Genomic DNA, 55,353 nt, shown 5'->3' on the forward strand with positions numbered 1-55,353 from the left:
TCAGGCATAAAAAAACCACCCGAAGGTGGCTTACACGACACTGCTTATCATTGATTTTATTCGAGGTTTCCCATGGTACCCGGAGCGGGACTTGAACCCGCACAGCCATAAGCCGAGGGATTTTAAATCCCTTGTGTCTACCGATTTCACCATCCGGGCTCGGGAAGAAATTGGAGGCGCGTTCCGGAGTCGAACCGGACTAGACGGATTTGCAATCCGCTACATAACCGCTTTGCTAACGCGCCGAAAATCTTCAGGTCTTGCGACCAGCATCCGCAATATGCCGATGCTATAAACTGGAGCGGGAAACGAGACTCGAACTCGCGACCCCGACCTTGGCAAGGTCGTGCTCTACCAACTGAGCTATTCCCGCAATATCTTGTGATTAGCTAATCACTTGATTTTACTATCTTCTGGCAAGCAGTGCCGCCGTCTGATGCGATGCATTCTACTTACCTGACGCACTGAGTCAACGATATTTTTTCAAACTCAGGATCGTTTGCTGAAATTTACGGCGAAACGATCACGGTTCAAGCAAATCGCCGCGCGCGGCGTTTAAATATTGCAGCATAGACCACAGCGTCAGCACCGCAGCCACAAACAGCAGGCCTACGGCCGCGTATTCCGTGAGCTGGTTAGGACGCCACAGCAGCCCCACCAGCGCCACCATCTGCGCCGTGGTTTTCACTTTACCGATCCAGGAGACGGCCACGCTGCTACGTTTGCCCATTTCCGCCATCCACTCACGCAGCGCAGAGATGATGATCTCGCGCGCAATCATGGTTGCCGCCGGTAAGGTTACCCACCATACGTGATAGTGCTGGACAACCAGCACCATCGCAATAGCCACCAGCACTTTATCGGCGACCGGATCGAGAAACGCGCCAAAACGCGTGCTCTGATTCCAGCGCCGCGCCAGAAACCCGTCAAACCAGTCAGTGATCGCCGCAAAGCAGAAAATCAGCGCACATGCAAAAGGAGCCCAGACGAACGGCAGATAAAATGCCACCACGAAGAACGGGATCAAAATGACTCGAAAAAGCGTTAGTAACGTCGGGATATTAAATCGCATAGTGACGGGTAACTGTCTGTTGTCAGTAAAAATTAGCTCTATGTTGCTACATAGCCCTTAATGTTTCAACGAGTAGTAGATCTTTTCTGCCAGGCCTTGCGAAATACCCGGCACTTTTGCAATTTCCTCAATAGTGGCATTGAGTAAACCTTGCAAACCGCCCATGTATTTCAACAACATTTGCCGACGTTTCGGCCCTACGCCCTCGATAGTTTCAAGCGTACTGGTATTTTTAACTTTTGCCCGTTTTTTTCGATGTCCGCTGATGGCGTGATCGTGTGACTCGTCGCGAATGTGCTGGATCACATGCAGCGCCGGGGAGTCCGGCGGCAGGTTAAAGCCCTCGCCTTCCGGTTCGAAGAACAGCGTTTCCAGCCCGGCTTTACGATCGGTGCCTTTTGCCACCCCCAGTAATAAGGGATGATGCTTATCCCAGGGAACATCCAGTTCAGCAAACACCGCTTTTGCCTGACCCAGCTGCCCTTTCCCGCCGTCGATCAGCACCACGTCGGGAACTTTACTCTCCTCGATTGCCTTGCCGTAACGACGGCGCAGCACCTGGTTCATCGCCGCGTAATCATCGCCGGGGGTAATGCCGGTAATATTGTAGCGGCGATACTCGGCGCGCACCGGGCCATTGGCATCAAATACCACGCAGGACGCCACCGTCTGTTCACCCATGGTATGACTGATGTCAAAACACTCCATGCGCTTTACTTCCGGCAGCTTGAGCATAGCGGCGAGTGCCGCCATACGCTGATGAATGGTCGACTGCTGCGAAAGCTTAGTGCTCAGCGCTGTCGCAGCATTGGTGCGAGCCAGTTTCAGGTAACGCGCCCGATCGCCGCGCGGTTTGGTCTGCACGTTTACGCGCCGCCCCGCAACCGCCGACAGGGAATCCGCCAGCAGCGTTTTGTCCGTCAGATTAAAGTCCAGCAGGATCTCGGAAGGCAGCGTGCGCATCTGGCTACCCTGCAGGTAGAACTGACCGACGAAAGTTTCCACCACCTCGCCAAGCTCAGTGCCGCCCGGAACTTTCGGGAAATAGCTGCGGCTGCCGAGCACTTTTCCCTGACGAATAAACAGCACGTGGACACAGGCCATGCCCGCATCAAAGGAGACGCCAATCACGTCCAGATCGTCGCCGGTATTGGAGACAAACTGTTTTTCCGTGACGCGTCTGACCGCCTGGATCTGATCGCGTATCCGCGCCGCCTGTTCAAAGTCCAGCGCCAGGCTGGCCTTTTCCATACGTTCGATCAGCAGGTTCAACACCTGATCGTCTTTCCCCGCCAGGAACAGCCGGACGTAATCCACCTGCTGCGCATACTCTTCCTCGCTGACCAGTCCTGCCACACAGGGGCCCAGACAGCGGCCAATCTGATATTGCAGGCACGGGCGCGAGCGGTTGCGATAAACGCTGTTTTCGCACTGGCGGATGGGGAAAATCTTCTGCAGCAGCGCCAGGGTTTCGCGCACCGCATAGCCGTTCGGGAAAGGCCCAAAATACTCGCCTTTCGCATGCTTTGCGCCACGGTGCGTGGCCAGCCGCGGATGGGTATCGGCGCTCAGGAAAATGAAAGGATAGGATTTATCATCCCGCAGCAGCACGTTGTAACGTGGCTGATACAGTTTGATGTAGTTATGTTCAAGCAACAGGGCTTCAGTCTCGGTATGGGTAACCGTGACGTCGATTTGCTGGATTTGCGACACCAGCGCCTCGGTTTTCCGTGAGCCGACGTTGGTACGAAAATAGCTGGACAGCCGCTTCTTGAGATCTTTGGCTTTACCGACATAAATGACGGTACCGCCGGCATCATACATACGGTAGACGCCGGGTTTGCTGGTCACCGTGCTCAGGAAGGCTTTGGGTTCAAAAACTTCACTCACTGACTTGATAACGTCTCCGCATTACACAGACCATGTCGAATGGCCAGATGGGTCAGCTCAACATCGCCGTGAATGTTTAATTTACTGAACATCCGGTAGCGATAGCTGTTCACCGTCTTCGGGCTGAGATTCAGTTGCTCTGAGATCTCATTCACCTTCTGGCCTTTGGTAATCATCAGCATAATCTGCAACTCGCGTTCCGACAAACTTGCGAACGGCGATGCGGTTTTTTCCGGCTCAATCTGACTGAGCGCCATCTGCTGGGCAATGTCCGAGGCAATATAGCGCTGACCGGCATACACAGAGCGAATGGCGTTAACCATCTCTTTAGGCGCAGCGCCTTTGCTCAGATAGCCAGCCGCGCCCGCCTGCATCACTTTCGCCGGCAGCGGGTTTTCAGTATGCACGGTAAGCATAATGACTTTGGTGTCAGCGGTTGAGCGCGCGATTTTACGCGTGGCTTCAAGGCCGCCAATACCGGGCATGTTCATATCCATCAATACGACGTCGACAGGATTAGCGCGACACCATTTAACAGCATCTTCGCCACAGCAAACCTCGCCGGAAACTTTTATACCCTTAATATCTTCCAGAATGCGTCGTATCCCTGCGCGCACCAGTTCGTGGTCATCAACAAGAAGGACGTTGATCAAAGGAAATCTCCAGAATAGGGATAACGCTACTTTCAGTTAATTCTGCACATATTACCGTTTTTTAGCGCAAGATAAAAATCCAAAAATGCGCAGGGTACGTTTTCGGTCAGGCAGGTGGAAACAGGACTGTACAATTTCCGGAAAGAAAAAGTGCTAAATGACGTCTAAAGTGGCCGATTTAAGCAGCGTTTATTCAAAGATTTAAATATCACCGGATAAACGAAGCGGTAATTAATGACTGTCATTTAACAATATTTAACCAGCGGGATACCGGCTATAAACATATATTGTGTAACAGATAATTATACTGGTTATCATTTATGGGATTAATTTGTTAAACGGCATCAATAACGATCAAAAAACAAGCACTGCTATTTTTTGCCGGCCTTGTGGTATACTCCGCCGCCTTCACATTCACTGGCGCATTCAGGCGCTGTTACATACCGAGGACGTTACATGAACACACCCGATTTCACTACTGCCGAAAATGGCCCTGAACTGGCTCAGGAAGTCTCCTGCATGAAAGCGCTGGTAACCCTGATGTTACAGGCGATGGGCCAGGCAGACGCAGGCCGGGTGATCCTGAAGCTGGAAAAGCAGATTGCCCAGATGGAAGATACGGCGCAGGCTGACGTCTTTGCTGCCACTGTTAAGCAGATTAAACAGGCTTACCGTCAGTAATAAAAAACCGGCTGACAGTGTGTTGCCCTGTCAGCCGGTGTAACGTTCGACACGCGAAACGTATCGTCTTTCAGATAAACCCTGTCGCCGCCGCATAGCAGGCTATCTGCGTTTTATTAGGCGCATTGAATTTTTTCTGCATATTTTTCTGGTGGAAGTTCACCGTATTCTCCGAGATGGACAGGATCATCGCAATCTCCGCCGAGGTCTTCCCTTCCGCCGTCCACTTCAGGATCTCACGCTCGCGTTTGCTGAATTTCATCTCCGGCGCGGCCACAGTATCATCATTCAGCTTGCTCAGCGTCAGCAGGCTCATCTGCACCAGAAATTGCAGGCGTAACTCTATCTCATCGTCAGAGCGCGTTTTACCGCGCACATCGGTGCGGGATACAGAAAGAAAGCCCATCGCCCGGTTGGGCAGCATCAGGCACTGGGTGACGCCTTTACGCAGACCATGATCGCGCGCGCCATCCCATAAAGGCTGGGCTTCGCTAAATAAGCGATCGCTCCACGGCAGGTGTCCCTGAATAAAATTCTCAGGCCTCAGCACCGGATCGATGGCGAAATAGTTTTCCGCCTGATAATGCGAGGTCCATGCGTGAGGGTAAGTGGTCTCCAGGGATAATTTGGGCCGCGTGAAAGGCACAGGATGCCGCACACAAAGTGAGAAATAATCAAATTCCAGCTGCTGCGTCTGACGCTGTAGCTCGTTATAAACCTCTGCCGCTGATGTCATCCCCTGAAAAAGATGCAGCAACTCCCGTCGCCAGGTGAAAAAGTCTGTCTCCTGCATATATACCGGTAAAACCCCTGCTTGTTATCATCATTATTATGAATGTATAAAACTAACACATAAAACTTATTTATAAATACAAAATAACGACCTGGTATGGAATAACCCGCATCTTATTGTCGATTCATTGTACTGGTCAGCATTAATAGCGGTATTTCAAATACCGCTTTAGAAATATTTAGAATAATTCAGACCAAAAGGAAATATTGCAACTGCCCGATAAAAAACTTAACTTAAGATAAATTAAAGCAGGATCGCCTGAGGCGATCCGCCTTTGTTATTGCATGAGGAATTTTTCGAGGAACTGTTGGGTGCGCGGCTGTTGCGGATTAGCAAACAGATCTTTTGCCGGGCCCTGTTCGACAATACGCCCCTGATCCATAAAAATGGCACGATCGGCGACATCGCGGGCAAAGCTCATCTCATGAGTAACGATCACCATGGTGCGCTTTTCCTGCGCCAGTTGACGAATGGTGCTCAGTACCTCGCCCACCAGTTCGGGATCGAGCGCGGAGGTCGGCTCATCAAAAAGAATGACATCCGGACGCATTGCCAGCGCACGGGCAATGGCCACGCGCTGTTGCTGCCCGCCGGATAAACGCTTCGGATAGCTGGTTTCCTTGCCGCTCAGTCCCACTTTCGCCAGCAGTTCTCTGGCGCGGGTGGCCGCCTCGGTTTTTGCTTCGCCTTTGACGATGACCGGCCCCTCAATAATGTTCTCCAGCACCGTGCGGTGCGGGAACAGATTAAAACTCTGAAAGACAAAGCCCACGCGCTGACGCAGTTCACGGATAGCCGCTTTTTGCGAGCTGAGCGACCGTCCGGCATCGATGGCAATCTTACCTACCCGAATGGTGCCGCTTTCCGGCTGTTCCAGCAGGTTGATACTACGCAGCAGCGTGGTTTTACCGGATCCGCTAGGCCCGATAATCGCCACCACTTCGCCCTCTTCCACTTCGAGGTTAATACCGTGCAGCACCGTCTGGCCGTGAAACTTCTTCACCAGGTCTTTTACTTCAATCGCACTCATTTTGGATCACGCTCCTGGCGGTTAAGCTGATTTTCAAAATAATTTTGCAGCGCCGACAGCACCGTCGCCATCACCCAGTAAATCAGGGACGCGGCCAGATACATAGTGAACACTTCCAGCGTACGGGAGGTGATCAGCTGGGCCTGACGGAACAGCTCCGGCACCTGAATGGTGGCCGCCAGCGAGGTGTCTTTCACCAGACTAATAAAACTGTTGCTCAGCGGCGGTAACGCCACCCGCGCCGCCTGCGGCAAAATCGCCCGGCGTAGCGTCTGCCATGGCGTCATACCGATACTGGCCGCCGCTTCCCACTGACCTTTGTCGATGGAGGAAATAGCCGCGCGCAGCGTTTCTGAAGTATAGGCCGCGGTGTTGAGCGACAGGCCAATCATCGCCGCCGGAAGCGGATCCAGTTCGATCCCGAACTGCGGTAGCCCGTAGTAAATCATAAATAGCTGCGCGATCAGCGGCGTGCCACGGAAGACAGAGATATAAAAGCGCGCCAGCCAGCGGATCGGCAGCAGCGGCGACATGCGCATCAGCGCCAGAATAAAGCCCAGCAGCAGGCCAAAAAACATGCCGCCGATACTGAGCTGTAGCGTAAATACCGCCCCGCGAAGCAGGAAGGGCGCGGAGTCGATCACCAGTTGTATACTTTCTTGCATTATCGTTCTTCTGTTCGCAAATCAGACATGGGGGTGGTAGGCGAAAAGCGCCGGTGCGCCACCTGTGTGTATAAACAGAACCGGTCCCTGATCCTTAAAGCGATTCTGACTGATACCGTCAATCAAGCCCGCCATGGCTTTGCCGGTGTACACCGGATCGAGCAAAATGCCTTCCAGACGCGCCAGCAGTTTTACTGCTTCCAGCCCTTCCGGGTTAGGCGTGCCGTAGGATGGCGCAAAATAGTCGTCCCACAACACAATGTCCGCGCGGGTCTGTACGTCCAGCAGGGTATCCAGCTCCTTAACCAGCGTGGCCACTTTCGGCTGCTGATCCGCCACGCTGCGCGATACCGTGACGCCAATCAGCTCCGCCTGCGGCATTAACTGCCCGAGGCCCACCGCCAGTCCGGCATGCGTCCCGGCGCTGCCGGAGGCCACCACCACCGAGGAAATGTCCACCGTATCTTCGCACTGGCGGGTGATTTCCAGCGCGCTTTCCACATAGCCAAGCGCCCCCAGCGCGTTGGATCCGCCCACCGGGATCACATACGGACGAAAACCCTGGGCTTCAACGCGCGTCGCCAGTTCATCCAGCTGGCGAACCGGATCGGTCAGCGCGTCGCACATCTCTATTTGCGCGCTGAACAGATCCAGCAGCAGGCGGTTGCCATTAGTGAGGTAGTTTTCGGCGCGGGTGCCGATGGGATTTTCCAGCAGCGCCACGCAGTTCAGCCCCAGCTTCGCCGCCACCGCCGCCGTCTGACGTACGTGGTTGGACTGGATGGCGCCTGCGGTCACCAGCGTATCGGCCCCTTCGCGCAGCGCATCGGCGGCGAGGAACTCCAGCTTACGCAGCTTGTTGCCGCCCATGGCAATCGGCGTCACATCATCGCGCTTGATGAAGATCTCGCGGCCCAGATAATCGGAAAAACGCGGCAGGTACTCCAGCGGCGTGGGCGCGCCGATAAATTCGAGGCGGGGAAAACGGGTTAAATTATGCAGGGACATGAAATCTCCGGTGCTGTGTAACGAATCATTCACTGATTATGCACGGTACGGCGCAATAAATAAAAAAGGCGCTCTAATCAGCGCCTTTTTCGTTAACTGCCGATGATTATTTCGTCACGTCAGCGCCAAACCACTTCTCAGACAGCGCCTTCAGGGTGCCGTCTTTCTGCATATCCGCAATGGCGGCATCGATAGCTTTCAGCAGATCGTCATCGCCTTTACGCACGGCCACGCCCGCTTCCTGACGGGAGAACGCATCGCCTGCTACCGCCAGCGTGTCTTTGGTTTTCTTCACCAGGTCCAGCGCCGCCAGGCGATCCACCAGAATGGCGTCGATACGGCCTACGCGCAGATCCTGATATTTGGTCGGGTCATCGTCATAGGTACGAATGTCCACGCCCTGTACATTCTGGCGCAGCCACTCTTCATAGTTGGTGCCGAGGCCCACGCCGACTTTTTTGCCTTTCAGATCGGCAGCGGTTTTGATGCCGCTTTCGTTACCTTTTTTCACCAGCGCCTGGATACCGGAGATGGTGTACGGCGTGGAGAAATCATATTTTTTCTTACGCTCATCGGAGATGGTGACCTGGTTAATCACCACATCAATGCGTTTGGAGTCCAGCGACGCCAGCATGCCGTCCCACTTGGTAGGCTTAAGATCGGCTTTCACGCCAAGATGTTTTGCCAGCTCCTGCGCAAACTCCACTTCGAAGCCAGTCAGTTTGCCGTCATCTCCCTGGAAGCTGAAGGGCGGATAAGTGCCTTCCAGCCCAACCAGTAAGGTTCCGCGTTCTTTAACTTTATTAAGCACATTATCTGCCGCGAACGTCGTCGCGCTCATACCTGCTACCAGCGCAACAGCCATAACGCCCATCAGCGCCTGACGACCTAACTGAACAAGTTTCATAGTCACCCCGAATAAGAAAATTTTCACGATAGTGCATGGTGTATGGCCTGTTGGTCAAACACCACTACGCTACATGTTATTCATTTTTAATATATATCAGAAGTTGCCTGAGGCGCGATTTTCTGCGCGGCGATAAAGTGGGATTGTGACCTGAACTGGGCGTACTTGCGCAGCGCAATCCGGTAGTTATTGGTGCTGGTCAACGGCAGCCAGGGTTCCAGGACTTCATCAAGGAAGCCATCAGCCAGCTGATCGTGAGAAACATTATTTTCCGTAAGATGGTTGCCAAGACGGCGCAGGCGGACAACATACTCACGCACCGTGCCGTGGCTCATTTCGGTTTGCTCAAACAGATACTGTTTAAAACCGATAATATCGAAGAAATCGCTCTGCTCTTTGCAGTGCAAATCGCCGCAGAAACGACATAGCGCGACCCACTCTTGCTGTTCCTGTTGCCAGGCGGCTTCGTCCAGCAGGGTGTCGAGGCGGGAAATCGCGATCTTGTTAACGATCTCACCGCGGCGCACCAGCGTGATGCGATCGAGCAGTTTGTGGCAATGCGCACAATGCGTCTGGCTGTGTTTAAAGTCTTTCAGGTAGCGGCTTAAGGGCCGTCTTTTAGCGTGCTGCACCGTCATGATAACTCCTGGTTGTCAATACGTTGTGCGGCATTCTTCAGGCGATAAACACGTGCCTATAACTTACCCAGCTTGGTACGTAAGCGCTTAATGGCCTGGCTATGGAGCTGGCTCACCCGCGACTCGCCGACTTCCAGCACCGCGCCAATCTCTTTGAGATTAAGCTCTTCCTGGTAGTACAGCGTCAGGACCAGTTGCTCACGTTCCGGCAAGGCTTCGATAGCCTCCATCACGCGATGGCGCAAATTGCTCTCCAGCAACTGGTGTAACGGGTTCTCCTGCTGGTGATCGTCGGTCACCAGCTCGATGCTATCGCCATGCTCTTCCCGCCACTCGTCATAAGAGAAGAGCTGGCTGTTATTGGTATCGAGCAACATCTGACGATATTCTTCGACAGGAATACTCAGCCGCTGCGCGACCTCGGTTTCCGTCGCGTTGCGTCCCAGTTCCTGCTCCAGCTGTCCCATCGCCTGTGCCACTTCGCGGGCATTACGCCGGACGCTGCGCGGCACCCAATCACGGCTGCGCAGTTCATCCAGCATCGCCCCACGAATACGCTGCACTGCGTAAGTGGTAAATGCCGTTCCTTGCAGAGCGTCGTACCGGTCAACTGCATTCAGTAAACCGATGCCGCCCGCTTGTAGCAGATCGTCCAGTTCCACACTCGCCGGCAGACGCACCTGCAGGCGCAATGCTTCATGACGCACAAGTGGTACATAACGCTGCCACAGCGAGTGTTTATCCATTACACCTTCAGCGGTATACATTGAATTCACGATAAACAGCCCTGCGTTAATGAGTTATCGGCATGATTATCCGATTCTGGAGGGGTTTTAATCGGATGAATAGTGGGTGAAATGGGCGGTTATTTGCCTTCATTAAGCCAAATCCTAAGCGCGGAAGCATAAAATGTACAAAAAATACCTGTTAATCAACAGCTCAGCTAAAAACCTGTTTTAGCTCACAATCCATAATAAAATTGCGCGTGTCATCGACAAAAAAATAGCGAACGGGGAACATTACCTTGCTTCCCCGTTTCATCTTTATGCGCTTACTGGTCAGACCGGAATAAAGTAAAAAACGGTTTCCAGCACCCCTTCGGTATAGTGGCGCAGATACAGCTTATAATCCGATCGGAACGAGAAGACCAGCTCAGGCAATTTCCAGTAATCATCAACCCGGTGATAGCAGCAAATCGCCAGCGCCGGATGATGCGTAATAATCGACTGGCGCGCGCCTTCCAGCGCCGCATATTCGTGGCCCTCTACGTCCATTTTGATAAAGGTGGGCGCTTCGGTTACCAGCGAATCAATGGTATCGACGTTAATAACGATATCGCCGTTCTCATCAAGGTGTGACCAGCTGCCGGAGGAGGTGAATGTCAGCGTCTCTTTCTTATTTGAGGCACCGCACTGATGATAATAAATATCACGTTCGTTTGTTAATTTTTCCTTTATCACCGCCATCTGCCGCGGCTCAGGTTCAAACAGATCGACCCGATGATACGCCGGACAGCGGCGAATAAACTCGCGCGCCGTTTCACCGTCAAAACTGCCGACGTCGACAAATACGGGTTTTTCCGTATGCAGATTAACAAAGGGTTCGAAATAGCTTTCCTGGGGGCGGAACGTAAACCAGGACATCAGGTTAAGATCCTCTTCCAGCCTGAATTTTACCAGCCGGGAAAAGGTTTCGCGTGAAATGTCATCCGCCAGCAAAGCCGCGATACGATCGTATTTCTCGCGATTGTTCCGGTAATCGTCCTGAAAGGCTGCGGATGAAACAAACGCGCCTTCTTTTAGCGGGAAATCAACGTAGTTTTTAAATGAAAAATAGTCGATAACCTGTCTGCCGCTGCTTTTCAGCAGGCGATCCACGCTCACCGGACGGCCATCGACAATTGCAGACAGCACGATGGCGTGCTGCGGAACATCAGCCATTTTTACCACCGGCAGGCCGGCAAATTCGCGCTCAGTGGTAAAATCATCAATAACGCCATCCGGCGTTATATATTCAGCGATGCTGGCCGCATAAGGCGTACGCCCGAAAATATAACGGGGAACCTCTCCCCGCATAAAGGCGTCGCAGAGTGGGCGAAGGTGCTCGCTGCATGTATTCGTCATGAAAACCTCATTCACAATCACTTGATATAAAAATCGACGGCGTCGACGTCGAGCACCAGCACATCTTCCCGCTGCGCGACATCAAGGCGCTCCGGGAAATAGTTATCGATAAAAATGGCCGGACCGCTGATATACGCCGATTTCTTTTCACCTTCTTTGAGGTGAATAATCTCATCGAACAGCAGCGGTGAAATTGCCGCGCGATGCAGGGTTTCAATCGGCTCATGTACATGGCGGGTAATTAAATAAAGGCGCTTGCCGTCTATCCGGCACTGATATAAAAACGCCAGCACCGTGGGATTCGGCTGGCCGTTGATGATCAGCGTATCGTCAAAATCGACATACACATGCTCATACTGCAATGCGGTATCAGCGCGTGTGCGGATGGCGCGCTCAACCAGCGTGACGTGCGGCGTTACCAGCGGCGACACGTCGCGCCCCATATAATCATGCAGCGCCATCAGCGGTAAATTCACCCCGCGGGCGCGTTGCGCCACCATGGTCCCCGCGACACGGCAGGAGATTTCCAGCAGCTTCCAGCGATCAAAGCTATCCTGTTTAAGCTGGAAGAACCAGGGGCCGCGCAGAGTTACGCGTTCATTGATCTCTGCAGCGATGGTGGCAATCTCATCATCCACAGGAAGCAAAGTGGAACGCATGGCGATCCCCGCTCTGATACGCTCACGAGTACGCGGCCCGGCCCACACCAGCTTGCCGTTGCGATCGGTAAAACAGTCGACGGTGACTTCCCGGCCCGGCAGATATTCCACGATCACCGGCATGTCCATCGTCGTTATCGCCTGCGCAAGCTGTTGCGCATCGGCGGCCAGCACCACGCCGTTACCACCCTGCCCGCAGTCGGGTTTGACAATCACCGGCCAGTGTTGTGGTTCTGCGCCCGGCGGATACATTTCAGGTACCCAGTCCGTACCCGCAAAAGCCTGATAGGTGAGACTCTTTCGCCGCGCCAGTTGGGTGGTATGCGGATCGCCGTTCACCAGATAACAGCCCGCTAATTCCGCCATGCCCGCGAGTTTTTCACAGACGGTATCATGGGTGGCGAAAATCACATCAATCTGTTGTGTTTTCAGCAGATCGCCAAAATAACCGTTGAATGCCGGATCGTGAATAAAAGGCACATCACCGATATAGTCAGAAAAATGAAAACGACCGTGATCTTCAACGCTGGACGCGCCAATTAAACGGTTAACGTGCAGGGAGTAACGCAGTGACTGAGCTATCTCACCGGCATTTTCTGAACCGCAGGGAAACACCAGTACGTTTAATTTTTTCATTATTATTCAGTCCTTATCGCCATCTTCCACCACCGCCCTGACAATGTCGCTTAATTGCTGCATATCGCTTTCGCTGTAACGCTGGTCGCACGGCAAGGGAACCATATAATTGACAAAATTTGCTTCAATGCTGTCCGCTGTAACGCGATCCAGTACTTCCCGCCAGTAGGTCGCCACAAAGACGCCCCGGGCAATTAATGCCGCATGCAATGAGCGGGCAGGAAAATAAAACGGGTAACAAAAAGGGCCGCTGACGGGTAATGCAGGAAAGCGAAACGCATTCAGATCCGCAAGACGGGCGCGGAGCAGGCGATAATTTCGCTCGCGGATCTGCTGGATCTCGCGGTAATTTACCGCGCGCAATAACCTGTCGGTCAGTGCCGACATGCCGCTGGCCGAAATGGTGCTCAGCGCCGCTTCCGCCTGCAAAAACGCGCCATAGCCTGACCGGGTATCGTATTCATGCTGCAGCAATAAATGCGCGGTATGACTGTGCGTCTCTTCTGTCGGCTCATCCGCAGGCGGCAGGGTTATTGCCGTTTGCAGTAATCCCCCGTCGGCAACGCCAAAGAATTTACGCGGCGACCAGAGACAGGCCAGCGCCTTTGGCGGCGGGGAATAAAATCCCTGGGAGCGATCGATAATAACGCTTTGCGCCGGTAACAGGCGTAATAACCTTTCGCTCTGCGCCTCGCAGTGGCCTAAATAATCGACGTATAACAGACAGTCATCCGCGCCGAAGGCTTCAGATAACTGCGGGAAATAGTCGTCATCCAGCTGATACCAGATGATTTCCACGCCGGATGCCGTCACCGCATCAATTACGCTCTGACAAATTAACACCGGCATCCAGAGACGCTGTGGACGACGGGTCATCAGCAGGTGATAAAGTGCATTGCGGGCAGAACGATATTGCCGTGCATGCGGATAATAATGCGGTTGCGGGGCAGGTAATTCTAACGGGAAATAGCCGCCGAAAGTTTTGGTTGTCATGGGCGGCTTTACTCAGTGTAGTGATAATAATCCAGCGCCTGGCGCACGGCATCCGGAGTGCAGTACATCAGCACATCAATAATGGACAAATTCGGCACAAATTCAGGCGTTCCCTGATCATAGGCGACATTATTTGCCTGCAGAAAACGCAGTACGATCCCCTGTGCCGCGAAAGCCGCGGCAGAATAAAGGTGCCGTCCACCCGTACTGTTAACGTAAATATCGCCACCCAGCGCGTTACACATGCCGATCACTTTATTTTCGGCGTTCTCCGTGCGGTCATAGTCGAGTTCGGATGAGCGGATCAGCCGCCGCGTCAGGCCGAGATAAGCGAGGATATTTTCCATTCCCCGCTGGCAACAGGCGGTAATATCACGATCCTGATGCAGTAATACGTCCTCGATAAGCGGCATAACGTCAGAATACGCCGGGGCGTGCCGGTAACTCTGGCGCAGCGTCTTAAGCAGCTTCTCAACCTGGGTATCAAATGCCAGTTCGCCAATACGTTTATTGGATGACGCGCCGGGCACCGGCAGCGTAAAGCGCTGCGCCTGCCCCGCCGCTAATAACGTATTGCGGTTGATGTAGCCCTGTTTGATGTAGCAGGCATCGTCATAAAGCACGAAAACGTCCGCCTGCGCCAGCAGCTGAAAATAGCCAATCCACGGGAAAAGATAGGGCTGCATGATCGACACAATCATCTGCCTGCCCTCATCACCCGGCTTCGTCCATTTTAGGCTCCACGCCCACCAGCGCGGCGGATTTAATGATGTCGGCGATGCGCATCTGATCGTGACGCGCCAGATCCGGATAAATGGGCAGACAGAGGATCTCTTCCGCCACCTGATTGGCTACCGGCAGCAGCGATTTGGCGGCGCTGTTCAGCCCGCGATACATCGGGAAGCTGCTGATCAACGGATAAAAATAGCGGCGCGACATGATGCCGTTTTGTTTCAGCAGCGCATAAAGCTCGTCACGCTTCAGGGGGTAATCTTTACTGATGCGCACCGGGAAATAGGCATGGTTCCAGTCGGTGCTTTCCGGCACAGAGAGCAGCGTCATGCCCGGCACGTCGGCCAGCAGTTCGCGGTAATACGCATCAATAGCTGCCCGCTTATCCAGCGCGTCATCAATATGCTGCAACTGCATTAGCCCAAAGGCCGCCTGCAGTTCGTTCATTTTGCCGTTGATCCCCGCCGCCACCACGGTGGTTTCATCGGCAAAACCAAAGTTTTTAAGGTAATCAATACGCTGCTTCATTTTGGCGTCGCGACAGACGATCGCCCCGCCCTCAATGGTGTTGAACACTTTGGTGGCGTGGAAGCTCAGCACGGAGAGATCGCCGTGATTCAGGATGCTGTTGTCCTGCTGGCGAACGCCAAAGGCATGTGCGGCGTCATAAATCACTTTCAGGCCGTAAATATCGGCAATGCGCTGGATCTTGTCGACATCGCACGGGATACCGTAGCAGTGCACCGGCATAATGGCGGTTGTCTGCGGGGTGATCAGCTCTTCGATGCGCTCCGGGCAGATATTAAAGGTTTTCGGATCAATATCCGCGAATACCGGCGTCAGGCCGTTCCACAACAGAGTGTGAGAGGTGGCGACGAAGGAGTATGGCGTGGTGATCACTTCCCCGGTCACGCGCAACGCCTGCAGGGCAGTTAACAGCGCCAGCGTACCGTTGGAAAACAGGCAGACGTGATTAACGCCAAGATACCGGGCAAGGGCTTCTTCAAGCTCCTGATGGAATTCGCCACCGTTGGTAAGGATCTTGTTCTGCCAGATTTTCTCGAGATACGGCATGAATTTTTCGAGAGGGGGCAAAAGCGGACTGGTGACAAAAATGTTATCGCCCATGAGCAAGCCTGCAAGGTAAAGAGGAATGTTCTCATAATAGCGAGGGGGGCATGGAGCTTATCGGTAAAACAACAGGCATTTTACGCCCTATTTGATGTGAACGCTCAGACAGGCGCAGGGTGGACAGTCGCAGAAACGGCCCACCCTGCTGATGGCCTTAGCCAGGCAGCCAGGCTTTCGCCCACTGGGTAACGTTATCGCTGTTCAGCGTCCAGTCGCGTCTGATTTCATCATACAGCTCACGTCCCATACGTTCACTGGCGCCTGCGTTATCCAGATGGAAACGAATCGCATCCACCCAGTCTTTATAACGGTTTTTCACCCGCGTGACCGAATTAATGGTCTGATAACAGGCCACGTCGCTGCAAATAACCGGAATGGCGCAGGCACCGTATTCCATCAGGCGCAGGTTACTTTTACAGGCGTTGAAGATGTTGTCTTCCACCGGAGCAAGCGCCAGATCGAGATTCAGCGACGCCAGCTTTTGGGGGTACATTTCAATATCAATACCTGAGTGGAATTCATGGATCCACGGCAGCAGTTTTGGCGGACACATGCCGAAGAAGACCCACTCCACTTCATCCGCAAAGGCTTTGATCACATCGGCGATCATTTCCAGATCGCCGGTATGGCTGGAGCCGCCCGCCCAGCCGACGCGCGGTTTTTTACCCTGCTGACGTAAGCTGGTTAATCCACCCCACCAGTCTTCCGGCAGACGGTTATGCATCACCACAATATCCGGGTGCAGGTCGGAGAACGCTTCCGCCAGCGGCGCGGTAGAAACCACAAAGCGGTCCATATAGCTCAGGCTTTTGCGCAGCATCTTAATGACATCCACGCTGAATTCCGCGCGGTGCACGTTCTTTATGGGCAGGTTAGTCAGATAATCATCCAGCTCATAGACCATAAACGTATTATCGATGCGGGAAACCCGCTTCGCCCAGGCATGAAATTCCGGGGTCAGCTGACGCTGGAAGATAATACTGTCCGGCTGGAAACGTTTCAGATACGGAATACTGAGGAAGGTTTCTGATAATTTTCCGTCGGCAATGGCGAGGCGCTCCATCGCCTCAAAGGGTTTGATGACGCGGTAATAACCACATCCGGCGTAATCCGCCATATGCGGGATCACCACCGGTAGCGGTTTCCACGACAACGGACGCCAGCTCAGCAGGCTGTCAGGGCAGACCATAAACTGCTCGCTGCTGAGCGACAGGTTGGTGTTGTACGCCGGATCGCTGGCGATCTGCGGCTCCCAGCGTCTGAACATTTCATCTTCTGCCGTCTCTATCGCCTCCTGGCGTACCGCTTCATCCTTTTCACTTAGGGCCACTTTACTCGCCACCGAGCGGATCACGGTTGCCGACGGCGTCCAGACGGTCAGCCAGCCCTGAGCGCGGGCGCGCAGACATAAATCCACGTCCCAGAAGTCCTGAATAGTCTCATCCACGCCGGACAGCGTGTTAAAGACGTCGCGTTTAATAACCAGCAAATCGCCGGACACCGCGCTGTAGTTCTGATCGAAATGCAGGCGACCCATATGACCTTTATCGTCATTATTCGCCCCGAAGAAGGCTTCCCCTGCCACACCGTTTAAGCCCAGCACGTAACCGGCATGGCGCACGGTGCCGTCGCTGTACAACTGCTTGCCGCCGACGATCGCCACTTCCGGGCGCAGCGCGTGGTTAAGCAGTTTTGACAGCCAGTCTGGCTGGCTGATGATCACATCCGGGTGGAGGATGGTGAGATATTCCCCCTGCGCCAGGGTTGAAGCCTGATTGATGGTCGCCGCGCGGCTAAGCACCGCATCGGTGAGCGCGACCTTAATGCGCTGCGGATCGATTTCCGCCAGCGACGCCATCCACTGCTGCATCTCCAGCGGCGCGGCGCCATCGCCCACCACGATCAGCTCATAAGGCGACCAGGTTGTTTTTTCGATAAGCGAGGTTACACAGGTGATCAAATTAGCCAGCACCCTGCCTGCCGGGATGATAATCGATACCAGCGGCGCAGCGGCGTGGGCATAATCAATATGGCAATGACCATAAATATCGCGGGTCAGGCGCGCGTGGGGATAGCCACGGTTCGCCAGGTGACGCAGCAGGATCTGATTTTCTTCTTTTACCGCAAGCGTGCGATCCGGGGTAATAAACAGCGGCTCGGCCAGGTGACCAATGGCCGAAAAACCATTGTTTTCAATCAGGCGCACCAGAATATCAAATTCAAAGGCCGCGCCAGCCTGCACATCAAATTTACCCGCCTGGTTTACGATCTCGCCGCGCAGCAGCCAGCCATACCCCATTACCGCAGGGTTGCTTAAAAACATATCCAGGCTGAAATCAGGGCGGAAACGCGCGCCGATGGGCTGGTCGTTAACGTAAAAAATTTCGTCGCCGCACACCGCCAGCAAGCCTGTGGCCTCAACCAGCGTGGTTGACAGGGAGATCAGGCCAGAAGGGGTAAAAGTGGTGCCCGCCAGCACCACCAGATGCCAGGCCTGCGGCGCGGCTGCCGCCCGTTCATTCATCACATTTACGATGCCTGAATCTGCGGGCAATGTCGTGACACCCTCCAGTTCGAGGTCGGTGATGACAACAGGCGTGATTATCAGCGAGGAAAAATAGCGGCTGTTCAACGAGGCCAGCGTGCTGTATATCGCCGTGGCGGTCGCCTGACGGCCATCAATCAGCAGGGTTAACTCTGCCGCTTCACGCCCTGCCAGATGATCGGCAATCAGCTGTTCCTGGGTTGCCGTCAGTTTTCTGACCGACATCCAGTGCTCGAACATGCTTTGTTTCAGGCCATCTTCCAGCTGTTGCTCAATATTTTCTACGCGTACGGCGGTCACATCATCCAGCGGCGCTACGCGGGCAAACCCAGGCGCAACGGTGTCGTCCGCGCCCCACCCTTTGAGGGTCAGGAGTTCCGGGAATCGTTTATGGGATTCTGCCGCCCTTTTATCCTTCATACGTCCCAACTGGCTGACCTGTTGGTGCGAAACCCTGAAGCTCGACAGCGGCTCCACCAGATAGGCCAGATCGCTGTTGCGCAGAATTTTGGTGTACATCACCAGGTCGCCGAGAAAATACATCAGCTCGCCGTCAATGTTACACAGACGATCTTCATGGGCGATTAACGCCAGCAGATCTTCCCGGTAAAACAGCACCGTACTGGGTTCACCGATAAAGTTGACAATGCCCTTGTGCTGAAAACGGATCACATCGTTACCGTTCAGTACCGAATCGGCTTTTACCGGCGCGGCATTGGCTCTGTCGTCCACCATGCGCTCGCCCTTGACATCAATACGATGACGGCGCGAGGTGGCAATGCGAATAGCTGGCGATTTTTCAATGGCGGCCACCAGCGCCGACACGCAGCCCGGCGCCAGCACATCGTCATCGAACAGATATTTAAGGTATTTCCCTTCCGCCATTTCGATGCACTGCTCATAGTTAAGCAGTTCACCGAGCGCCGGTTTATTGCGGATATAACGCAGCGGCACAGCGGTTTTTTTCTGCCACTTTTCGACAATGTCCTTGATCTCGTCAGTCGCGCAATCGTCGCTGACGATCACTTCGAAATTACTGTGATCCTGAGACAGCGCGCTGCAAAGCGCCTCTTCAAACCAGGCCGATTTATACGCGGGTATTACAATACTGACGAGAGCGGGCTGTGCCATGGATAATTTCCTGATGTGCTTCCAATACCAACTGTTAACCTAGCGCATTTACGTTTTTTCAATAGCGCTAAAAAGAGGGCAAACCGGGGGGATTTCTGCGGGTTTACGCTTATTCGGACATAAAAAAACCCGGCAGCGCCGGGTTTTGTTTTTCTGCGTAAGAATTAACGCAGCAGGGACAGCATGGTCTGCGGAACCTGGTTGGCCTGAGCCAGTACAGAAGAACCAGCCTGCTGCAGGATCTGCGAACGGGACATGTTGGAAACTTCAGTCGCGTAATCGGAATCCTGAATACGGCTGCGAGCAGAAGACAGGTTGCTCACGGTGTTGTTCAGGTTAGTGATGGTGGACTCGAAACGGTTCTGAGACGCACCCAGCAGGCTACGCTGAGAGTCAACAGATTTGATTGCCGCGTCGATGTCTGCCAGCGGAGTGGTACCAGAAGCTGCACCAGATGCGCCGCCAGTCACTTTACCTTTCAGTACGTCAAAGCCTACAGCTTCGGTGGTACGTGCGTTACCGTTAACAACGTCGGTACCGGAAACCATGGATTTGGTGTTCAGCACAGTACCGGAAGAACCAGCAGAAGCCAGGTTGAAGCTGTCGCTGGAGCTGATTTTGATGCCGATAGTTTCAGCGTCTTTGGAACCAACCTGGAAGTTGTAGGTGCTGGAGCTTGCACCGGTGTTCAGCACTTTGATGCCGTTGAAGTCGGTCTGCTTGGTTACGCGGTCAACTTCTTTCATACGTTCGTTAACTTCAGCCTGGATGGAGTCAACGTCGGATGCGGAGTTGGAGCTGTTCTGCGCCTGAACGGTCAGGTCACGGATACGCTGCAGGTTGTTGTTGATTTCGCTCAGCGCGCCTTCAGCAGTCTGCGACAGAGAAATACCGTCGTTCGCGTTACGGGCAGCAACGGTCAGGCCGTTGATGTTAGAGGTGAAGCGGTTTGCAATCGCCTGACCAGCAGCATCGTCTTTTGCGCTGTTGATACGCAGGCCAGAAGACAGACGTTCGATCGCGGAGCCCAGGGAAGACTGAGATTTAGTCAGGTTGTTCTGAGTCATCAGCGACAAGGTATTGGTGTTGATCACTGCCATGGTATTTATCCTTAATTAATAGTGTTAATGCTATTTCGGCATGTGCCCAACGGCCTCATCGCCTTCAATAATGTTATCGACACGTGATGCAGAAGCTTTAGCCTTTACGTCGATTTATTTTGATTATTTCTGCGCGTAAAAATAAAAAAAGCGCCGATAAACGGCGCTTTTTGCATAAAGCTAAATTGCGAATTAACGCAGCAGGGACAGCATGGTCTGCGGAACCTGGTTGGCCTGAGCCAGTACAGAAGAACCAGCCTGCTGCAGGATCTGCGCGCGGGACATGTTGGAAACTTCTGTTGCGTAATCGGAATCCTGAATACGGCTGCGAGCAGAAGACAGGTTGCTCACGGTGTTGTTCAGGTTAGTGATGGTGGACTCGAAACGGTTCTGAGACGCACCCAGCAGGCTGCGCTGAGAGTCAACAGATTTGATTGCCGCGTCGATGTCTGCCAGCGGGGTAGAGCCTGCTGCTGCGCCAGTTGCGCCGCCAGTCACTTTACCTTTCAGTACGTCAAAGCCTACAGCTTCGGTGGTACGTGCGTTACCGTTAACGGTATCGGTACCGGAAGCCATTGCTTTGGTGTTCAGCACAGTACCGGAAGAACCGGCTGCTGCCAGGTTGAAGCTGTCGCTGGAGCTGATTTTGATGCCGATAGTTTCAGCGTCTTTCGCGCCAACCTGGAAGTTGTAGGTGCTGGAGCTTGCGCCGGTGTTCAGCACTTTGATGCCGTTGAAGTCGGTCTGCTTGGTTACGCGGTCAACTTCTTTCATACGTTCGTTAACTTCAGCCTGAATGGAGTCAACGTCGGATGCGGAGTTGGAGCTGTTCTGCGCCTGAACGGTCAGGTCACGGATACGCTGCAGGTTGTTGTTGATTTCGCTCAGCGCGCCTTCAGCAGTCTGCGACAGAGAAATACCGTCGTTCGCGTTACGGGCAGCAACGGTCAGGCCGTTGATGTTAGAGGTGAAGCGGTTTGCAATCGCCTGACCAGCAGCATCATCTTTTGCGCTGTTGATACGCAGGCCAGAAGACAGACGTTCGATCGCGGAGCCCAGAGAAGACTGAGATTTAGTCAGGTTGTTCTGAGTCATCAGCGACAGGGTGTTAGTATTAATAACAGCCATGATGGTATTCCTTTGAAAAAGTTATCAGATTCAGGCTTCCGCCTACGGTTTTCTCACCGTCAACCTGATTATCGACAGCTCCTCCACAACCTTTAGAAAAAAAGATCATTTTTTTAAAGGCGCAAACTGCCGGTTAATGAGGGGCTTTATTCCGCCATTGTTTTTTCTAAAAGACTCTAATCTTTTCGCTGTCGCTGCCGATAGACCATCCAGTGATTGTCTAAATAAGAAAGGATGAATCAATGGCATCGATAAGCTCAATCGGCGCGGGTACCAACCTGAACCTGGATACTTTATATAGCAACCTGGAAACCGCCGAACAGACGAAGTTAACCCCTATTACTTCTCAACAAACGTCTTTTAAAGCCAAACTGACCGCATGGAACGTGGTGCAAACTGCGCTGAATAAAGTACAGACCGCTTCCGATGCGCTGAAAAATACCTCTGCTATCGCCTCGGCCAAAGTGTCCAGCACTAATACCGCGTTCAGCGCCGTGCTGTCTAATAGTGCCTCTGCGGGGACGTACTCTGTAGAAGTGACCGCGCTGGCGGCGTCACAGTCGCTGCTCAGCCCGAAAGTGGCCAGTAAAGATACCGATCTGGGCGATTCCAGCCTCGCCTCACGCACCATTACCATCGCGCAGCCGGGACAGAAAGATCCGCTGACGGTGACGCTCGCGGCGGATAAAACCAGCCTCGCGGATGTGCGTGATGCGATTAACGCTAAACAGGGCAGCGTCACCGCCAGCATCATTAAAGCGGACGACAACAGCTATTACCTGGCGCTGACCTCCCGTGACAGCGGCACGAAAAATGCCATGACCGTCACCACCAATGACAGCGAGCTGGCAAAATACATTGGTTATGACGCCACCGGCGCTAACCCAAGCAATATGACGCAACAGGTTGCCGCTGCCGACGCGAAAGTGAAGATCAATAACATTGAGATCACCCGCAGCAGCAACAGCATCACCGATGCGCCGGAAGGCGTGACGCTGAACCTGACGAAACTCACTACCGGCACCCCGGAAACCCTGACGGTCGTTAAAGATAACGCCCCGATGACCGCAGCCATTAACGCCTTCGTTGATGCCTATAACTCGCTGCAAACCACTATCGGCAGCCAGACCAAATACACGGCGGTTGATAAAGGTACCGCTACCGGCCAGGACTCCAGCAACGGCGATCTGCTGGGCGACGGTACGCTGCGCAATATCCAGACGCGTCTGCGCTCCATGCTCTCCACGTCCCAGACTAACGACGGCACCCTCTCTGCCCTGTCGCAACTGGGGATCACCCAGGATATCAACGGCAAACTGACGGTCGACAGCACCAAGCTTGATAAAGCGCTGAACGAAAAACCGGCGGACGTGATCAGCTTCCTGTCTGGCGATGGCAAAACCACCGGCTTTGCCACCCAGACCAGCAGCCTGCTGAAAAGCATTCTCGGTACCGATGGCTCACTGAAAAATGCCACCGACGGTATCAACAAGTCGCTGAAACAGCTCGATGAGCAAAAAGAACGCGTCACGGCGCAGATCACCGCCACCATGGCCCGTTACAAAACGCAGTTTACTGCACTGAGTCAAATGGTCTCCTCCCTGACCTCCACCGGCAACTATTTGACCCAGCAATTTAACGCGATGAATTCATAAGTTATTTATTGAGGTTTGCTATGTATACAAAATCGGGAATTCAGGCTTATGCAACGGTCGGCGTGGAAAGCGCCGTCCTGAGCGCCAGCCCCCATCAACTTGTGGTACTGCTGTTTGACGGCGCGTTAAGCGCCATGAAAAAGGCGGCCATTCTGATTGAGCAGGGAGATATTCCCGGTAAAGGACAAGCGCTGTCGAAAGCCATCAATATCATCACTAATGGTTTGCGCGCGGGACTTAACCACGATGTCGGTGGTGAGCTCTCCGCAAACCTGGACAGCCTGTATGACTACATGACACGACGTCTTTTACACGCCAATCTGCACAATGACGTCAGCGCCATTGAGGAAGTCACAATTTTGCTCAACAACATTGCGGACGCCTGGAAAGAAATTGGTCCCAATAATCCTAATGCGCGAGAGTCCTTCTAATGGAAGCACATGTCGGGTTGCTCCACCACTATCAGCAGTTACTAATCGCCAGTTGCAGTATGCTTACTCTCGCCAGAGAAGGCCGCTGGGACGATCTGATTGAACATGAACTTAACTACATTGCGGCAGTGGAAAGACTGACGCAGTTTCAGGATGCCGGCGAAGTGGCACCTGCCGTCCAGGCGCAGGTCCGCCCGCTGCTCCGGCAGATCCTCGATAATGAAGTCGAGTTGAAAACGTTATTACATCAGCGCATGGAAGAGCTGCGCACCCTGGTGGGACAAACCTCCCGCCAGCACAATCTGAATTCAGCATATGGACGTCTTTCCGGTAATATTCTGTTCCCGAGCGAGCTGTAAGTACCGCTTCTGACCGGCGGGTGACGTTTTTTATAAACTGCGCCCGCGTCATTTTTTGATTTTCACCCATACTTCGTTGATCCCCACACCGGAGCATGGAAGATGAAAAACCCCACCTTATTGCAGTGCTTTCACTGGTATTACCCTGACGGCGGAAAACTCTGGCCGGAAATCGCCGAACGCGCTTCAGGTTTCAATGACATCGGCATCAATATGGTCTGGCTTCCCCCGGCGTCCAAAGGCGCATCGGGCGGCTTTTCCGTAGGTTATGACACTTACGATCTGTTCGATCTGGGCGAATTCGATCAGAAAGGCAGCGTCGCCACCAAATACGGTGATAAAGCTCAGCTGCTGGCGGCCATTGCCGCGCTGCGGGAAAATGATATCGCGGTACTGCTGGACGTGGTGGTGAACCATAAAATGGGCGCTGACGAAAAAGAGTCCATTTGCGTCAACCGGGTCAACGAGCACGACCGCACGCAAATTGATGACGCGGTGATTGAATGCGAAGCCTGGACGCGCTACAGCTTCCCGGTGCGTCAGGGCCAGTACTCGCGCTTTGTCTGGGACTACAAATGCTTCAGCGGCATCGACCATATTGAAAATCCTGACGAAGACGGCGTGTTTAAAATCGTCAATGACTATACCGGCGATGGCTGGAACCATCAGGTGGACGATGAACTGGGGAACTTTGACTACCTGATGGGCGCGAACATTGATTTCCGCAACACCGCGGTGGCGGAAGAGATCAAATACTGGGCGCGCTGGGTGATGGAGCAGACCGGCTGCCAGGGTTTCCGCCTCGATGCCGTGAAGCATATTCCGGCCTGGTTCTATAAAGAGTGGATCGAGCATGTGCAGGATGTCGCGCCTGAACCGCTGTTTATGGTGGCGGAATACTGGTCGCACGACGTCGATAAGCTGAAACAGTATATCGATCAGGTGGACGGTAAAACCATGCTGTTCGATGCCCCACTGCACATGAAATTCCACGAAGCCTCGCTCCAGGGCAGCCATTTCGACATGAGCCAGATTTTCACCGGCACGCTGGTGGAAGCCGATCCTTTCCATGCCGTGACGCTGGTCGCCAACCACGACACGCAGCCGCTACAGGCGCTGGAAGCCCCGGTGGAAGCCTGGTTTAAGCCCCTCGCCTACGCGCTGATCCTGCTGCGGGAAAACGGCGTGCCCTCGGTGTTCTATCCGGATCTGTTTGGCGCAAGTTATGACGATACCGGCGGTGACGGCGAGGTGCATCACGTGGATATGCCGATCATCCACCAGCTGGATCAGTTGATCCTCGCCCGTCAGCGCTTCGCCCACGGTGTGCAGACGCTCTGGTTCGATCATCCTAACTGCATCGCCTTCAGCCGCAGCGGTACGCTGGAGGAGCCAGGTTGCGTGGTGGTGCTCTCGAATGGTGATGACGGCGAAAAAACACTGAGTCTCGGGGATAACTACGGCAATAAAGTCTGGCGGGATTTTCTCGGCAACCGCGATGAAAGCGTCACCACCAACGCCCTGGGCGAAGGCACCTTCACCTGTAACGGCGGCAGCGTCAGCGTGTGGGTAATAGAAGAGGCTGCGTAACACAACGGGCAGCGCGGGGATCGCCCGCACTGCCCTGTCAGTCAGGGTAACGGCGACGGCAGCGGATTTTTCGCCAGCGCCCCGGCGCATTCGCTGGTCGGGCGTTCGACGCGTTTAAGCGTCATGCCCGCATACTCCAGCTGGTTGCCTTCCCGCTCCACACCATAAATTTCCAGCTTACGGGTGACGTTTTTCAGATCGTCGCCGCTCAGCATCAGTTTACCCGGTACGGCAATCACCCGCTGCCACTGGCGGCAGTCGAGGGTATCGCCATCCTGGGTGACGATCAGGCTGGCCATCGCCTCCGGGCTGACCAGCGCGCTCTGCGGGCCGTTTGACTGCCAGTAACCGGCAAGCCCCGCCGGGGCGGGGTGTTTTACCACCGCCTGATAATCTTCCACCTGCGCACAGCCGGCCAGCGCCAGCAATGCGCCAAGAATTGCTACTTTTTTCATCTGTTATCCTGCTCATGAAGAAAAAAAACAGTGTGGCATTAAAGCGTTGCCCCTGCCAGCCTTTCACCGATACGGCATAAAATTGATCTCTGCCAGATAAAAGGGTCTTTCTGCTTTGCAAACCCGCGCACGCGTGTAGTATCGCCTCTTCTTTTAAAACCTTCTGAGTTCAGAGGTCATTAACAAAATGTCGTGGCAACAATTCAAACAGGCCTGGTTAATCAAATTCTGGGCCCCCGCCCCTGCCGTCATCGCCGCAGGGATCCTCTCCACCTACTATTTTGGCATTACCGGCACCTTCTGGGCGGTTACCGGCGAATTCACTCGCTGGGGCGGTCAGCTGTTACAGCTGATGGGCGTGCATGCCGAAGAGTGGGGTTACTACAAATTGATCCATCTGGAAGGGACACCGCTGACGCGTATCGACGGCATGATGATCATCGGCATGTTCGGCGGCTGCTTTGCCGCCGCGCTGTGGGCGAACAACGTCAAGCTGCGTATGCCGCGTAACCGCATCCGTATCGCGCAGGCTATCGTCGGCGGCATTATTGCCGGTTTCGGCGCGCGGCTGGCGATGGGCTGTAATCTGGCGGCCTTCTTTACCGGTATTCCGCAGTTCTCACTGCACGCCTGGTTCTTCGCGCTGGCGACCGCCGTCGGCACCTGGTTTGGCGCGCGCGTCACCCTGCTGCCGGTCTTCCGCATCCCGGTAAAAATGCAGAAAGTCTCCAGCGCCTCGCCGTTAACCCAGAAACCCGAGCAGGCGCGGCGTCGTTTTCGTCTTGGCATGCTGGTGTTTGTCGGCATGATCGGCTGGGCCTTGCTGACGGCGATGGATAAGCCAAAGCTGGGTCTCGCCATGCTGTTCGGCGTCGGCTTTGGCTTACTGATCGAGCGGGCGCAGATCTGCTTTACCTCGGCGTTCCGCGATATGTGGATCACCGGCCGCACGCATCTGGCAAAAGCCATTGTGCTGGGGATGGCGGTCAGCGCCATCGGTATCTACAGCTACACGCAACTGGGCGTCGAGCCGAAAATTATGTGGGCTGGTCCGAATGCGGTACTGGGCGGTCTACTGTTCGGCTTTGGCATTGTGCTGGCGGGCGGCTGTGAAACCGGCTGGATGTACCGCGCGGTGGAAGGCCAGGTGCACTACTGGTGGGTGGGGCTTGGCAACGTGATCGGCTCCACGCTACTGGCGTATTTCTGGGACGATCTCTCCGCACCGCTGGCGACCAGCTGGGATAAGATCAACCTGCTTAACACCTTTGGTCCGCTGGGCGGGCTGCTGGTCACTTACGCCATGCTGCTGGCGGCGTTCCTGCTGATGGTGGCCTGGGAAAAACAGTTCTTCAAACGGGCGGCGCGCGTCGCCATTAAGGAGCCAGCATGAAAACTATCGTGCCTGATTATCGTCTGGATATGGTGGGCGAACCCTGCCCCTACCCGGCTGTCGCCACGCTGGAGGCGATGCCGCAGCTGAAAAAAGGCGAAATTCTGGAAGTGGTCAGCGACTGCCCGCAGTCGATCAATAACATTCCGCTGGATGCGCAAAACCACGGCTATACCGTGCTGGACATTCAGCAGGACGGGCCAACCATTCGCTATCTGATCCAGAAATAGGGTTAAGTCTCCCGCCGCCTGACGGGAGGCGTTTTTCCACTACAGACGGCTGAGATTGTCATCAATGCTGGCCTGAATATCCCGGAGCGTCTGAGGCGTTATCTCCCGCGCGAAACGGGCCTTCGCCCTGGCGGTGAAACCGCTGGCCACGTCAGCAAATCGGGTAATGAGCGCGCTGATTTGCTCAGCCGTTAATTCCGCCTCCTGCATACCCAGACGTTCGATCTGCTCGCGACGGATTGCCAGCGCCTCGCCCAGCACATCCATCTGATGATAGCCGCCGGGGCCGTCGCACCAGGTAACGTCATAAGCGGGAGCGAGCGTCCATTTTCCGGAGGCTGACATCAGATAAGCAAAGTTCTTCGGATGATCGTCACGGTTATGAAAGATGATATTGAACAGGGCGCGTTCAAAGGCCCGCTGTTTTTCCCGCACATCGTTCGTACAAACTTGCGTGGCGCGCAGAAAGTTCACATAGTCCATCGATCCGGCAAGCTGGTAATTCGCGCCGGTAAAAGCCGCCAGGCTTTGCATCGGCACACGCATACCGTTGTGGCGATCAAAGCGTCGGCTGCCAAAGGCCGCCTGCCCGCCCGGAAGGGAAAAATATTCGGTATCAGGGGTGTCGATGCCGCATTCGCGCAGGCATTCGGCATAGAGCATTTCGATGGCGCACACTTCCGGATGTTCACTGCGGGCCGGGAATTTGATCAGCCAGGGTTGCAGACCGTCCTGTTGCGCCGTGGTGAAAAGGCCGCTGGCGGCATTACGGTAGACCAGAGCTTTGGGTCGTGCGCCATGGGGCGAGCCGCCCACTTGCAGCAGACGGGCCAGAAACTCCCCGCCTTCGCCGTCCAGCACGTCCTGCACTTCACTGGCAAGCTGCGCCAGCGGAATATCCACATCCGCCGATGTGGCCTCCGCCTGATGAGGCACAAAAGACATTGCACCCATGGCGTTATCACCAATCCAGGTCAGCCGCTCCAGCGGCCCAATGCGCGCGGCATTCAAACCGCGCTGCCTGAAAAGACGATCCATCAGCAACATGCCCCAGCCATCCGGCAGTGAATCATAAACCGGGCCGGGTAATCCCAGTTGATGTGCAGGAAAGCCCTGCCGCAGCCGCTCGCCCTTAAGAGGCAAGGTCCAGGCCGACAGCTCAAGGCCGCGTGTCAGCGCCGCCTGACTGTATTCGAAAAAGATCACCGGACGGGCGCTCAGCGCCGTCGTGGTCGCCAGCGTCCCCCACAGCCAGCGTTCACCCCAGCCTTCATAGTAAACATCCACACGATCAGGCATGGTCGTTCCTCTTTTTGATGCGCTGGCGGCTGGTGCTTTCTTCGTAACGGCGTAAATCGTCCAGCGTGGTAAGCTGCGGTTTGAAAAGCTCTTCCAGCTCTTTACCCCGGCCAAGCACCATCGCGATACGCACCACGCTTTCAAAGGCGATATTACGCCCTGCTTCCATATTAGAAACCGTGTTGACGCTCACGCCTGCCCTGCCAGCCAGTTCGGCCTGGGTCATTTGTTGCGCGATACGCATTTGCCGTAAGCGCTCGCAGAGCAACTTAACGATCTCGTCGGGTTTGCTGAAGGTAAAGTCAATCATGTTATCGGTTACCGCCTGAGGTTGCGCTTAACTGAAAACATTATAGGAAATGAGCGGGAGGAGCGGTAGGAAATAATACCCAATAAAAAAGATTTACAGGCATAATACGCCTGTAAACCCCAATAAATAACAATTATAAAAGCGGTGAACTACACCTGCATGGACATCACGTCCTGATAGGCGGCAACTAGTTTGTTACGCACCTGAATGCCCATTTGCAGGGACACGGACGATTTTTGCAGATCGGTCATCACGTCGTTCAGCGCCACGCCGGGTTCACCAAGGGTGAATTTCTCAGCCTGGGTGCGCGCCGCGTTTTGCGTATCGCTGATGCGATCCAGTGCCGCATGCAGCTGTCCGGCGAAGCTCACCGTCGGTTCGCTTTGCATACTTTGATTCTTCGCGATCCCCGCCGTTGCCTGCAACTGGCTGATGACCCCTTCAATACCCTGTACTGACATGGTTTTACCCCACATGATTTGATACCGGGTAAGACTAACAGCTTGTCAATAAGATAAAGGCGGCAAATAGCGATAAAAAACCAGGTTATTTGACCCATAGAAAATTCCGAATCATCAAATAATGACTCCGCCATCAACATGGAACTTTTGTCGTGTTTGCCGACCCGGGAGTCTGTTTTGCTTCATTACACGAATAACGCCGTCCACCCAGAGTTAAGAGGTGCGCAATGAGTGCGACTGCAACGACTGCATCACAAAATAAATCTCTCGAGTGGATGAACCGCCTGCGCGCGAACCCCAAAATCCCTTTAATGGTGGCGGGCGCTGCGGCTGTGGCCATCATCGTCGCCATGGTGCTGTGGGCGAAACAGCCGGATTACCGCACGCTGTACAGTAACTTATCCGATCAGGATGGGGGCGCGATCGTCACCCAACTGACGCAAATGAACATCCCCTATCGCTTCTCTGAAACCGGCGGCGCGCTGGAAGTCCCCGCGGACAAAGTGCATGAACTGCGCCTGCGCCTGGCTCAGCAGGGCCTGCCGAAAGGCGGCGCGGTCGGTTTTGAACTGCTCGATCAGGAAAAATTCGGCATCAGCCAGTTCAGCGAGCAGGTGAACTACCAGCGCGCGCTGGAAGGCGAGCTGGCGCGGACTATCGAAACCCTCGGTCCGGTCAAAGTCGCCCGTGTGCATCTGGCGATGCCGAAACCGTCGCTGTTCGTGCGCGAGCAAAAATCCCCCTCCGCCTCCGTGACCGTGAATCTCGAACCGGGCCGCGCGATGGACGAAGGTCAGATCAGCGCCGTGGTACACCTGGTCTCCAGCGCCGTCGCCGGACTGCCGCCGGGCAACGTCACCCTGGTGGATCAGGCCGGTCATCTGCTGACGCAATCCAACACCAGCGGTCGTGATCTGAATGATGCCCAGCTGAAATACGCCGGTGATGTCGAAGGCCGCATTCAGCGCCGCATCGAAGCTATCCTCTCGCCAATCGTGGGTAATGGTAACGTCCATGCTCAGGTTACCGCGCAGATTGATTTTGCCAATAAAGAGCAGACGGAAGAAAACTACCGTCCGAACGGCGACGCGGCGCAGGCCGTACTGCGTTCCCGTCAGATCAACGAAACCGAACAGTCCGGCGGCAGCGCCGGTGGCGTGCCGGGCGCGCTCTCTAACCAGCCTGCCCCGGCCAATACCGCACCGATCACCACGCCTGCGGCGAATAATCAGCAGAACGGTCAGCAGAATCAGAACGCGCAGCAGACCTCCACGGCAGCCAGCAGCGGCCCGCGTAACAGCTCGCGTAATGAAACCACGAACTACGAAGTGGATCGTACTATCCGCCACACCAAGATGAACGTCGGCGATGTCCAGCGTCTGTCGGTGGCTGTTGTCGTGAACTATCGCCAGCTGGCCGACGGCAAACCGCTGCCGCTGACGGCCGATCAGTTAAAACAGATTGAGAACCTGACCCGCGAAGCCATGGGCTACTCGGAAACCCGTGGCGACAGCCTGAACGTGGTTAACTCCCAGTTCAATGCCACCGATGATGGCCTGGCGGAACCGCCGTTCTGGAAGCAGCCATGGTTTATCGACCAGATGCTGTCTGCCGGTCGCTGGTTACTGGTGCTGATTGTGGCGTGGATCCTGTGGCGTAAAGCGATTCGTCCGCAGCTGACCCGCCGCGCAGAAGAAGTGAAAGCAGCCCAGGAAGCGACGCAGAATCGTCAGGAAATCGAAGAATCAGTTGAAGTACGCCTGAGCAAAGATGAGCAGATCCAGCAGCGCCGCGCTAACCAGCGCATGGGCGTGGAAGTCCTCAGTCAGCGTATTCGCGAAATGTCAGATAACGATCCGCGCGTCGTGGCGCTGGTCATTCGCCAGTGGATGAGTAACGAAGAACATGAGTAACCTTACCGGAACTGAGAAAAGCGTCATTCTGTTGATGACGATTGGCGAAGACCGCGCGGCGGAGGTGTTCAAGCACCTCTCCACCCGTGAGGTGCAACATCTGAGTACCGCCATGGCGGGTGTGCGTCAGATCTCCAACAAACAGCTGACCGATGTGTTACAGGAGTTTGAGCAGGAAGCCGAGCAGTTTGCGGCGCTCAACATCAACGCCAACGATTATCTGCGTTCCGTGCTGATCAAGGCGCTGGGCGAAGAGCGTGCTTCCAGCCTGCTGGAAGATATTCTCGAAACCCGCGACACCTCCAGCGGTATCGAAACGCTCAACTTTATGGAGCCGCAGACCGCCGCCGACCTTATCCGCGACGAGCATCCGCAGATCATCGCCACCATCCTGGTGCACCTCAAACGCGGTCAGGCAGCGGATATTCTGGCGCTGTTCGACGAGCGTATGCGTCACGATGTGATGCTGCGTATCGCCACCTTCGGCGGTGTCCAGCCGGCGGCGCTGGCGGAACTGACGGAAGTGCTGAACAGCCTGCTCGACGGCCAGAACCTCAAGCGCAGCAAAATGGGCGGCGTGAGAACGGCGGCCGAAATTATCAACCTGATGAAAACGCAGCAGGAAGAAGCGGTTATTACCGCGGTGCGCGAATTCGATGGCGAGCTGGCGCAGAAAATTATCGACGAGATGTTCCTGTTCGAAAACCTGGCGGAAGTGGACGATCGCAGCATCCAGCGCCTGTTGCAGGAAGTGGATTCCGAGTCGCTGCTGATCGCCCTGAAAGGTGCCGAACAGCCGCTGCGCGAGAAATTCCTGCGCAACATGTCGCAACGTGCGGCAGATATTCTGCGCGACGACCTCGCCAACCGTGGTCCGGTGCGTCTGTCTCAGGTGGAAAACGAACAGAAAGCCATCCTGCTTATTGTGCGTCGTCTGGCGGAAACCGGCGAGATGGTAATTGGCAGCGGCGAGGATACCTATGTCTAACGAACTGCCATGGAAAGTCTGGAAGCCGGAAGATCTGGCGATGCCGTTATCCGAATTCGTGCCCGCCACCGTGCGTGCTGACGCGAAAGAGGATGACGAGGACGTCGTCGAAGAAGAGATCTCCGAGGAGCAGAAACGTCAGCAACAGCTGGCGCAGATGCAGATGCAGGCCCATGAGCAGGGATACAACGCCGGTCTGGCAGAAGGCCGCAGGATCGGTCAGGAACAGGGTTATAAAGAAGGCCTCGCCCAGGGCCAGGAGCAGGGTCTGGCGCAGGCCCATCAGCAACAGGCCCCGCTGCATGCCCGCATGCAGCAACTGGTCAGCGAATTTCAGTACACCCTGGACGCCCTCGACAGCGTTATCGCCTCACGTCTGATGCAGATGGCGCTGGAAGCCGCGCGTCAGGTGATCGGCCAGACCGCCTGCGTGGATAATAATGCGCTGATCAAACAGATCCAGACGCTGTTGCAGCAGGAGCCGCTGTTCAGCGGTAAACCGCAGCTGCGCGTGCACCCGGACGATTTACAGCGTGTTGAAGAGATGCTGGGCGCCACGCTCAACCTGCACGGCTGGCGTTTGCGCGCCGATCCGACCCTGCACCCTGGCGGCTGCAAAGTCTCTGCCGATGAGGGCGATCTGGACGCCAGCGTGGCGACGCGCTGGCAGGAACTGTGCCGCCTCGCGGCGCCGGGAGTTGTCTGATGACCGCACGCCTGACCCGCTGGCTGAACACGCTGGACAATTTTGAAAGCAAAATGGCACAGCTGCCTGGCGTGCGCCGTTATGGTCGTCTGACCCGCGCCACCGGTCTGGTGCTGGAAGCCACCGGCCTGCAACTGCCGCTGGGCGCGACCTGCATTATTGAGCGTCAGGACGGGAACGAAACCCGCGAAGTGGAAAGCGAAGTGGTCGGTTTTAACGGCCAGCGCCTGTTCCTGATGCCGCTGGAAGAAGTAGAAGGCATCCTGCCCGGCGCCCGCGTGTATGCGCGTAACGCCAGCGGCGATGGCCTGCACAGTGGTAAACAGCTGCCGCTCGGCCCGGCGCTGCTCGGGCGCGTGCTGGACGGCAGCGGTAAACCGCTTGACGGTCTGCCCGCCCCGGACACCACCGAAACCGGCGCGCTGATCACCCAGCCGTTCAACCCGCTGCAACGTACCGCTATTGAACACGTGCTGGATACCGGCGTGCGCCCGATCAACGCCCTGTTAACCGTGGGCCGTGGTCAGCGTATGGGGCTGTTCGCCGGTTCCGGCGTGGGTAAATCCGTGCTGCTCGGCATGATGGCCCGTTACACCCAGGCCGATGTGATCGTCGTCGGGCTTATCGGCGAACGTGGCCGCGAAGTGAAAGATTTTATCGAGAACATTCTCGGTGCCGATGGTCGCGCGCGTTCAGTGGTGATCGCCGCCCCGGCGGACGTCTCTCCCCTGCTGCGTATGCAGGGGGCAGCCTATGCCACGCGCATTGCGGAAGACTTCCGCGATCGCGGTCAGCATGTGCTGCTGATTATGGATTCCCTGACCCGTTATGCCATGGCGCAGCGTGAGATTGCGCTGGCGATTGGCGAACCGCCCGCCACCAAAGGCTATCCGCCTTCCGTATTCGCCAAACTGCCGGCGCTGGTGGAACGCGCGGGTAACGGCATCCACGGCGGCGGCTCGGTCACGGCCTTTTATACCGTATTGACCGAGGGCGACGATCAGCAGGATCCGATCGCCGACTCGGCGCGCGCCATCCTTGACGGCCATATCGTGCTGTCGCGCCGTCTGGCGGAAGCGGGCCACTATCCGGCCATCGATATTGAAGCCTCCATCAGCCGTGCCATGACCGCGCTGATTTCTGAACAGCATTACGCCAAAGTGCGCACCTTTAAACAGTTACTGTCGAGCTTCCAGCGTAACCGCGATCTGGTCAGCGTGGGGGCTTATGCGCGCGGCAGCGACCCGATGCTGGATAAAGCCATCGCCCTGTGGCCGCAGCTTGAAGCTTTCCTGCAACAGGGCATTTTTGAACGTGCCGGCTGGGAAGATTCGATTCAGGCGCTGGATCTGATTTTCCCGTCAGCATAAGCAACGTGAGGTTCCTTTATGACGCAACATAGCGCATTAGCGACGCTAAAGGATCTGGCAGAAAAAGAAGTCGAGGACGCCGCCATTACCCTCGGGGATATGCGTCGCGCCTGCCAGCAGGCTGAAGAGCAGCTCAACATGCTGATGGATTACCAGAACGAGTACCGTAATAACCTCAACGTTGACATGACCCAGGGCATCGGCAGTCAGCGCTGGCAGAACTACCAGCAGTTTATTTCGACATTAGAAAAAGCCATCGAACAGCACCGTCTCCAGCTGACGCAGTGGGCCAATAAAGTGGATCAGGCGTTAACCTGCTGGCGTGAAAAAAAACAGCGGTTGCAGGCGTGGCAAACCTTACAGGATCGGCAATCCGCTTCAGCATTGCTGGCGGAAAACCGGCTTGACCAGAAAAAAATGGACGAGTTTGCGCAGCGCGCATCATTGAGGAAAATTGAATGATCTCTTTGCCAAAACTGGTAATGACCGATGCAGAAGCCCCGACCTCCGGGCTGATGACCGGGAAAGCGGACACCGGCGCGCAGGATTTTATGGCGCTGCTGACCGGCGCAATTTCCGGCACGCCGGTTGAGGGTGAAGGCGCGTCACTGTCGCTGGCTGATTTACAGGCAGCGGGCGCGACGCTTCAGAAAGGTTTGCTGAGCAAGGACACCGGCGAGGCGGATCTGCGCTCTCCGGCGGCTAAGCTTGCGGATATTCTGGCGCGTCAGACGGTGCAGGAAGAGGCGCTGACAGAAGACGTCTCACAGGCGCAGGGCGTGGCGCCGCTGCTGACCAGCGGCCTGAAATCCGACAGCCTGGCGCTGCTCAATAAAACCGTGAAAGCTGACGACAAAGAGACGGCAAATCTTAGCGAAGAAGAGATTGCCAGCCTTAGCGCACTGCTGGCGATGCTGCCTCATCAGCAAAATGCCCAGGCCGCAGCACCTCTTACCACAACCGGCACCGCCGCTTCCGCCGCCGTGACGACCGCTGCCGGCAGCCGCACGCTCAACCTGGCCGCCGCCGATCCCCGTGGCAACGCGTTAACCGACACGGCGGATGCCGCAGCCGGTCAACCCTCCCATAAAGACGCGGGCGCGGCGCTGAACGCACAATTGCCAGGCGCTGACAGCGCGCAGCAAGCCGCCGCCCCGGTAGCCGCTAACGCCGCCAAAGCCGATGCGCAGGCGGCGATCCATGCCGTGAATACTACGGTCAGCGCTGCTCCGGCCGTCAGCACCGCCGCGCCAGCGCAGGCCAGCCTGCCGGTTGCCGCTCCGGTGATCAGCGCGCCGCTCGGCAGCAGCGAGTGGCAGCAGACCATCAGCCAGAACATCATGCTCTTTACCCGTCAGGGCAAACAGAGCGCTGAACTGCGTCTGCATCCGGAAGATCTGGGCCAGGTGCAGATCAACCTGAAGCTGGATGATAACCAGGCTCAGATTCAGATGATGTCGCCGCACAGCCATGTGCGCGCGGCGCTGGAAGCTGCGTTGCCGACGCTACGCACCAGCCTTGCGGAAAGTGGCATTCAGCTGGGTCAGAGCAGCATCAGCAGCGAAAGCTTCACCGGTCAGCAGCAGTCGTCTTCCCAACAGCAGGCGTCCCGCGGCAGCAATCGCGGTGATTTCGGCGCTGAAGATGATGACGCTCTGGTGGTGCCTGCCAGCCTGCAATCCGCCGCGCGCGGCACGGGTTCGGTAGACATCTTTGCCTAAACGCAAAAGGTAGCGTGATTATCTCCGTCTTTTCCACCCTTTGACGGACGGCAGACACGGGATAATCACTCTATCAGCAGTACCGAAACAGGAAGCTTGTAACAGATGACTGACTCCGCCATTCCCAAAAAAAGTAAGCGTGGGATCTGGATCCCGCTGTTGGTGTTAATCACCCTCGCTGCGTGCGCCACCGCTGGTTACAGCTACTGGCGTATGCAACAGCATCCGGCAGACGCCAGCGTAAAAGCAGAATTACCGCCGCCTCCGGCACCGGTCTTCTTTGCTCTCGATACCTTTACCGTGAACCTGGGCGACGCCGATCGGGTGTTGTACGTGGGGATCACCCTGCGTCTGAAAGATGACGCCACCCGTACCCGTTTGAGCGAATATCTTCCGGAAGTGCGTAGCCGCTTACTGTTACTTTTCTCGCGCCAGGATGCGTCACAACTGGCGACCGCAGAAGGCAAGCAGAAACTCGTGGACGCGATTAAAGATACGCTCTCTTCGCCGTTAGTCGCCGGGCAACCGAAGCAGGAAGTGACTGACGTTCTTTATACAGCTTTCATTTTGCGGTAAAGACATGGGCGACAGTATTCTCTCTCAGGCTGAAATCGATGCGCTGCTCAACGGCGACAGCGATAGTAACGATGCTCCAAAACCCGGTGAGGGTTTTGAGAGCGAAATTCGCCCTTATGATCCCAACACTCAGCGTCGCGTGGTGCGCGAGCGTTTACAGGCGCTGGAGATCATTAACGAACGTTTTGCGCGTCAGTTCCGTATGGGGCTGTTTAACCTGTTACGTCGTAGCCCGGATATTACCGTCGGCGCGATCCGTATTCAGCCGTATCACGAGTTTGCGCGTAACCTGCCGGTACCGACAAACCTTAACCTGATCCACCTGAAACCGTTACGCGGCACCGGGCTGTTTGTGTTTTCCCCAAGCCTGGTGTTTATCGCCGTGGATAACCTGTTTGGTGGCGATGGCCGCTTCCCGACGAAAGTGGAAGGCCGTGAATTTACCCATACCGAGCAGCGCGTGATCAACCGCATGCTGAAGCTGGCGCTGGAAGGCTACAGCGATGCATGGAAAGCGATCCACCCGCTGGACGTGGAATATGTGCGTTCGGAGATGCAGGTTAAATTTACCAACATCACCACGTCCCCAAACGATATTGTCGTCAATACCCCTTTCCACGTGGAAATCGGTAACCTGACGGGCGAGTTTAATATCTGTCTGCCCTTCAGCATGATTGAGCCGCTGCGTGAAACCCTGGTTAACCCGCCGCTGGAGAACTCCCGCAACGAGGACCAGAACTGGCGCGATAACCTGGTACGTCAGGTTCAGCACTCTGAGCTGGAGCTGATCGCTAACTTTGGCGATGTACCCCTGCGCCTGTCGCAAATCCTGAAACTGCAACCCGGTGACGTGTTGCCGATCGAAAAACCCGATCGCATCATTGCCCATGTGGACGGTGTGCCTGTGCTCACCAGCCAGTACGGCACGATTAACGGCCAGTACGCCCTGCGTGTAGAGCATTTGATCAACCCGATCTTGAATTCGCTGAATGAGGAACAGCCCAAATGAGTGACATGAACAATCCGTCCGATGAAAACAACGAAGCAATGGACGATATCTGGGCTGATGCGTTAAACGAACAGAAAACCACCACCAGCAGCAAAAGCTCCGCCGATGCGGTGTTCCAGCAGTTTGGCGGCGGCGATGTCAGCGGCACACTACAGGACATCGATCTGATTATGGATATTCCGGTCAAGCTGACCGTGGAGCTGGGCCGTACCCGCATGACCATCAAAGAGCTGCTGCGTCTGACGCAGGGTTCCGTGGTGGCGCTGGAAGGGCTGGCCGGTGAGCCGCTGGATATTCTGATCAACGGTTATCTGATCGCACAGGGCGAAGTTGTAGTGGTAGCGGATAAATACGGCGTGCGTATTACCGACATCATCACTCCGTCTGAGCGTATGCGTCGCCTGAGCCGCTGAGTATGAAAACCCAGGCAACCGTTGCCCATCCTTCTGCCGTACCCGGTTCGCCGCTGCTACAGGTCAGCGGCGCACTGCTGGGCATTATTGCCCTGATCCTGGTGGCGGCATGGGTGGCGAAACGCGTGGGCTTTGCCGGTAAAACCGCCAGCGCGCGCGGCCTGAAGGTCAGCGCCAGCACCACGGTCGGCCCGCGCGAGCGCGTGGTGATCGTCGACGTGGAAGACGCCCGTCTGGTGCTGGGTATTACCGCGTCGAACATTTCCCTGTTGCACACCCTGCCGCCCGCCCAGCCGGAGCCGGAAGGTCAGAAAGAGAACACCCCGGATTTCCAGGCCGTGTTGAAGAATTTGCTCAAGCGTTCCGGGAGATCCTGATGCGCCCTTTGTTATCCCTTGCGCTGGCTGGCTTAGTGCTGGTTGCGCCCTCTGCGTTTGCCCAGCTGCCGGGTCTGATCAGCCAGCCGCTTGCCGGTGGCGGCCAGAGCTGGTCGCTGCCGGTGCAGACGCTGGTGTTTATCACCTCGCTCACTTTCCTGCCTGCCATTCTGCTGATGATGACCAGCTTTACGCGCATCATCATTGTGTTCGGCCTGCTGCGTAACGCGCTGGGTACGCCCTCCGCGCCGCCAAACCAGGTATTGCTGGGTCTGGCGCTGTTTCTGACCTTTTTCATTATGTCCCCGGTGATCGACAAAATTTATACCGAGGCGTACCAGCCGTTTTCCGAGAGCAAAATCTCCGTCGACGTGGCGCTGGAAAAAGGCGCGCAGCCGTTAAAAGAATTTATGATGCGGCAGACCCGCGAAGCGGATCTGGCCCTGTTTGCCCGGCTGGGGAATACCGGCCCGTTACAGGGCCCGGAAGCGGTGCCGATGCGTATTCTGTTGCCGGCTTATGTCACCAGTGAACTGAAAACCGCTTTCCAGATCGGCTTTACCATTTTCATTCCGTTTTTGATTATCGATCTGGTTATTGCCAGCGTCCTGATGGCGCTCGGCATGATGATGGTCCCCCCGGCGACCATTGCGTTACCCTTCAAGCTGATGCTGTTCGTGCTGGTTGACGGCTGGCAGCTGCTGGTGGGATCGCTGGCCCAGAGCTTCTACAGTTAAGGAATGGCACTATGACGCCTGAATCGGTCATGATGATGGGCACCGAGGCGATGAAAATCGCCCTTGCCCTGGCTGCGCCGCTGCTGCTGGTTTCGCTGGTTACCGGTCTTGTGATCAGCATTTTGCAGGCGGCAACGCAGATTAACGAAATGACGCTGTCGTTCATTCCAAAAATCATCGCCGTGGTGGTGGCTATCGTGGTGGCCGGGCCGTGGATGCTGAATTTACTGCTCGACTATATGCGCGGTCTGTTTAATAACATCCCGTACATCATCGGATAACGCCTGAGATGCTGCACGTCACCAGCGACCAGTGGCTGCACTGGCTAAGTATGTATTTCTGGCCGCTGCTGCGCGTGCTGGCACTGATCTCCACCGCCCCTATTCTGAGCGAGCGCACTGTGCCCAAGCGCGTTAAGCTGGGCCTGGGGCTGGTGATCACCTTTGTGATCGCCCCCTCGCTGCCCGCGAACGACGTCACCATCTTCTCCGCCAATGCCCTGTGGCTGGCGCTACAGCAGATTTTAATCGGCATTGCGCTGGGTTTTACCATGCAGTTCGCTTTTGCCGCCATCCGCACCGCAGGGGAGCTTATCGGCCTGCAAATGGGTCTCTCCTTCGCCACCTTCTTTGATCCCGCCAGCAACCTGAATATGCCGGTGCTGGCGCGCTTTATGGATCTGCTGGCGCTGCTGCTGTTTCTGACCTTTGACGGTCATCTGTGGCTGATTTCGATGCTGGTGGATACCTTCCATACGCTGCCGGTGGGCAACAACCCCATCAATACCAACGCGTTTCTTGCGCTGGCACGGGCTGGCGGCCTCATTTTTATCAACGGCCTGATGCTGGCGCTGCCGGTTATCACCATGCTGCTGACGCTCAATATGTCCCTTGGCCTGCTGAACCGTATGGCGCCGCAGCTTTCTGTTTTCTCTATTGGTTTTCCCATCACGCTCAGCGTCGGCATTCTGCTGATGGCTTTACTGATGCCCCTTATCGCGCCCTTCTGCGAACATTTATTCAGCGAAATCTTCAATCTGCTGGCGGATATTGTTGGCGAGCTGCCGCAAAATACAAATCCATAACGTTAGTGCAGTTTTCCTGAGGTTATTCCTAAAAATTTATTGCAGGCACATCTACCAGGATATAACTGGCGCGGCTTATTTGTTTTTACCCTCTTCACATAACTAAACATTTACTTTACTTTAAGATGATTCCTGGCAAATTATACGTAACTTTACGGGATAGTAAGTTCGCCTGAAAGTCTTGTGTTGCTCAAACGCTTTTTAGATTATTTTCATCCGGTTGGCTGATCGTACAGCATTCAGGCAGGGGTGAATTATCGTTACGCATTGAGTGAGGGTATGCCATGTCAACGATTATTATGGATTTATGCAGTTATACCAGGTTGGGATTAACCGGATACCTGACAAGCCGGGGAGTAAAAAAGCGAGAAATCAATGATGTACAGACTGTTAATGAGCTTGGATCTGCCTGCGAGGCGCTAAAACCCGCAGTGGTATTTATTAATGAAGACTGCTTTATTCATGACCAGGAACTGAGCCTGCAAATTAAGCAAATCATTAATCAGTATCCGAAAACAATGTTTATCGTGTTTATGGCAATTGCTAATATCCACTTTGATGAATACCTGCTGGTACGCAAAAACTTATTAATTAGTTCAAAATCGATTAAGCCTGAATCTCTGGACGACATCCTCGGTGGTTGCCTGAATACGGAGTCAAAGGGCACGGGTTCCATTAATCTCCCTACACTCTCTTTAAGCCGTACTGAATCCAGTATGCTGAAAATGTGGATGTCCGGGCAGGGAACCATTCAAATATCAGATCAAATGAATATTAAAGCGAAAACGGTATCATCACATAAGGGTAATATTAAAAGAAAAATAAAAACGCATAATAAGCAAGTGATCTATCACGTGGTGCGTCTCACCGATAATGTGACCAACGGTATTTTCGTCAACATGCGGTGAGAGGGTAAGCGGGCGCTCCCCTCCCCCGCCGGAGGGTTTACTGTTCCTGCTTCTCAACAAATATCCCGTCCGGGTGCCCCAGTTCATTAAAGAACCAGATGCCTAACGGGTAGTCCTCAAGGGATACCAGATACATGGTGCCCTCACTGAACGGCTCGATGGCCAGAACCACTCCCGGACGGCGAGGACCCCCGTCCGTTTTCACCGTAACCTTATCGTTTACCTTCATTTTCATCCTCCTGAATGCATTTTTGCCAGTGTAGATCAAATCCGCTGTTCTGACAGTGTTCATCTACCTTATTGCTGCTTTTCTCCACCGTCTATACTTAGGCTGTCGGGGCGAAAGAGGTAACGGCAATGAAAGGCGATCACGGCACTAAACCTTCTGGCGAAGGTGAAATCAACGTTGACGCTCTGCTGGCCGCCATCAATGAAATCAGCGAAAGCAATATTCATCGTATAGACAGCGATGACGGACAACGAGTGAGCGTTGACGGGCGCGATTATCATACGTGGCGGGAGCTGGCGGAGGCATTTGAGCTGGATATTCGTGATTTTAGCGCATCAGAACTGAACCGCTGACATCAGGATATAAAAAAACCCGGCCTGGGGAGGCCGGGTTAAAGCTTGCGATTGCAAGAAGCACTTGAAAATTCGTTACACCAGGAAATCTGATGCGGGAGAGACTGTATCTACTATTGATATAGCTGACAAGGATATATTTACATTGGTAATAATTCACTAACATAGAATTCATGAAGGTTATAATTGGCAATGTCGCGCGGCAGAAGACTTGCGGCGCTGCACCTCTGACAAAAAGCCTTACAAACCTTCACAGTATTTGAGAATTTTCTTAGCCCTGCGCCATTTTATTCTGACTACAGGAGCCGCTTTTATGCCAGCCCTTCACGACCCGCTACTGATTTTCACCGACCTCGATGGCACCCTGCTGGACAGCCATACCTGGGACTGGCAGCCCGCCGCCGAATGGCTGAGCCGCCTTGGACAGCAGCAGATCCCGATCATTTTATGCAGCAGCAAAACCGCCGCCGAAATGATGGCGTTGCAGAAAAGTCTTGGCTTACAGGATCTGCCTTTTATTGCCGAGAACGGCGCGGTGATCCATCTGGATACGCACTGGCAGGATCACCCCGATTACCCGCGACTGATTAACGGCGCGTCCCATGACGAGGTGGTACAGGTTCTGACTCGGTTACGCGAGCAGCATGGCTTCAAATTCACCCTGTTCAGTGAACTGGAAGACCGGGTACTGGCGGAGGTCACCGGCCTGACACCTACCCAGGCGGGCCTGGCGCGGCTGCACGAGGCTTCTGAGACGTTAATCTGGCGCGACAGCGATGAACGCATGAACAACTTCCGCAGCGCCCTGAAAGGCCTCGGGCTGCGTTTTATGCAGGGGGCGCGTTACTGGCATGTACTGGATCAGCGCGGCGGTAAAGACCAGGCCGTAAACTGGCTGACCAGTCAGTACCGTCAGCGCGATGGTCATCCCCACACCACTATCGGGCTTGGGGATGGCCCCAACGACGCCCCTTTGCTGGATAACGTCGATTTTGCGGTGGTGGTGAAAGGCCTTAACCGCGACGGCGTCACGCTCACGAATGACGATCCCGACCGCGTGTATCGCACGACGTTAAAAGGCCCGGCAGGCTGGCGTGAAGGGCTGGATCACTGGCTTGGCGATTCCTGATCTTCATCGCTGGCGCATACCTGATTGCGCCCGCTGCGCTTGGCACGGTAAAGCCGGTTATCGGCGATGGACTGCAACATCTCAAAATTGGTCATCTCATCGGCCACGCCGCTGCTAACGCCGAGCGAGGCGGTCATCCTTAAGGTGCGGCCTTTCGGCAGCAGGATCTCTTTCGCGGCGATGCGCGCGCGGATACGCTCCGCAAGGGCCTTCGCCTGCGCCAGCGTGCTGTCCGGCAAAATCACGCAGAACTCTTCTCCGCCCACGCGTCCCGCCGCATCAGCGGATCCCAGCGTGTTTTCTATCAGCCTCGCCACGTGCGCCAGCACCCGATCGCCCGCCTGGTGTCCGTGACGGTCATTGACCTGTTTAAAGTGGTCGAGGTCAATCTGGATCACCGATAACGGCTCGCGGGTTTGCTGGCTCTGCGCGGTGAGTTTTTTCGCCTGCTCAAACAGCCCACCGCGGTTGCTCAGGCGCGTCAGGGGATCGTGCCAGGCCTGCCATCGCAGGGAGTTTTGCATCTGGTACATATTGCGCACCATACTGCGGATCACCATCCATGACAGCAGCACCATGGTGGTGAACAGCAGCCAGAGCAGCGCAATCACAATGCTGATGGTGCCAAAATCGCCATCCAGACCGGCGCTCAGGGAATGAATACGGATCAGTACGCCGTCGAAATGACGGAGGTTTTGCCAGCTGACAAACTGGCTGCCGAGATGCAGATTACCGGTGGTCTCATGGGCGACTGCCTGTAACAGCTCATGCCGATCTGCCTCGCTGAACGCTTCCGGCGTGGCATCGTTATTCGTCGAGGCGGTGATTAACCTGAACTCGCTGTCATAGAGCTGATACTCGCCCTGGTCTTCATCGGTAAGGGAGTCTTCCAGTTGTTTCTTAAGCAAGACCACCGGGAACTGTAGCGCAATGGTGCCGTACCAGTAATCCTGATGGTCGAGCGGAATGCTGGCGGTGACGTAAGCGCCCTTATCGCCGGTATGGGCAAACCAGCGCACATTGCGTTCGTGATTATTATGTTGCGACTGACCGCTGAACCAGGACGAATTAATGATCCTCTGGTAGCGGGCAACGATGTCATCGGTGTCTGGCGGAGCGCTGGTCGAGAGAAAATAGCCCGCGCGGGAGACGTACATCGCCCGTTCCGGCGCCACCGGATAGACCGAAGAGAGGCGCATCATATAGCCCATTTCCAGCGCGGCAGTCATTTCATAATTCAGGGCGGGAATATCGCGGCTCAGCAGCGGATGGCGGCGGACAAAGTCATCGCCCACGCCGTTCAGCGCCAGCGTACGCCGGGCGTCTACATCAATCTGCCAGAACGGCTACTGGCGGACGGTGGAAAAATCATGTTGAACATTGTTGAGGACATCAAAAGCGAGCGGGGTTTGCATCGCGGTCTGCAGACTGTTGCGATAGAACAGCAGCAGATTCACGCCGGTCTGCAACTGTCGATCCAGCGCAGAGGCGGCTTTATCCAGCGTGGTCTGCTGGCTGGCGGCATAGGCATCTTCCAGCACCACGGCCTCGCGCCAGGTGAGCAAGGTTGAGCTAATCAGCACGAAAGCAAAACAGAGGTTAACGATCCGCGCGGGATCAAAAGAGTGGCGCAACTTTTTTAACAGCACTACGAGTTTCCTGAATGTCATAAGTTGTGCCGGTAAATCTGCCCGGCAGCGCCGGGCAGGAGAGGATTAATGCGCCGCACTGCGTAACCGCGCGACAGCTTTTACCACCGCCACAACGGCCAGGCCAATCACAAAGCCCAGCACTAAATTTGCCAGCATCGGTAAGGTTGCCTGCACCACCGCCCCATGTGCGGCAGCCACGTGTTCAATGGCATGGTGCAGCGGGGCGATACCGTGCACCACGATCCCGCCCCCCACCAGAAACATCGCCAGCGTACCGATGATGGAGAGCGCTTTCATCAGCCAGGGGGCAACCACCAGCAGGCCCTTGCCGACAGATCTTGCCACAGCACCGGGTTTCTCCGCCAGCCAGTAACCCACATCATCCAGTTTGACGATCACCCCGACGAGGCCGTAAACGCCAATGGTGACCACCAGCGCGATACCCGACAGCACCAGCACCTGATTAAGCAGCGGCGCATCGGCCACAATACCCAGCGTGATGGCGACGATTTCTGCCGACAGAATAAAGTCGGTACGCACCGCCCCTTTAATTTTATCGCGTTCAAAGGTTTTCGGATCCTGGGCGGCAATAGCCGCCAGACGCTGCTGTAGCGCTTCCGGCGTCTCTTTGTGCTTACGGGCATGCAGAGTATGCAGTACCTTTTCAACACCTTCAAAACATAAAAATGCCCCGCCCACCATCAGCAGCGGCGTGATCGCCCACGGAATAAAGGCGCTGATCAGCAGCGCCAGCGGTACCAGGATCACCTTGTTGAGCAGCGATCCTTTCGCCACGCTCCATACCACCGGCAGCTCGCGGTTAGCGCGCACGCCGGACACCTGCTGCGCATTGAGCGACAAATCATCGCCGAGCACGCCCGCCGTTTTTTTCGCCGCCAGTTTGCCCATCACCGAGATGTCATCCAGTAAGGTGGCAATATCGTCCAGTAAGGTTAATAAACTACTTCCCGCCAAAATACATTCCTTCTCTTTTTTGTTGATATAACAATGAGTATGGAGCATAAACGCCCGGCGCGAAATGCCCGGCGTAAAGTCAACAAAAAATTAACATTCCCCCGACGAGTAAATGACTCGCCAGCTAACTACTTTTGTCGTTTACTGTAGGCCTTCTTACTGTTCCGCCGTGAGGGCGTATGCGTTTCAGGCAGCTTTTACCGCTTATTGGATCTCTTTTCGCGCTTTATATTATCTGGGGTTCCACCTACTTTGTTATTCGCGTCGGGGTCGAAAGCTGGCCGCCGCTGATGATGGCGGGCGTCCGCTTTCTGACGGCGGGCGTGCTGCTGATGACCTTCCTGCTGATCCGCGGGCATCGACTGCCGCCGCTGCGCCCGTTGCTTAACGCCGCGCTGATCGGCGTGTTACTGCTGGCGGTGGGCAATGGCATGGTCACGGTGGCCGAGCACCAGAACGTGCCGTCGGGGATCGCCGCGGTGGTGGTAGCGACGGTGCCGCTGTTCACGCTCTGCTTTAGCCATTTTTTTGGTATCCGGACCCGCAAACTGGAGTGGCTTGGCATTGCCATTGGCCTCTGCGGTATTGTGCTGCTTAACAGCGGCGGCAACCTGAGCGGGAATCCGCTGGGCGCGGTCATGATCCTGATCGGCTCCCTGAGCTGGGCATTCGGCTCGGTTTATGGATCGCGCATTGAACTGCCGGTCGGCATGATGGCGGGGGCGATAGAAATGCTGGCGGCGGGTGTTGTGCTGCTGGCGGCGTCTTTCTGTAGCGGGGAGACGCTGACCGCTCTGCCGACGCTGTCAGGCTTTGTCGCGGTGGGTTATCTGGCAATTTTTGGCTCGATTATCGCCATCAGCGCTTATATGTACCTTATCCGCAATACCACCCCTGCGGTGGCCACCAGCTACGCCTATGTGAATCCGGTGGTGGCGGTGCTGCTGGGCACCACTTTTGCCGGTGAAGTGCTGTCGCCGGTAGAGTGGCTGGCGCTGGGGATTATTATTCTTGCGGTGGTGCTGGTCACCCTCGGGAAATACCTGTTCCCTGCCCGGCCGGTGGTGGCCCCCTATGAGATCAGGAAATAGTCTGTATTCCCTGCGTATCGATCTGCGCGGCCTCGCCGCCGCCGCAGATCCACTCCTCCAGCCGCACGCTTAACCTTTCATCACTCAGCTTCTGCCGCCCGCGCAGGGCGCACTCCCACACCACCAGTACCCGCCAGCCGTCCGCGCGCAGCTGCGTCAGATCGCGCCTGTCGCGCGCGACGTTCTGGCCGATCTTCGCCAGCCAGAAATCGGTACGCGTCGCCGGGACTTTAAAGAGATAACAGTTATGGTGATGCCAGAAACAGCCGTGGGTGAAGACAACGCAGTGGTAATCATCAATCACAAAATCCGGGCGGCCGGGCAGCGTGGCGTCCTGCACGTGAAACGCCAGCCCGAGGTCGGTGAGTAATGCGGCCAGCCGCTGTTCAATGGCCGTGTCATGCGTGCCGATGGCACGCATATTTTTACTGCGCGTCGCTTTGTCATGCACATCCGCCATCGCCCTCTCCTTTATTGTCGGCTATAACGCCAGTGTAGCAGTCAGAGCGGTGTAGCTCTTTAAAAGCAAATTGCCGTTGCGGGCCGGCTCCTGTTTATGTCATTATTTTGCCGTTATTAACCTGCATGACTTTTTATATTCCTTCATTTCGTTATCATGCTAATGCCTTGATGTCGCCAGCCTGTTTGGGCTGGCTTTTTTTTTGCCCAAGGCGTTAATCATACATTATATAAACACTAACTCACCAATCAATAAAATCCATGAATACCAGCAACATAAAATACGCTAATAATTAATAAAACCGCAATTAAATAATTGGCGATTATGATTGCAACCCATTGATATTGATGCGATAAATACCAGGAAATTAAGAAACAAATTGCAATATATAATATGATTTACTTACACCTTTCCTTTAAAAAAATATGAACTTTATAGAATAGTATCGGGACTGTGATTTAACCTCAAATCACATATATTCATATAGATTATTATTCATATGATGCGAAGGGATTAAATAATGAAAAGAAAAGTACTGGCAATTATTGTGCCCGCCCTGTTAATGGCTGGCGCGGCTAACGCAGCTGAAATTTATAACAAAGACGGTAATAAACTGGACCTGTACGGTAAAGTCGATGCCCGTCATACGTTCTCTGATAACCCGGGCGATGATGGCGATGAAACCATCATGGAGCTGGGCTTCAAAGGCGAAACCCAGATCAACAGCGGCCTGAGCGGTTATGGCCAGGTGCTGCTGAAAACCATGGCAAGCGACACTGAAGGCAGCGACAACACCTTCGCTAAGCTGGCATTCGCCGGTCTGCGCTCCAGCGATTTTGGCTCCTTCGACTATGGCCGTAACTACGGCGTGGTGTACGACGTTGAAGCCTGGACCGATATGCTGCCGGTATTCGGTGGCGATTCCTACACCTGGACCGACAACTTTATGGTTGGCCGTGCGAATGGCGTAGCCACCTACCGCAACACCGATTTCTTCGGCGCGGTTGAAGGCCTGAACTTTGCGCTGCAGTACCAGGGTAACAACGAAGGTAGCAACACGAACGAAGATCAGGAAGGCACTAAAAACGGTCACGACGACGTGCGCTTCCAGAATGGCGACGGCTTTGGTCTGTCTTCATCCTATAACTTCCAGGGCGCGCTGGAAGGCCTGAGCATGGGCGCGGCTTATGCGACTTCTGACCGTACTAACGAGCAGGTTGCTGCGGGTGGATTGAACGATCGTTACAGCAAAGCTGCTGGCGGCGATAAAGCAGACGCCTGGACCTTTGGCCTGAAGTACGATGCTTATAATGTATATCTGGCGATGATGTATGCTGAAACCCACAACATGACGCCATACGGTGATGCGGGTATCGCAAACCACACGCAAAACTTTGAAGCGGTGGCCCAGTACCAGTTCGACTTCGGTCTGCGTCCGTCCCTGGCGTGGGTTTACTCCAAAGGTAACGACCTTGGCGGTAATAACACCAAACATGGCACTGACTATGTTGACCAGGATCTGGTGAACTACATCGAAGTGGGCGCGACCTACTATTTCAACAAAAACATGTCCACCTATGTTGATTACAAAATCAACATGCTGGATGAAGATGACAGCTTCTACAAAGATAACGGCATCGCCACTGATGACGTGGTCGGCGTTGGTCTGACTTACCAGTTCTGATAACCGCTTGTGCTAAAGCCCGCCCCTGTGCGGGCTTTTTTTATGGCCGCAATTTGAGACTAAAGCGGTAGCAAGATAGGTGCGGGCAGACTACTATCCGGGTTCGGCAGGAATAAAGGATTTTCTCAACGGGACGTCGGTCACTGAAACGAAACGGGATAAATGATTGAATAATGGCGGAGAGAGGGGGATTTGAACCCCCGGTAGAGTTGCCCCTACTCCAGTTTTCGAGACTGGTCCGTTCAGCCGCTCCGGCATCTCTCCGTTCTGATGGTTGCCATCATGCCAGGTTCTTTGGCATTTTAACAGACCCTGTCCCTGCAATTGTGTTCAAGTGACGAGTTTGCGAGCAAAGCGATGATTAAATGGCCCTGGAAAGCAAATGAAACGGCACGGACTCTGGCGCTCCCCTGGGAAAATGCGCTTGCCGTCCCGATGTTATCGACTCTGACCCCGGAGGAACAAAACCGGCTGGTTCAGCTTGCCGATCGCTTTTTGCAGCAAAAACGCCTGGTCGCGCTGCAGGGGCTGGAGCTGGATGAGCTGAAAAGCTGTCGTATCGCCCTGCTCTTCTGCTTACCGGTGCTGGAACTGGGAATTGAATGGCTCGACGGTTTTCACGAAGTGCTGATCTATCCTGCGCCTTTTGTGGTGGACGACGAATGGGAAGATGACATCGGGCTGGTCCACAGTCAGCGCATGGTGCAGTCAGGGCAAAGCTGGCAGCAGGGGCCGGTGATCTTAAACTGGCTCGACATTCAGGATTCGTTCGACACCTCCGGCTTTAACCTGATTATTCATGAAGTGGCGCATAAGCTGGATACGCGCAACGGCGACCGCGCCAGCGGCGTGCCGCTGATCCCCCTGCGCGAAGTGGCTGGCTGGGAGCATGATCTGCACGCCGCCATGAACAACATTCAGGATGAGATCGACCTGGTGGGCGAAAGTGCTGCCAGCATTGATGCCTACGCCGCCACCGATCCCGCAGAATGTTTCGCCGTGCTGTCGGAATATTTCTTCAGCGCGCCTGAGCTGTTCGCTCCGCGTTTCCCGGCGCTGTGGCAGCGTTTCTGCCAGTTTTACCGTCAGGATCCGCTGGCACGGCTGCGCGGCAATAGTACTGCTGTTAACGATGAACCGCCTTATGTTCACTGAAACAGCAATTTGAGCTAATATTCGCCAGTTGAATCAGCAAGTTAAATTTGCTGTTGACACAAATATCGGGGGCCAGTAGTATTCGCCCCGTTCACACGATTCCTCTGTAGTTCAGTCGGTAGAACGGCGGACTGTTAATCCGTATGTCACTGGTTCGAGTCCAGTCAGAGGAGCCAAATTCGAGAGCCCCGCTCAGGGAAACCTGAGCGGGGTTTTTGCATTTCCGCCGCAGCCAATTCCTTGTTTTTCATTTTCTTGCCGTCGCCCGCAAAAAATTCACAAAATCTAACAATTCATATTGCTAATGATAACCATTATCGGCAAAATTCTTATTCTCAAAAAATAAATGTTTCCTTTCGTGCTGATTTTATTGATCTAATTCCGGCGTGATGCCGCCTGGCGTTCACGCGGATTATGTATAAAAACTAAGGAATGATAATGAACACCTGCAAAAAGACGCTCTGGGCGCTTAACCCGCTATTTCTGGCTATGATAACGCCCGCGCTGGCACAGCAAACCAGTGAACAGGATATGGTGGTATCCGCCAGTCGCACTCATCGCACCGTAGCCGAAATGGCGCAAACCACCTGGGTTATTGAAGGCGCAGAGCTGGAACAGCAGGTTAAAGGCGGCAAAGAGCTGAAAGACGCGCTGGCGCAGCTGATCCCTGGCATGGATGTCAGCAGCCAGGGCCGCACGAATTACGGCATGAATATGCGTGGCCGCGCAATTGTGGTACTGATTGACGGCGTGCGCCTGAACTCCTCGCGCACCGACAGCCGCCAGCTGGACGCCATCGATCCGTTCAACATCGAGCATATCGAAGTGATCTCCGGCTCCACCTCCCTTTACGGCGGCGGCAGTACCGGCGGGCTTATCAATATCGTCACCAAAAAAGGCCAGCCGGACACGCAGGTGGAATTTGAAGCCGGCAGCAAAACCGGATTTAACAGCAGTAAAGATCATGATGAGCGGGTGGCCAGCGCCATCTCCGGCGGAAACGACAAAATTTCCGGGCGCATGGCTGTGGCTTACCAGAAGTTTGGCGGCTGGTATGACGGTAACGGCGATGCCACGCTGCTGGACAATACCCAGACCGGCTTGCAGTATTCCGATCGTCTGGATGTGACGGGCACCGGCACACTGGCAATTGATGACACACAGCAATTGCAGGTCGTCAGCCAGTACTATAAAAGCCAGGGCGATGAAGACTACGGCCTGTTCCTCGGGGAGAATTTCTCGGCGGTAACGGGTAACGGTAAAGCTTATGCCAGTAAAGGTCTGAATTCGGACCGTATTCCGGGTACCGAACGCCACCTGATCAGCATGCAGTACTCGAATACGGATTTCCTCGGCCAGGAGCTGGTGGGCCAGGTTTATTATCGCGATGAATCCCTGACCTTTTATCCGTTCCCGACTGTCGCAGGCGGCGCGGTGACCAGCCTCTCCTCCTCGCAGCAGGATACCGATCAGTACGGCGCAAAACTGACGCTGAACAGCAAACCGCTGGACGGCTTACAGCTGACTTATGGGCTCGATGCCGATCACGAGCGCTTTACCTCCAACCAGATGTTCTTCGATCTGGCTAAATCCAGCGCCTCCGGCGGTCTGAATAACCAGAGCATCTATACCACCGGGCGCTATCCGGGCTATGAGATCACCAACCTCGCCGCCTTCCTGCAATCCAGCTACGACGTCAACGATCTGGTTACCCTGAGCGGCGGCGTGCGTTACCAGAAAACGCGTAATGCCATTGATGATTTCATCGGTTACACGCAGCAGCAGGCGATTGCCAAAGGCACGGCCCGCTCGGCTGACGAAATCCCTGGCGGCACCACCGACTATGACAACTTCCTGTATAACGCCGGGATCCTGTTGCATCTGACCGAACGCCAGCAGGCGTGGGTGAACTTCTCCCAGGGCGTGGAATTACCGGATCCAGGGAAATACTACGGCAACGGCACCTACCGCCTGGTCAACGGCCACTATCGTCTGCTGAACAGCGTCAACGTCGGACAGTCGAAACTCCAGGGGATCAAAGTCGACTCCTACGAGCTGGGCTGGCGCTACACCGGCGATGCCCTGCGCACCCAGCTGGCCGCCTATTATTCCCTGTCGGATAAGTCCATCTCCATTAACCGCAGCGACATGACCATTAACGTCGATGACGATAAGCGCCGCATTTACGGTGTGGAAGGGGCAGTGGATTACTTTATTCCGGAAACGGACTGGAGCACCGGCGTGAACTTTAACGTGCTGAAATCCGAAACCCGCGTTGACGGCAAATGGGAAAAATGGGATGTGAGTTACGCCAGCCCGTCAAAAGCCACTGCTTATGTCGGCTGGGCGCCGGATCCCTGGAGCCTGCGYGTGCAGACCACGCAGTCCTTTGATGTCAGCGACGCGAACGGCAATAAAATTGACGGCTACAACACCGTTGATCTGATCGGCGGCTATGCCTTACCGGTGGGGAACCTGGCGTTCAGCATTGAGAACCTGCTTGATAAGGATTACACCACCGTCTGGGGCCAGCGCGCGCAGATGCTCTACAGCCCGACTTATGGCGCATCCTCCCTCTATGAATACAAAGGTCGTGGACGCACCTTTGGTGTGAATTATTCCGTCCAGTTTTAAGTCCTGAACCCGCTGCCCGGCCTGTGCCGGGCATATCACCCTTCGCTAAATCTGATAATCAATCGCCACGTCGTCCGGCTCCATCGCCTGACGTTTGATCTCATCCAGCGACAGCCCGGCATTACACAGCTCGATAAAGCGCCAGACATAGTTACGCTGCAACTGCCCGCGCTTCAGACCCAGCCAGACCGTATTGGCGTCAAACAGATGACGGGTATCCAGACGCACCAGGCCGCCGGATTCCAGCCCGTCGCCGGACTGCTCCGCCACCAGGCCAATGCCCAGCCCCAGTTCCACATAGGTGCGGATCACATCGGAGTCCTGCGCACTCAGCACAATATCCGGCGCCAGCCCTTTGCGCATAAAGGCTTCGTCGATACGCGAACGTCCGGTGATCCCCTGACGATAGGTGATAATCGGCCAGCGGGCGATCTCCTCCAGCGTTAACGGATTGATGGTATTTAACGGATGATCCACCGGCAGCAGCAGATTGTGATGCCAGCGGAACCAGGGGAAGGCCACCAGCGCCGGATCGTTGCTCAACCGCTCACTGGCGATACCGATATCCGCCCCGCCATTGTGCAGCAGAGTTTCAATTTCCTGCGGCGTACCCTGGATCAGTTCCAGACGCACTTCCGGGAACAGGGCGCGGAAAGATTTGATCACCGGCGGCAGGCTGTAACGCGCCTGGGTGTGAGTGGTGGCGATGGTCAGCACGCCGGTGGCATCGTTGGTGAAGAGATCCGCCAGCCGCCGCACATTGCTGGCCTCGTTAAGAATGCGCTCGGCAATGACCAGCAGCGCCTTGCCCGGCTCGGTCATGCCCAGCAACCGCTTGCCGCGCCGGATGAAAATCTCAATACCTAACTCTTCTTCCAGTTCGCGGATATGACGGCTGACGCCCGACTGCGAGGTGTAAAGCATATTGGCGACTTCGGTGAGATTAAAATCCCGCCGAGCCGCTTCACGGATTATTTTAAGTTGCTGGAAATTCACCCTTCTCTCCCGGCCTTCAGACATAACGCTATTGTTAGAGTCTGAAGGCCGGGGGAACAAATAATAAAAACCTGCATCTTATGTCGAAAAGGAATAACCCTAGCCCACCAGCAGCAGCTCACGCGCCTCCAGCGACGGACGGCTGACCAGCGACATTAAGATCTCTTTCACGGCCTGGGCCTGCGGCGACAGCGGACCGCGTGCGGAGCAGTTCAACGACAGCGGCAGGCTCATGGAGGGCGAGGTGATACGCGCCATCCAGCCGTTAGTGGCTTCGCACAGGGAACGGGCGGCGGATTCCGGCAACACAGTGCCGCCCATACCGCTGGCAATGGCGGCGGTCAGCGTGCCGATGGACTCGATCTCGCCGATAATTTTCGCCGTCAGGCGGCGCAGGGAAAAAGCTTCATCAACGCGCAGGCGCACCGCGCTGTAATCCCGCGGCAGGAACAGATTCATGTTCGCCACCGCCGCCAGGTCAACGCTCTGACCCGGACAATCGCGGGTACCCACGAGGTAAAGATCTTCTTTCAGCAGCGGCTGGCTGGTGATGCCCGCGCCCGGCGCGCGCTCATACAGCACTGCCATATCCAGCTGACCGCTCAGCAGTTTGTCGTTCAGCGACATGCCGCTGTTTTCATGCAGATAAACGGTGACGTCCGGCAACTCCATACGCACCGCCTGTAATAACGGCATGGTGATGGACGAGGCCGCCGTGCCCGGCGCAAGGCCGATCGACACCTGGCCGCGCAGCGTCTGGCCGACATTATGCACCGCCAGCTGCGCCTGCTCGCACTGACGCAGAATGGTGCGCGCATGAGCATAGAGAATTTTGCCCGCTTCCGTTGGCGTGACGCCTCGTTTGGTACGGATCAGCAACTGCTGATCCAGTTCCCCTTCCAGGGTGGCAACTTGCTGGCTCAGGGCGGGCTGCGCGATATGCAGGACTTCTGCGGCCTGAGTCAGGCTGCCAATGTCGACGATTTTCACGAAGTATTTCAGTCGTCTAAAGTTCATATTGCCTCCGGTACGGAATAACAGTGCCACGCTGGCAGTCATCATGTCGGAGGAGTTGCAAGATGCTTGCCAGTTTTGGCAAAGCCTCTCCGGTCGCTCGTAACCCACCAGATAATAAGAGATTCTGATTACCCGCTACGTTTTCATCACTGAAACAGCGGTTTGAAAGCGTTCCATCAGGAGGCACCCCTGCACTGTACTGGTGCACGAATACGGGTTTCGGTGAGGAAATCAGCGGATTGCTGAATTTGTCAGCAAACGGTTGTCGACAGGCAATCCACCCTTTGACAAGCCCGGATCGCGCCGCTACTATTCGCCCCGTTCACACGATTCCTCTGTAGTTCAGTCGGTAGAACGGCGGACTGTTAATCCGTATGTCACTGGTTCGAGTCCAGTCAGAGGAGCCAAATTTAAGAAGCCCGCTTTTTAGCGGGCTTTTTGCTTTCTGTTAGTTACGATCCTGTCAGCGCCCGCTTCG

General features: G+C 55.2%; 54 protein-coding genes, 6 tRNA genes and 1 pseudogene. 29 read left to right on the forward strand and 32 right to left on the reverse strand.

The window, feature by feature from the left end; genetic code table 11:
• Nucleotides 1–73: 73 nt before the first annotated feature.
• From QRD42_RS16640 to uvrY, 6 genes are all read right to left on the reverse strand, one after another.
• Nucleotides 74–159, reverse strand: a tRNA-Leu gene (locus QRD42_RS16640).
• A 12-nt stretch (nucleotides 160–171) separates the two neighbouring features.
• Nucleotides 172–245: transfer RNA gene (locus QRD42_RS16645), tRNA-Cys, on the reverse strand.
• Nucleotides 246–297: 52 nt separating this feature from the next.
• Nucleotides 298–373 (reverse strand) — tRNA-Gly (locus tag QRD42_RS16650).
• A gap of 150 nt (nucleotides 374–523) precedes the next feature.
• Entirely contained in the window at nucleotides 524–1,072 is a 549-nt protein-coding gene (pgsA, locus tag QRD42_RS16655) for a CDP-diacylglycerol--glycerol-3-phosphate 3-phosphatidyltransferase (RefSeq protein WP_072568894.1), read from the reverse strand.
• 57 nt (nucleotides 1,073–1,129) lie between these two features.
• Complete coding sequence (uvrC, locus tag QRD42_RS16660) at nucleotides 1,130–2,962, reverse strand: excinuclease ABC subunit UvrC (RefSeq protein ID WP_321987653.1); 1,833 nt, start codon at nucleotides 2,960–2,962, stop codon at nucleotides 1,130–1,132.
• The gene (gene uvrY / locus QRD42_RS16665) at nucleotides 2,959–3,615 is read right to left on the reverse strand and encodes a UvrY/SirA/GacA family response regulator transcription factor (RefSeq protein WP_072568896.1); all 657 of its coding nucleotides are present in this window, start codon (nucleotides 3,613–3,615) and stop codon (nucleotides 2,959–2,961) included. Before uvrY ends, uvrC begins: the two co-directional genes overlap by 4 nt.
• A 456-nt stretch (nucleotides 3,616–4,071) precedes the next feature.
• Between uvrY and QRD42_RS16670 the strand changes: the two genes are divergently transcribed.
• Nucleotides 4,072–4,296: a DUF2594 family protein gene (locus tag QRD42_RS16670; protein ID WP_072568897.1), complete on the forward strand. Its 225-nt coding sequence runs from the start codon at nucleotides 4,072–4,074 to the stop codon at nucleotides 4,294–4,296.
• Nucleotides 4,297–4,366: 70 nt separating this feature from the next.
• On the opposite strand, the gene sdiA is transcribed toward QRD42_RS16670, so the two are convergent.
• From sdiA to QRD42_RS16745, 15 genes are all read right to left on the reverse strand, one after another.
• Complete coding sequence (gene sdiA / locus QRD42_RS16675) at nucleotides 4,367–5,089, reverse strand: transcriptional regulator SdiA (RefSeq protein WP_318364683.1); 723 nt, start codon at nucleotides 5,087–5,089, stop codon at nucleotides 4,367–4,369.
• 277 nt (nucleotides 5,090–5,366) lie between these two features.
• On the reverse strand, nucleotides 5,367–6,119 hold the full coding sequence (gene tcyN, locus QRD42_RS16680) for an L-cystine ABC transporter ATP-binding protein TcyN (RefSeq protein ID WP_321987654.1): 753 nt from the start codon (nucleotides 6,117–6,119) through the stop codon (nucleotides 5,367–5,369).
• Nucleotides 6,116–6,784, reverse strand: coding sequence for a cystine ABC transporter permease (tcyL, locus tag QRD42_RS16685; RefSeq protein ID WP_072568900.1), 669 nt, complete (start codon nucleotides 6,782–6,784; stop codon nucleotides 6,116–6,118). The genes tcyN and tcyL overlap by 4 nt, the downstream gene beginning before the upstream one ends.
• A 21-nt stretch (nucleotides 6,785–6,805) precedes the next feature.
• The gene (dcyD, locus tag QRD42_RS16690) at nucleotides 6,806–7,792 is read right to left on the reverse strand and encodes a D-cysteine desulfhydrase (RefSeq protein ID WP_072568901.1); all 987 of its coding nucleotides are present in this window, start codon (nucleotides 7,790–7,792) and stop codon (nucleotides 6,806–6,808) included.
• 106 nt (nucleotides 7,793–7,898) lie between these two features.
• The gene (tcyJ, locus tag QRD42_RS16695) at nucleotides 7,899–8,699 is read right to left on the reverse strand and encodes a cystine ABC transporter substrate-binding protein (RefSeq protein WP_072569473.1); all 801 of its coding nucleotides are present in this window, start codon (nucleotides 8,697–8,699) and stop codon (nucleotides 7,899–7,901) included.
• A gap of 86 nt (nucleotides 8,700–8,785) precedes the next feature.
• Complete coding sequence (gene fliZ, locus QRD42_RS16700; protein ID WP_318377573.1) at nucleotides 8,786–9,337, reverse strand: flagella biosynthesis regulatory protein FliZ; 552 nt, start codon at nucleotides 9,335–9,337, stop codon at nucleotides 8,786–8,788.
• A gap of 56 nt (nucleotides 9,338–9,393) precedes the next feature.
• A complete protein-coding gene (locus QRD42_RS16705) occupies nucleotides 9,394–10,113 on the reverse strand; it encodes an RNA polymerase sigma factor FliA (protein ID WP_072568903.1) in 720 nt (239 codons plus the stop codon).
• Between the two features lie 282 nt (nucleotides 10,114–10,395).
• On the reverse strand, nucleotides 10,396–11,460 hold the full coding sequence (locus QRD42_RS16710; protein ID WP_321987655.1) for an FkbM family methyltransferase: 1,065 nt from the start codon (nucleotides 11,458–11,460) through the stop codon (nucleotides 10,396–10,398).
• Nucleotides 11,461–11,477: 17 nt separating this feature from the next.
• Nucleotides 11,478–12,755 carry an ATP-grasp domain-containing protein gene (locus tag QRD42_RS16715; protein WP_321987656.1) on the reverse strand — a complete coding sequence of 426 codons (1,278 nt, stop codon included), beginning with the start codon at nucleotides 12,753–12,755 and terminating at the stop codon, nucleotides 11,478–11,480.
• A 6-nt stretch (nucleotides 12,756–12,761) separates the two neighbouring features.
• A complete protein-coding gene (locus tag QRD42_RS16720) occupies nucleotides 12,762–13,748 on the reverse strand; it encodes a hypothetical protein (RefSeq protein ID WP_321987657.1) in 987 nt (328 codons plus the stop codon).
• A gap of 8 nt (nucleotides 13,749–13,756) precedes the next feature.
• A complete protein-coding gene (locus QRD42_RS16725; protein WP_321987658.1) occupies nucleotides 13,757–14,449 on the reverse strand; it encodes a WbqC family protein in 693 nt (230 codons plus the stop codon).
• A 13-nt stretch (nucleotides 14,450–14,462) separates the two neighbouring features.
• Nucleotides 14,463–15,608 carry a DegT/DnrJ/EryC1/StrS family aminotransferase gene (locus QRD42_RS16730; protein ID WP_072568908.1) on the reverse strand — a complete coding sequence of 382 codons (1,146 nt, stop codon included), beginning with the start codon at nucleotides 15,606–15,608 and terminating at the stop codon, nucleotides 14,463–14,465.
• A gap of 157 nt (nucleotides 15,609–15,765) precedes the next feature.
• Nucleotides 15,766–19,287 carry a glycosyltransferase gene (locus QRD42_RS16735; RefSeq protein WP_321987659.1) on the reverse strand — a complete coding sequence of 1,174 codons (3,522 nt, stop codon included), beginning with the start codon at nucleotides 19,285–19,287 and terminating at the stop codon, nucleotides 15,766–15,768.
• 164 nt (nucleotides 19,288–19,451) lie between these two features.
• Nucleotides 19,452–20,387 carry a flagellin gene (locus tag QRD42_RS16740; protein ID WP_072568910.1) on the reverse strand — a complete coding sequence of 312 codons (936 nt, stop codon included), beginning with the start codon at nucleotides 20,385–20,387 and terminating at the stop codon, nucleotides 19,452–19,454.
• Between the two features lie 192 nt (nucleotides 20,388–20,579).
• Nucleotides 20,580–21,515 (reverse strand): flagellin, encoded by a 936-nt coding sequence (locus QRD42_RS16745; RefSeq protein WP_072568911.1) that lies wholly within the window; start codon nucleotides 21,513–21,515, stop codon nucleotides 20,580–20,582.
• A gap of 242 nt (nucleotides 21,516–21,757) precedes the next feature.
• Here QRD42_RS16745 and fliD point away from each other — a divergent pair, with 242 nt between their 5' ends.
• From fliD to amyA, 4 genes are all read left to right on the forward strand, one after another.
• Nucleotides 21,758–23,170, forward strand: coding sequence for a flagellar filament capping protein FliD (fliD, locus tag QRD42_RS16750; RefSeq protein WP_318364688.1), 1,413 nt, complete (start codon nucleotides 21,758–21,760; stop codon nucleotides 23,168–23,170).
• 20 nt (nucleotides 23,171–23,190) lie between these two features.
• Complete coding sequence (gene fliS / locus QRD42_RS16755) at nucleotides 23,191–23,601, forward strand: flagellar export chaperone FliS (RefSeq protein WP_072568913.1); 411 nt, start codon at nucleotides 23,191–23,193, stop codon at nucleotides 23,599–23,601.
• On the forward strand, nucleotides 23,601–23,960 hold the full coding sequence (gene fliT / locus QRD42_RS16760; RefSeq protein ID WP_072568914.1) for a flagella biosynthesis regulatory protein FliT: 360 nt from the start codon (nucleotides 23,601–23,603) through the stop codon (nucleotides 23,958–23,960). The genes fliS and fliT overlap by 1 nt, the downstream gene beginning before the upstream one ends.
• A 102-nt stretch (nucleotides 23,961–24,062) precedes the next feature.
• Entirely contained in the window at nucleotides 24,063–25,550 is a 1,488-nt protein-coding gene (gene amyA / locus QRD42_RS16765) for an alpha-amylase (RefSeq protein ID WP_072568915.1), read from the forward strand.
• Between the two features lie 41 nt (nucleotides 25,551–25,591).
• On the opposite strand, the gene yedD is transcribed toward amyA, so the two are convergent.
• A complete protein-coding gene (gene yedD, locus QRD42_RS16770; RefSeq protein ID WP_318372707.1) occupies nucleotides 25,592–26,005 on the reverse strand; it encodes a lipoprotein YedD in 414 nt (137 codons plus the stop codon).
• A gap of 187 nt (nucleotides 26,006–26,192) precedes the next feature.
• Between yedD and yedE the strand changes: the two genes are divergently transcribed.
• Together yedE and yedF are read left to right on the forward strand one after the other, a co-directional pair.
• Complete coding sequence (yedE, locus tag QRD42_RS16775) at nucleotides 26,193–27,398, forward strand: selenium metabolism membrane protein YedE/FdhT (RefSeq protein WP_318376186.1); 1,206 nt, start codon at nucleotides 26,193–26,195, stop codon at nucleotides 27,396–27,398.
• Entirely contained in the window at nucleotides 27,395–27,628 is a 234-nt protein-coding gene (yedF, locus tag QRD42_RS16780; RefSeq protein WP_088218905.1) for a sulfurtransferase-like selenium metabolism protein YedF, read from the forward strand. Before yedE ends, yedF begins: the two co-directional genes overlap by 4 nt.
• Nucleotides 27,629–27,667: 39 nt before the next feature.
• On the opposite strand, the gene QRD42_RS16785 is transcribed toward yedF, so the two are convergent.
• From QRD42_RS16785 to fliE, 3 genes are all read right to left on the reverse strand, one after another.
• Nucleotides 27,668–28,927 (reverse strand): type II toxin-antitoxin system HipA family toxin, encoded by a 1,260-nt coding sequence (locus QRD42_RS16785; protein ID WP_072568919.1) that lies wholly within the window; start codon nucleotides 28,925–28,927, stop codon nucleotides 27,668–27,670.
• Entirely contained in the window at nucleotides 28,920–29,234 is a 315-nt protein-coding gene (locus QRD42_RS16790) for a helix-turn-helix transcriptional regulator (RefSeq protein WP_325006963.1), read from the reverse strand. Before QRD42_RS16790 ends, QRD42_RS16785 begins: the two co-directional genes overlap by 8 nt.
• 152 nt (nucleotides 29,235–29,386) lie before the next feature.
• Nucleotides 29,387–29,698 (reverse strand): flagellar hook-basal body complex protein FliE, encoded by a 312-nt coding sequence (gene fliE / locus QRD42_RS16795; RefSeq protein ID WP_072569474.1) that lies wholly within the window; start codon nucleotides 29,696–29,698, stop codon nucleotides 29,387–29,389.
• A gap of 227 nt (nucleotides 29,699–29,925) precedes the next feature.
• Between fliE and fliF the strand changes: the two genes are divergently transcribed.
• The 14 genes from fliF to rcsA all read left to right on the forward strand — a co-directional run bounded on the left by fliF (nucleotide 29,926) and on the right by rcsA (nucleotide 41,500).
• A complete protein-coding gene (gene fliF, locus QRD42_RS16800; protein ID WP_072568921.1) occupies nucleotides 29,926–31,611 on the forward strand; it encodes a flagellar basal-body MS-ring/collar protein FliF in 1,686 nt (561 codons plus the stop codon).
• Complete coding sequence (fliG, locus tag QRD42_RS16805) at nucleotides 31,604–32,599, forward strand: flagellar motor switch protein FliG (RefSeq protein WP_072568922.1); 996 nt, start codon at nucleotides 31,604–31,606, stop codon at nucleotides 32,597–32,599. Before fliF ends, fliG begins: the two co-directional genes overlap by 8 nt.
• Nucleotides 32,592–33,305 carry a flagellar assembly protein FliH gene (fliH, locus tag QRD42_RS16810; RefSeq protein ID WP_318364694.1) on the forward strand — a complete coding sequence of 238 codons (714 nt, stop codon included), beginning with the start codon at nucleotides 32,592–32,594 and terminating at the stop codon, nucleotides 33,303–33,305. The genes fliG and fliH overlap by 8 nt, the downstream gene beginning before the upstream one ends.
• A complete protein-coding gene (gene fliI / locus QRD42_RS16815; protein WP_072568924.1) occupies nucleotides 33,305–34,675 on the forward strand; it encodes a flagellar protein export ATPase FliI in 1,371 nt (456 codons plus the stop codon). The genes fliH and fliI overlap by 1 nt, the downstream gene beginning before the upstream one ends.
• An 18-nt stretch (nucleotides 34,676–34,693) precedes the next feature.
• Nucleotides 34,694–35,137, forward strand: coding sequence for a flagellar export protein FliJ (fliJ, locus tag QRD42_RS16820; RefSeq protein WP_072568925.1), 444 nt, complete (start codon nucleotides 34,694–34,696; stop codon nucleotides 35,135–35,137).
• Nucleotides 35,134–36,396 carry a flagellar hook length control protein FliK gene (gene fliK, locus QRD42_RS16825; RefSeq protein ID WP_321987660.1) on the forward strand — a complete coding sequence of 421 codons (1,263 nt, stop codon included), beginning with the start codon at nucleotides 35,134–35,136 and terminating at the stop codon, nucleotides 36,394–36,396. The genes fliJ and fliK overlap by 4 nt, the downstream gene beginning before the upstream one ends.
• A gap of 105 nt (nucleotides 36,397–36,501) precedes the next feature.
• Nucleotides 36,502–36,972, forward strand: coding sequence for a flagellar basal body-associated protein FliL (gene fliL / locus QRD42_RS16830; RefSeq protein WP_072568927.1), 471 nt, complete (start codon nucleotides 36,502–36,504; stop codon nucleotides 36,970–36,972).
• A 4-nt stretch (nucleotides 36,973–36,976) separates the two neighbouring features.
• Nucleotides 36,977–37,981: a flagellar motor switch protein FliM gene (gene fliM, locus QRD42_RS16835; RefSeq protein ID WP_072568928.1), complete on the forward strand. Its 1,005-nt coding sequence runs from the start codon at nucleotides 36,977–36,979 to the stop codon at nucleotides 37,979–37,981.
• Nucleotides 37,978–38,394 carry a flagellar motor switch protein FliN gene (gene fliN / locus QRD42_RS16840; protein ID WP_072568929.1) on the forward strand — a complete coding sequence of 139 codons (417 nt, stop codon included), beginning with the start codon at nucleotides 37,978–37,980 and terminating at the stop codon, nucleotides 38,392–38,394. Before fliM ends, fliN begins: the two co-directional genes overlap by 4 nt.
• 2 nt (nucleotides 38,395–38,396) lie before the next feature.
• Nucleotides 38,397–38,771, forward strand: a complete 375-nt coding sequence (gene fliO / locus QRD42_RS16845; protein ID WP_321987661.1) for a flagellar biosynthetic protein FliO — start codon at nucleotides 38,397–38,399, stop codon at nucleotides 38,769–38,771.
• Nucleotides 38,771–39,508 (forward strand): flagellar type III secretion system pore protein FliP, encoded by a 738-nt coding sequence (gene fliP / locus QRD42_RS16850; RefSeq protein WP_318376190.1) that lies wholly within the window; start codon nucleotides 38,771–38,773, stop codon nucleotides 39,506–39,508. Before fliO ends, fliP begins: the two co-directional genes overlap by 1 nt.
• An 11-nt stretch (nucleotides 39,509–39,519) precedes the next feature.
• Complete coding sequence (gene fliQ, locus QRD42_RS16855) at nucleotides 39,520–39,789, forward strand: flagellar biosynthesis protein FliQ (protein WP_072568932.1); 270 nt, start codon at nucleotides 39,520–39,522, stop codon at nucleotides 39,787–39,789.
• 8 nt (nucleotides 39,790–39,797) lie between these two features.
• Nucleotides 39,798–40,592 (forward strand): flagellar biosynthetic protein FliR, encoded by a 795-nt coding sequence (fliR, locus tag QRD42_RS16860; protein WP_072568933.1) that lies wholly within the window; start codon nucleotides 39,798–39,800, stop codon nucleotides 40,590–40,592.
• Nucleotides 40,593–40,876: 284 nt separating this feature from the next.
• Complete coding sequence (gene rcsA, locus QRD42_RS16865) at nucleotides 40,877–41,500, forward strand: transcriptional regulator RcsA (RefSeq protein WP_321987662.1); 624 nt, start codon at nucleotides 40,877–40,879, stop codon at nucleotides 41,498–41,500.
• A 37-nt stretch (nucleotides 41,501–41,537) separates the two neighbouring features.
• On the opposite strand, the gene dsrB is transcribed toward rcsA, so the two are convergent.
• Nucleotides 41,538–41,729 (reverse strand): protein DsrB, encoded by a 192-nt coding sequence (gene dsrB, locus QRD42_RS16870; protein ID WP_199775934.1) that lies wholly within the window; start codon nucleotides 41,727–41,729, stop codon nucleotides 41,538–41,540.
• A gap of 128 nt (nucleotides 41,730–41,857) precedes the next feature.
• On the opposite strand from dsrB, the gene QRD42_RS16875 reads away from it, so the two are divergent.
• Nucleotides 41,858–42,082: a YodD family protein gene (locus QRD42_RS16875; protein WP_072568936.1), complete on the forward strand. Its 225-nt coding sequence runs from the start codon at nucleotides 41,858–41,860 to the stop codon at nucleotides 42,080–42,082.
• A gap of 313 nt (nucleotides 42,083–42,395) precedes the next feature.
• The gene (locus QRD42_RS16880) at nucleotides 42,396–43,211 is read left to right on the forward strand and encodes a mannosyl-3-phosphoglycerate phosphatase-related protein (RefSeq protein WP_321987663.1); all 816 of its coding nucleotides are present in this window, start codon (nucleotides 42,396–42,398) and stop codon (nucleotides 43,209–43,211) included.
• Here QRD42_RS16880 and dgcQ read toward each other — a convergent pair.
• Together dgcQ and QRD42_RS16890 are read right to left on the reverse strand one after the other, a co-directional pair.
• Nucleotides 43,190–44,881: pseudogene (gene dgcQ, locus QRD42_RS16885) on the reverse strand (cellulose biosynthesis regulator diguanylate cyclase DgcQ). The gene QRD42_RS16880 and the pseudogene dgcQ sit on opposite strands and share 22 nt — an antisense overlap.
• Nucleotides 44,882–44,926: 45 nt before the next feature.
• Complete coding sequence (locus tag QRD42_RS16890) at nucleotides 44,927–45,886, reverse strand: DUF808 domain-containing protein (RefSeq protein ID WP_321987664.1); 960 nt, start codon at nucleotides 45,884–45,886, stop codon at nucleotides 44,927–44,929.
• 131 nt (nucleotides 45,887–46,017) lie between these two features.
• Between QRD42_RS16890 and yedA the strand changes: the two genes are divergently transcribed.
• On the forward strand, nucleotides 46,018–46,929 hold the full coding sequence (yedA, locus tag QRD42_RS16895) for a drug/metabolite exporter YedA (protein ID WP_321987665.1): 912 nt from the start codon (nucleotides 46,018–46,020) through the stop codon (nucleotides 46,927–46,929).
• Here the strand turns inward: yedA and QRD42_RS16900 are convergent.
• Complete coding sequence (locus QRD42_RS16900) at nucleotides 46,919–47,389, reverse strand: very short patch repair endonuclease (protein ID WP_072568941.1); 471 nt, start codon at nucleotides 47,387–47,389, stop codon at nucleotides 46,919–46,921. The genes yedA and QRD42_RS16900 overlap by 11 nt on opposite strands.
• Nucleotides 47,390–47,909: 520 nt before the next feature.
• On the opposite strand from QRD42_RS16900, the gene ompC reads away from it, so the two are divergent.
• Nucleotides 47,910–49,073, forward strand: a complete 1,164-nt coding sequence (gene ompC, locus QRD42_RS16905; protein ID WP_321987666.1) for a porin OmpC — start codon at nucleotides 47,910–47,912, stop codon at nucleotides 49,071–49,073.
• Between the two features lie 174 nt (nucleotides 49,074–49,247).
• Here the strand turns inward: ompC and QRD42_RS16910 are convergent.
• Nucleotides 49,248–49,337: transfer RNA gene (locus QRD42_RS16910), tRNA-Ser, on the reverse strand.
• A 93-nt stretch (nucleotides 49,338–49,430) separates the two neighbouring features.
• Here QRD42_RS16910 and mtfA point away from each other — a divergent pair.
• The 3 genes from mtfA (at nucleotide 49,431) to QRD42_RS16925 (ending at nucleotide 52,862) form a co-directional block, all read left to right on the forward strand.
• Nucleotides 49,431–50,228: a DgsA anti-repressor MtfA gene (gene mtfA, locus QRD42_RS16915; RefSeq protein ID WP_072568943.1), complete on the forward strand. Its 798-nt coding sequence runs from the start codon at nucleotides 49,431–49,433 to the stop codon at nucleotides 50,226–50,228.
• Nucleotides 50,229–50,328: 100 nt separating this feature from the next.
• Nucleotides 50,329–50,404, forward strand: a tRNA-Asn gene (locus QRD42_RS16920).
• Between the two features lie 262 nt (nucleotides 50,405–50,666).
• On the forward strand, nucleotides 50,667–52,862 hold the full coding sequence (locus QRD42_RS16925; protein ID WP_321987667.1) for a TonB-dependent siderophore receptor: 2,196 nt from the start codon (nucleotides 50,667–50,669) through the stop codon (nucleotides 52,860–52,862).
• A 45-nt stretch (nucleotides 52,863–52,907) separates the two neighbouring features.
• Here QRD42_RS16925 and cbl read toward each other — a convergent pair whose 3' ends face one another.
• Nucleotides 52,908–53,858, reverse strand: a complete 951-nt coding sequence (gene cbl, locus QRD42_RS16930; RefSeq protein WP_321987668.1) for an HTH-type transcriptional regulator Cbl — start codon at nucleotides 53,856–53,858, stop codon at nucleotides 52,908–52,910.
• 99 nt (nucleotides 53,859–53,957) lie between these two features.
• On the reverse strand, nucleotides 53,958–54,875 hold the full coding sequence (nac, locus tag QRD42_RS16935; RefSeq protein WP_321987669.1) for a nitrogen assimilation transcriptional regulator NAC: 918 nt from the start codon (nucleotides 54,873–54,875) through the stop codon (nucleotides 53,958–53,960).
• 331 nt (nucleotides 54,876–55,206) lie between these two features.
• Here nac and QRD42_RS16940 point away from each other — a divergent pair.
• Nucleotides 55,207–55,282, forward strand: a tRNA-Asn gene (locus tag QRD42_RS16940).
• Nucleotides 55,283–55,353 lie beyond the last annotated feature (71 nt).

The organism is Enterobacter sp. PGRG2, assembly GCF_030291195.1.
GTDB lineage: Bacteria > Pseudomonadota > Gammaproteobacteria > Enterobacterales > Enterobacteriaceae > Enterobacter_D.

What these genes read in the sequence shown, in the direction of transcription:
- fliE (WP_072569474.1), bottom strand. Translation starts at nt 29,698, where the DNA reads ATGTCAGTACAGGGTATTGAAGGGGTCATCAGCCAGTTGCAGGCAACG.
- fliN (WP_072568929.1), top strand. Translation starts at nt 37,978, where the DNA reads ATGAGTGACATGAACAATCCGTCCGATGAAAACAACGAAGCAATGGAC.
- fliF (WP_072568921.1), top strand. Translation starts at nt 29,926, where the DNA reads ATGAGTGCGACTGCAACGACTGCATCACAAAATAAATCTCTCGAGTGG.
- dsrB (WP_199775934.1), bottom strand. Translation starts at nt 41,729, where the DNA reads ATGAAGGTAAACGATAAGGTTACGGTGAAAACGGACGGGGGTCCTCGC.
- ompC (WP_321987666.1), top strand. Translation starts at nt 47,910, where the DNA reads ATGAAAAGAAAAGTACTGGCAATTATTGTGCCCGCCCTGTTAATGGCT.
- tcyJ (WP_072569473.1), bottom strand. Translation starts at nt 8,699, where the DNA reads ATGAAACTTGTTCAGTTAGGTCGTCAGGCGCTGATGGGCGTTATGGCT.
- mtfA (WP_072568943.1), top strand. Translation starts at nt 49,431, where the DNA reads ATGATTAAATGGCCCTGGAAAGCAAATGAAACGGCACGGACTCTGGCG.
- tcyL (WP_072568900.1), bottom strand. Translation starts at nt 6,784, where the DNA reads ATGCAAGAAAGTATACAACTGGTGATCGACTCCGCGCCCTTCCTGCTT.
- fliM (WP_072568928.1), top strand. Translation starts at nt 36,977, where the DNA reads ATGGGCGACAGTATTCTCTCTCAGGCTGAAATCGATGCGCTGCTCAAC.
- fliK (WP_321987660.1), top strand. Translation starts at nt 35,134, where the DNA reads ATGATCTCTTTGCCAAAACTGGTAATGACCGATGCAGAAGCCCCGACC.
- QRD42_RS16735 (WP_321987659.1), bottom strand. Translation starts at nt 19,287, where the DNA reads ATGGCACAGCCCGCTCTCGTCAGTATTGTAATACCCGCGTATAAATCG.
- QRD42_RS16880 (WP_321987663.1), top strand. Translation starts at nt 42,396, where the DNA reads ATGCCAGCCCTTCACGACCCGCTACTGATTTTCACCGACCTCGATGGC.
- fliP (WP_318376190.1), top strand. Translation starts at nt 38,771, where the DNA reads ATGCGCCCTTTGTTATCCCTTGCGCTGGCTGGCTTAGTGCTGGTTGCG.
- amyA (WP_072568915.1), top strand. Translation starts at nt 24,063, where the DNA reads ATGAAAAACCCCACCTTATTGCAGTGCTTTCACTGGTATTACCCTGAC.
- sdiA (WP_318364683.1), bottom strand. Translation starts at nt 5,089, where the DNA reads ATGCAGGAGACAGACTTTTTCACCTGGCGACGGGAGTTGCTGCATCTT.
- QRD42_RS16720 (WP_321987657.1), bottom strand. Translation starts at nt 13,748, where the DNA reads ATGACAACCAAAACTTTCGGCGGCTATTTCCCGTTAGAATTACCTGCC.
- QRD42_RS16740 (WP_072568910.1), bottom strand. Translation starts at nt 20,387, where the DNA reads ATGGCAGTGATCAACACCAATACCTTGTCGCTGATGACTCAGAACAAC.
- fliT (WP_072568914.1), top strand. Translation starts at nt 23,601, where the DNA reads ATGGAAGCACATGTCGGGTTGCTCCACCACTATCAGCAGTTACTAATC.
- nac (WP_321987669.1), bottom strand. Translation starts at nt 54,875, where the DNA reads ATGAACTTTAGACGACTGAAATACTTCGTGAAAATCGTCGACATTGGC.
- QRD42_RS16670 (WP_072568897.1), top strand. Translation starts at nt 4,072, where the DNA reads ATGAACACACCCGATTTCACTACTGCCGAAAATGGCCCTGAACTGGCT.
- fliS (WP_072568913.1), top strand. Translation starts at nt 23,191, where the DNA reads ATGTATACAAAATCGGGAATTCAGGCTTATGCAACGGTCGGCGTGGAA.
- fliJ (WP_072568925.1), top strand. Translation starts at nt 34,694, where the DNA reads ATGACGCAACATAGCGCATTAGCGACGCTAAAGGATCTGGCAGAAAAA.
- QRD42_RS16890 (WP_321987664.1), bottom strand. Translation starts at nt 45,886, where the DNA reads ATGCTCCATACTCATTGTTATATCAACAAAAAAGAGAAGGAATGTATT.
- rcsA (WP_321987662.1), top strand. Translation starts at nt 40,877, where the DNA reads ATGTCAACGATTATTATGGATTTATGCAGTTATACCAGGTTGGGATTA.
- QRD42_RS16710 (WP_321987655.1), bottom strand. Translation starts at nt 11,460, where the DNA reads ATGACGAATACATGCAGCGAGCACCTTCGCCCACTCTGCGACGCCTTT.
- yedA (WP_321987665.1), top strand. Translation starts at nt 46,018, where the DNA reads ATGCGTTTCAGGCAGCTTTTACCGCTTATTGGATCTCTTTTCGCGCTT.
- fliR (WP_072568933.1), top strand. Translation starts at nt 39,798, where the DNA reads ATGCTGCACGTCACCAGCGACCAGTGGCTGCACTGGCTAAGTATGTAT.
- fliZ (WP_318377573.1), bottom strand. Translation starts at nt 9,337, where the DNA reads ATGACGGTGCAGCACGCTAAAAGACGGCCCTTAAGCCGCTACCTGAAA.
- yedD (WP_318372707.1), bottom strand. Translation starts at nt 26,005, where the DNA reads ATGAAAAAAGTAGCAATTCTTGGCGCATTGCTGGCGCTGGCCGGCTGT.
- fliG (WP_072568922.1), top strand. Translation starts at nt 31,604, where the DNA reads ATGAGTAACCTTACCGGAACTGAGAAAAGCGTCATTCTGTTGATGACG.
- fliH (WP_318364694.1), top strand. Translation starts at nt 32,592, where the DNA reads ATGTCTAACGAACTGCCATGGAAAGTCTGGAAGCCGGAAGATCTGGCG.
- tcyN (WP_321987654.1), bottom strand. Translation starts at nt 6,119, where the DNA reads ATGAGTGCGATTGAAGTAAAAGACCTGGTGAAGAAGTTTCACGGCCAG.
- fliI (WP_072568924.1), top strand. Translation starts at nt 33,305, where the DNA reads ATGACCGCACGCCTGACCCGCTGGCTGAACACGCTGGACAATTTTGAA.
- dcyD (WP_072568901.1), bottom strand. Translation starts at nt 7,792, where the DNA reads ATGTCCCTGCATAATTTAACCCGTTTTCCCCGCCTCGAATTTATCGGC.
- QRD42_RS16875 (WP_072568936.1), top strand. Translation starts at nt 41,858, where the DNA reads ATGAAAGGCGATCACGGCACTAAACCTTCTGGCGAAGGTGAAATCAAC.
- QRD42_RS16745 (WP_072568911.1), bottom strand. Translation starts at nt 21,515, where the DNA reads ATGGCTGTTATTAATACTAACACCCTGTCGCTGATGACTCAGAACAAC.
- yedE (WP_318376186.1), top strand. Translation starts at nt 26,193, where the DNA reads ATGTCGTGGCAACAATTCAAACAGGCCTGGTTAATCAAATTCTGGGCC.
- QRD42_RS16785 (WP_072568919.1), bottom strand. Translation starts at nt 28,927, where the DNA reads ATGCCTGATCGTGTGGATGTTTACTATGAAGGCTGGGGTGAACGCTGG.
- QRD42_RS16715 (WP_321987656.1), bottom strand. Translation starts at nt 12,755, where the DNA reads ATGAAAAAATTAAACGTACTGGTGTTTCCCTGCGGTTCAGAAAATGCC.
- fliQ (WP_072568932.1), top strand. Translation starts at nt 39,520, where the DNA reads ATGACGCCTGAATCGGTCATGATGATGGGCACCGAGGCGATGAAAATC.
- fliD (WP_318364688.1), top strand. Translation starts at nt 21,758, where the DNA reads ATGGCATCGATAAGCTCAATCGGCGCGGGTACCAACCTGAACCTGGAT.
- yedF (WP_088218905.1), top strand. Translation starts at nt 27,395, where the DNA reads ATGAAAACTATCGTGCCTGATTATCGTCTGGATATGGTGGGCGAACCC.
- fliO (WP_321987661.1), top strand. Translation starts at nt 38,397, where the DNA reads ATGAAAACCCAGGCAACCGTTGCCCATCCTTCTGCCGTACCCGGTTCG.
- pgsA (WP_072568894.1), bottom strand. Translation starts at nt 1,072, where the DNA reads ATGCGATTTAATATCCCGACGTTACTAACGCTTTTTCGAGTCATTTTG.
- QRD42_RS16900 (WP_072568941.1), bottom strand. Translation starts at nt 47,389, where the DNA reads ATGGCGGATGTGCATGACAAAGCGACGCGCAGTAAAAATATGCGTGCC.
- QRD42_RS16725 (WP_321987658.1), bottom strand. Translation starts at nt 14,449, where the DNA reads ATGATTGTGTCGATCATGCAGCCCTATCTTTTCCCGTGGATTGGCTAT.
- fliL (WP_072568927.1), top strand. Translation starts at nt 36,502, where the DNA reads ATGACTGACTCCGCCATTCCCAAAAAAAGTAAGCGTGGGATCTGGATC.
- QRD42_RS16730 (WP_072568908.1), bottom strand. Translation starts at nt 15,608, where the DNA reads ATGGGCGATAACATTTTTGTCACCAGTCCGCTTTTGCCCCCTCTCGAA.